The 57,671-nt window shown below is 67.9% G+C and carries 43 protein-coding genes (2 of these 43 cut by a window edge); 22 read left to right on the top strand and 21 right to left on the bottom strand.

What is annotated here, in order from left to right; all coding sequences use genetic code 11:
* Both ACFCV3_RS06265 and ACFCV3_RS06260 read right to left on the bottom strand, forming a co-directional pair.
* A protein-coding gene (locus ACFCV3_RS06265) for a tRNA adenosine deaminase-associated protein (RefSeq protein WP_376026642.1) crosses the window boundary here: on the bottom strand, positions 1–28 show its beginning. Its footprint begins 470 nt before the window's first position; 28 of the gene's 498 nt are visible here — the first part of the coding sequence; its start codon is at positions 26–28; the stop codon falls past the left edge of the window.
* 59 nt (positions 29–87) lie between these two features.
* Positions 88–288, bottom strand: coding sequence for a hypothetical protein (locus ACFCV3_RS06260; RefSeq protein ID WP_376026641.1), 201 nt, complete (start codon positions 286–288; stop codon positions 88–90).
* Positions 289–482: 194 nt separating this feature from the next.
* Here ACFCV3_RS06260 and upp point away from each other — a divergent pair, with 194 nt between their 5' ends.
* On the top strand, positions 483–1,124 hold the full coding sequence (upp, locus tag ACFCV3_RS06255; RefSeq protein ID WP_132409332.1) for a uracil phosphoribosyltransferase: 642 nt from the start codon (positions 483–485) through the stop codon (positions 1,122–1,124).
* Positions 1,125–1,127: 3 nt separating this feature from the next.
* Here upp and ACFCV3_RS06250 read toward each other — a convergent pair whose 3' ends face one another.
* The 3 genes from ACFCV3_RS06250 to ACFCV3_RS06240 are packed head-to-tail and all read right to left on the bottom strand — an operon-like array spanning position 1,128 to position 17,254.
* The gene (locus tag ACFCV3_RS06250) at positions 1,128–2,087 is read right to left on the bottom strand and encodes a hypothetical protein (protein WP_376026638.1); all 960 of its coding nucleotides are present in this window, start codon (positions 2,085–2,087) and stop codon (positions 1,128–1,130) included.
* A gap of 39 nt (positions 2,088–2,126) precedes the next feature.
* Entirely contained in the window at positions 2,127–4,649 is a 2,523-nt protein-coding gene (locus ACFCV3_RS06245) for a right-handed parallel beta-helix repeat-containing protein (protein ID WP_376026637.1), read from the bottom strand.
* Positions 4,646–17,254, bottom strand: a complete 12,609-nt coding sequence (locus ACFCV3_RS06240) for a hypothetical protein (protein WP_376026635.1) — start codon at positions 17,252–17,254, stop codon at positions 4,646–4,648. The genes ACFCV3_RS06245 and ACFCV3_RS06240 overlap by 4 nt, the downstream gene beginning before the upstream one ends.
* A gap of 140 nt (positions 17,255–17,394) precedes the next feature.
* Between ACFCV3_RS06240 and ACFCV3_RS06235 the strand changes: the two genes are divergently transcribed.
* Together ACFCV3_RS06235 and ACFCV3_RS06230 are read left to right on the top strand one after the other, a co-directional pair.
* Positions 17,395–18,288 carry a hypothetical protein gene (locus tag ACFCV3_RS06235; protein WP_376026633.1) on the top strand — a complete coding sequence of 298 codons (894 nt, stop codon included), beginning with the start codon at positions 17,395–17,397 and terminating at the stop codon, positions 18,286–18,288.
* A 40-nt stretch (positions 18,289–18,328) separates the two neighbouring features.
* Positions 18,329–18,637, top strand: coding sequence for a hypothetical protein (locus tag ACFCV3_RS06230; RefSeq protein WP_132409322.1), 309 nt, complete (start codon positions 18,329–18,331; stop codon positions 18,635–18,637).
* A 47-nt stretch (positions 18,638–18,684) separates the two neighbouring features.
* On the opposite strand, the gene ACFCV3_RS06225 is transcribed toward ACFCV3_RS06230, so the two are convergent.
* From ACFCV3_RS06225 to ACFCV3_RS06215, 3 genes are read right to left on the bottom strand one after another with little or no spacing between them, the layout of a single operon-like run.
* Positions 18,685–23,187 carry an FtsK/SpoIIIE domain-containing protein gene (locus ACFCV3_RS06225; RefSeq protein ID WP_376026630.1) on the bottom strand — a complete coding sequence of 1,501 codons (4,503 nt, stop codon included), beginning with the start codon at positions 23,185–23,187 and terminating at the stop codon, positions 18,685–18,687.
* Positions 23,178–24,224 (bottom strand): hypothetical protein, encoded by a 1,047-nt coding sequence (locus tag ACFCV3_RS06220; RefSeq protein ID WP_376026628.1) that lies wholly within the window; start codon positions 24,222–24,224, stop codon positions 23,178–23,180. Before ACFCV3_RS06220 ends, ACFCV3_RS06225 begins: the two co-directional genes overlap by 10 nt.
* Positions 24,221–24,865, bottom strand: a complete 645-nt coding sequence (locus ACFCV3_RS06215) for a sigma-70 family RNA polymerase sigma factor (RefSeq protein WP_376026626.1) — start codon at positions 24,863–24,865, stop codon at positions 24,221–24,223. The genes ACFCV3_RS06220 and ACFCV3_RS06215 overlap by 4 nt, the downstream gene beginning before the upstream one ends.
* Before the next feature lie 164 nt (positions 24,866–25,029).
* On the opposite strand from ACFCV3_RS06215, the gene ACFCV3_RS06210 reads away from it, so the two are divergent.
* Complete coding sequence (locus ACFCV3_RS06210; RefSeq protein WP_376026624.1) at positions 25,030–25,956, top strand: ricin-type beta-trefoil lectin domain protein; 927 nt, start codon at positions 25,030–25,032, stop codon at positions 25,954–25,956.
* On the opposite strand, the gene ACFCV3_RS06205 is transcribed toward ACFCV3_RS06210, so the two are convergent.
* Together ACFCV3_RS06205 and ACFCV3_RS06200 are read right to left on the bottom strand one after the other, a co-directional pair.
* Complete coding sequence (locus ACFCV3_RS06205) at positions 25,953–26,855, bottom strand: 1,4-dihydroxy-2-naphthoyl-CoA synthase (protein ID WP_376026622.1); 903 nt, start codon at positions 26,853–26,855, stop codon at positions 25,953–25,955. The genes ACFCV3_RS06210 and ACFCV3_RS06205 overlap by 4 nt on opposite strands.
* Before the next feature lie 15 nt (positions 26,856–26,870).
* Positions 26,871–27,884, bottom strand: a complete 1,014-nt coding sequence (locus ACFCV3_RS06200; RefSeq protein ID WP_376026620.1) for a LacI family DNA-binding transcriptional regulator — start codon at positions 27,882–27,884, stop codon at positions 26,871–26,873.
* 159 nt (positions 27,885–28,043) lie between these two features.
* On the opposite strand from ACFCV3_RS06200, the gene ACFCV3_RS06195 reads away from it, so the two are divergent.
* The 3 genes from ACFCV3_RS06195 (at position 28,044) to ACFCV3_RS06185 (ending at position 31,655) form a co-directional block, all read left to right on the top strand.
* Positions 28,044–29,975, top strand: a complete 1,932-nt coding sequence (locus ACFCV3_RS06195; RefSeq protein WP_376026617.1) for a Xaa-Pro dipeptidyl-peptidase — start codon at positions 28,044–28,046, stop codon at positions 29,973–29,975.
* Positions 29,976–30,099: 124 nt separating this feature from the next.
* Positions 30,100–30,429, top strand: coding sequence for a PadR family transcriptional regulator (locus tag ACFCV3_RS06190; protein ID WP_132175444.1), 330 nt, complete (start codon positions 30,100–30,102; stop codon positions 30,427–30,429).
* Positions 30,426–31,655 (top strand): DUF1700 domain-containing protein, encoded by a 1,230-nt coding sequence (locus ACFCV3_RS06185; protein WP_376026615.1) that lies wholly within the window; start codon positions 30,426–30,428, stop codon positions 31,653–31,655. The genes ACFCV3_RS06190 and ACFCV3_RS06185 overlap by 4 nt, the downstream gene beginning before the upstream one ends.
* Here ACFCV3_RS06185 and ACFCV3_RS06180 read toward each other — a convergent pair whose 3' ends face one another.
* The 3 genes from ACFCV3_RS06180 to ACFCV3_RS06170 are packed head-to-tail and all read right to left on the bottom strand — an operon-like array spanning position 31,656 to position 33,748.
* Complete coding sequence (locus ACFCV3_RS06180) at positions 31,656–32,360, bottom strand: GNAT family N-acetyltransferase (RefSeq protein ID WP_376026613.1); 705 nt, start codon at positions 32,358–32,360, stop codon at positions 31,656–31,658.
* A 4-nt stretch (positions 32,361–32,364) separates the two neighbouring features.
* On the bottom strand, positions 32,365–33,360 hold the full coding sequence (locus ACFCV3_RS06175) for an adenylate/guanylate cyclase domain-containing protein (RefSeq protein ID WP_376026610.1): 996 nt from the start codon (positions 33,358–33,360) through the stop codon (positions 32,365–32,367).
* Positions 33,350–33,748 carry a cyclic nucleotide-binding domain-containing protein gene (locus tag ACFCV3_RS06170; protein ID WP_376026608.1) on the bottom strand — a complete coding sequence of 133 codons (399 nt, stop codon included), beginning with the start codon at positions 33,746–33,748 and terminating at the stop codon, positions 33,350–33,352. The genes ACFCV3_RS06175 and ACFCV3_RS06170 overlap by 11 nt, the downstream gene beginning before the upstream one ends.
* A 245-nt stretch (positions 33,749–33,993) precedes the next feature.
* Between ACFCV3_RS06170 and ACFCV3_RS06165 the strand changes: the two genes are divergently transcribed.
* The gene (locus ACFCV3_RS06165) at positions 33,994–35,520 is read left to right on the top strand and encodes a DUF4185 domain-containing protein (RefSeq protein ID WP_376026605.1); all 1,527 of its coding nucleotides are present in this window, start codon (positions 33,994–33,996) and stop codon (positions 35,518–35,520) included.
* On the opposite strand, the gene ACFCV3_RS06160 is transcribed toward ACFCV3_RS06165, so the two are convergent.
* The 3 genes from ACFCV3_RS06160 to ACFCV3_RS06150 form a co-directional block, all read right to left on the bottom strand.
* Positions 35,506–36,672 carry a winged helix DNA-binding domain-containing protein gene (locus ACFCV3_RS06160; RefSeq protein ID WP_376026603.1) on the bottom strand — a complete coding sequence of 389 codons (1,167 nt, stop codon included), beginning with the start codon at positions 36,670–36,672 and terminating at the stop codon, positions 35,506–35,508. The genes ACFCV3_RS06165 and ACFCV3_RS06160 overlap by 15 nt on opposite strands.
* A 110-nt stretch (positions 36,673–36,782) precedes the next feature.
* The gene (locus tag ACFCV3_RS06155; RefSeq protein WP_376026600.1) at positions 36,783–38,132 is read right to left on the bottom strand and encodes a threonine/serine exporter ThrE family protein; all 1,350 of its coding nucleotides are present in this window, start codon (positions 38,130–38,132) and stop codon (positions 36,783–36,785) included.
* A 12-nt stretch (positions 38,133–38,144) separates the two neighbouring features.
* Positions 38,145–38,942, bottom strand: a complete 798-nt coding sequence (locus ACFCV3_RS06150; RefSeq protein WP_376026597.1) for a phosphotransferase family protein — start codon at positions 38,940–38,942, stop codon at positions 38,145–38,147.
* Positions 38,943–39,148: 206 nt separating this feature from the next.
* On the opposite strand from ACFCV3_RS06150, the gene ACFCV3_RS06145 reads away from it, so the two are divergent.
* The 7 genes from ACFCV3_RS06145 to ACFCV3_RS06115 are packed head-to-tail and all read left to right on the top strand — an operon-like array spanning position 39,149 to position 46,736.
* The gene (locus ACFCV3_RS06145; RefSeq protein ID WP_132415847.1) at positions 39,149–40,309 is read left to right on the top strand and encodes a Gfo/Idh/MocA family protein; all 1,161 of its coding nucleotides are present in this window, start codon (positions 39,149–39,151) and stop codon (positions 40,307–40,309) included.
* Positions 40,309–41,469, top strand: coding sequence for a dihydrodipicolinate synthase family protein (locus ACFCV3_RS06140; protein ID WP_376026594.1), 1,161 nt, complete (start codon positions 40,309–40,311; stop codon positions 41,467–41,469). The genes ACFCV3_RS06145 and ACFCV3_RS06140 overlap by 1 nt, the downstream gene beginning before the upstream one ends.
* Positions 41,466–42,281 carry a sugar phosphate isomerase/epimerase family protein gene (locus ACFCV3_RS06135; RefSeq protein WP_376026592.1) on the top strand — a complete coding sequence of 272 codons (816 nt, stop codon included), beginning with the start codon at positions 41,466–41,468 and terminating at the stop codon, positions 42,279–42,281. Before ACFCV3_RS06140 ends, ACFCV3_RS06135 begins: the two co-directional genes overlap by 4 nt.
* Before the next feature lie 16 nt (positions 42,282–42,297).
* Positions 42,298–43,038, top strand: a complete 741-nt coding sequence (locus ACFCV3_RS06130) for a sugar phosphate isomerase/epimerase family protein (RefSeq protein ID WP_376026589.1) — start codon at positions 42,298–42,300, stop codon at positions 43,036–43,038.
* A 56-nt stretch (positions 43,039–43,094) separates the two neighbouring features.
* A complete protein-coding gene (locus tag ACFCV3_RS06125) occupies positions 43,095–44,531 on the top strand; it encodes a diguanylate cyclase domain-containing protein (RefSeq protein WP_376026586.1) in 1,437 nt (478 codons plus the stop codon).
* 60 nt (positions 44,532–44,591) lie between these two features.
* The gene (locus tag ACFCV3_RS06120) at positions 44,592–45,581 is read left to right on the top strand and encodes a hypothetical protein (protein WP_376026583.1); all 990 of its coding nucleotides are present in this window, start codon (positions 44,592–44,594) and stop codon (positions 45,579–45,581) included.
* 54 nt (positions 45,582–45,635) lie between these two features.
* Positions 45,636–46,736 carry a hypothetical protein gene (locus ACFCV3_RS06115; protein WP_376026582.1) on the top strand — a complete coding sequence of 367 codons (1,101 nt, stop codon included), beginning with the start codon at positions 45,636–45,638 and terminating at the stop codon, positions 46,734–46,736.
* On the opposite strand, the gene ACFCV3_RS06110 is transcribed toward ACFCV3_RS06115, so the two are convergent.
* Complete coding sequence (locus ACFCV3_RS06110; protein ID WP_376026580.1) at positions 46,706–47,311, bottom strand: DUF6461 domain-containing protein; 606 nt, start codon at positions 47,309–47,311, stop codon at positions 46,706–46,708. The two genes, ACFCV3_RS06115 and ACFCV3_RS06110, sit on opposite strands and share 31 nt — an antisense overlap.
* The gene (locus ACFCV3_RS06105) at positions 47,308–47,778 is read right to left on the bottom strand and encodes a GNAT family N-acetyltransferase (protein WP_376026578.1); all 471 of its coding nucleotides are present in this window, start codon (positions 47,776–47,778) and stop codon (positions 47,308–47,310) included. Before ACFCV3_RS06105 ends, ACFCV3_RS06110 begins: the two co-directional genes overlap by 4 nt.
* A 123-nt stretch (positions 47,779–47,901) precedes the next feature.
* Here ACFCV3_RS06105 and ACFCV3_RS06100 point away from each other — a divergent pair, with 123 nt between their 5' ends.
* Positions 47,902–49,482: an alkaline phosphatase D family protein gene (locus ACFCV3_RS06100; protein ID WP_376026576.1), complete on the top strand. Its 1,581-nt coding sequence runs from the start codon at positions 47,902–47,904 to the stop codon at positions 49,480–49,482.
* On the opposite strand, the gene ACFCV3_RS06095 is transcribed toward ACFCV3_RS06100, so the two are convergent.
* Entirely contained in the window at positions 49,479–50,225 is a 747-nt protein-coding gene (locus ACFCV3_RS06095) for an SDR family NAD(P)-dependent oxidoreductase (RefSeq protein WP_376026574.1), read from the bottom strand. The two genes, ACFCV3_RS06100 and ACFCV3_RS06095, sit on opposite strands and share 4 nt — an antisense overlap.
* 87 nt (positions 50,226–50,312) lie before the next feature.
* Between ACFCV3_RS06095 and ACFCV3_RS06090 the strand changes: the two genes are divergently transcribed.
* Positions 50,313–51,155 carry a helix-turn-helix transcriptional regulator gene (locus ACFCV3_RS06090; protein ID WP_376026572.1) on the top strand — a complete coding sequence of 281 codons (843 nt, stop codon included), beginning with the start codon at positions 50,313–50,315 and terminating at the stop codon, positions 51,153–51,155.
* A gap of 68 nt (positions 51,156–51,223) precedes the next feature.
* Positions 51,224–52,090, top strand: a complete 867-nt coding sequence (locus ACFCV3_RS06085) for an aldo/keto reductase (protein WP_376026570.1) — start codon at positions 51,224–51,226, stop codon at positions 52,088–52,090.
* A gap of 94 nt (positions 52,091–52,184) precedes the next feature.
* Here ACFCV3_RS06085 and ACFCV3_RS06080 read toward each other — a convergent pair whose 3' ends face one another.
* The gene (locus ACFCV3_RS06080) at positions 52,185–53,843 is read right to left on the bottom strand and encodes a glycosyl hydrolase family 28-related protein (RefSeq protein WP_376026569.1); all 1,659 of its coding nucleotides are present in this window, start codon (positions 53,841–53,843) and stop codon (positions 52,185–52,187) included.
* 144 nt (positions 53,844–53,987) lie between these two features.
* Between ACFCV3_RS06080 and ACFCV3_RS06075 the strand changes: the two genes are divergently transcribed.
* From ACFCV3_RS06075 to ACFCV3_RS06060, 4 genes are read left to right on the top strand one after another with little or no spacing between them, the layout of a single operon-like run.
* Positions 53,988–55,085 (top strand): LLM class flavin-dependent oxidoreductase, encoded by a 1,098-nt coding sequence (locus ACFCV3_RS06075; RefSeq protein ID WP_376026567.1) that lies wholly within the window; start codon positions 53,988–53,990, stop codon positions 55,083–55,085.
* A complete protein-coding gene (locus ACFCV3_RS06070; RefSeq protein WP_376026566.1) occupies positions 55,082–55,687 on the top strand; it encodes an FMN reductase in 606 nt (201 codons plus the stop codon). The genes ACFCV3_RS06075 and ACFCV3_RS06070 overlap by 4 nt, the downstream gene beginning before the upstream one ends.
* A 10-nt stretch (positions 55,688–55,697) precedes the next feature.
* Complete coding sequence (locus ACFCV3_RS06065) at positions 55,698–56,198, top strand: hypothetical protein (protein WP_376026565.1); 501 nt, start codon at positions 55,698–55,700, stop codon at positions 56,196–56,198.
* Positions 56,195–56,602: a hypothetical protein gene (locus tag ACFCV3_RS06060; RefSeq protein WP_376026563.1), complete on the top strand. Its 408-nt coding sequence runs from the start codon at positions 56,195–56,197 to the stop codon at positions 56,600–56,602. Before ACFCV3_RS06065 ends, ACFCV3_RS06060 begins: the two co-directional genes overlap by 4 nt.
* Before the next feature lie 22 nt (positions 56,603–56,624).
* Here the strand turns inward: ACFCV3_RS06060 and ACFCV3_RS06055 are convergent, their stop codons facing one another.
* Positions 56,625–57,671 carry the 3' portion of a PQQ-binding-like beta-propeller repeat protein gene (locus tag ACFCV3_RS06055; RefSeq protein ID WP_376026562.1) on the bottom strand. 477 nt of this gene lie beyond the right edge of the window, so the window shows 1,047 of its 1,524 coding nt (coding positions 478–1,524); the start codon falls outside the window, past its right edge; its stop codon occupies positions 56,625–56,627.

Genomic DNA, 57,671 nt, shown 5'->3' with positions numbered 1-57,671 from the left:
TTATTGGTCCTGCGGTGGCGTCGGACACGGTGTCATGGTGACAGACTCCCGCGGTCGGTGGGAGAAAATTCGGGGAACACGCCCACTTCAGTGGTGGTACGTCGCTCTCCGCATCGCCTCGCGGAGCCGCCGGACGCGTGCTCGCCGGGGTGCGATCCGGTCCCGCAGGGCCTTCGCCTCCTCGAGCTCCCGCAGGAACTCGGCCCGCCGATGCAGCCGATCCAGATCGGCGCGCGGCACCACCAGCCGCGGCTTCGGCGGCTCGGGCGGTTCAGCACTCTCGGTCATCGGCACTCCCTCGGGGCGAAGGGCACAAACCAATGCAGTTCCCAGGGTAGGCCCGGGCAACCGCATTTGCCTGGCTAGCCAGCGTGGTTGGGGGTTCTACACCCATAACCACGGTGCTTAACCCCCAACGGGAGTGCCTAGGCAGCCAAATGGTGGTTTCGCGTCGGGAAGGGGCGGCGGTAGCGTTCCGGGTTATGCAGATCCTTGTCGTGGACCACCCGCTCGTCGCCCACAAGCTGACCACGCTGCGGGACGAGGCCACGGACTCGCCCACGTTCCGCCGGCTGACCGAGGAGCTCGTCACGCTGCTCGCCTACGAGGCGACCCGGGACGTGCGGACCGGTCCGCACACCGTGCAGACCCCGGTGGCCGAGGCCGAGGGTGTGAAGCTGACGTCGCCGAAGCCGCTGGTGGTGCCGATCCTGCGGGCCGGCCTGGGCATGCTCGAGGGGATGACGCGGCTGCTGCCGACCGCCGAGGTCGGGTTCCTCGGGATGATCCGCAACGAGGAGACCCTGGACGCCTCGACGTACGCCGAGCGCCTGCCGGAGGACCTGTCCGGCCGTCAGTGCTACGTCCTGGACCCGATGCTGGCGACCGGGGGCACGCTGGCCGCGGCGATCCAGTTCCTGGTCGACCGCGGCGCCGACCACATCACCGCGATCTGCCTGCTCGCGGCCCCGGAGGGTGTCGAGCGGATCGAGCGCGAGCTCACCCACCTCAACATCCCCTGCAACCTCGTCGTAGCCGCCATGGACAGCCACCTCAACGAGAAGGGCTACATCGTCCCCGGCCTGGGCGACGCCGGTGACCGCTTGTACGGCGTCGCCCAGTAGCGCTCAGACGAGTTCGTTGCGGTAGAAGAGGTTGGCCCGGCGGTCGCCACTGACACCCGACGCGAAGCCGAAGTACAGGCGGGCGGTCGCGTCGGTGGAGCCGTAGACGGCCATCCCCTCGGCCTCACGGTAGGTCAGGCTGTTCCCGGCCAGGGTCAGGAAGGAGTCCACGATCTTCCCGGCATTGATGTCGTAGCACCACAACTTCGAGTTGGCTTTCGCCGGATCGGGGTCGCCGGGATAGGCCGTGCCCTCCCAGAAGTAGCAGTACGAGCCGTAGAGCGCCCAGCCCTGGAAGGCGACTCCCGCGGTCAAGGTGGGCTGCACGAAGGACGCGAGCACGGTCGAGTAGTCCCCGGCGGACGCCTTCGCGAGGTCGTACACGGTGATGCGCATGCCGTCGGGTGAGGCGTGCCGGACGCCGAGCCGTCCGTACCGCTGGTCCACCGCGGGTGTCAGGACGCCACCCGTGACCGGCTTCCACTTCGTCACCGAGGCCGAGGTCAAGGTGGTGCCGCTCTTCCACGGGAACCGGCAGATCTGGCGGCCCCGCCCGTTCGTGGTGTCGACATCGGTCTCGGTCCAGATGTACGTCGTACTGCCGACCGCCTGGGCGCCGATCGAGACGGCATGACCGAAGCCGTTCAGGTACATGTGGCCGAGCACGGTGCCGGTCAGACTCAGCTGAGTCAGCGTGAGGTCACCACTGTTGGCCCCGCGGCCGGCTCTGAGCTGGCCGGTGAAGAGCCGGTTGTTCGGGGTGTCGAACGCGAACGACTGCATCACGGTCACATCCGCCAGCTTCTTGTGGCGGAAGATCTCGTCGCCGTCGCCACCCATGGCGAAGCGTTTGGTGGTGGGCAGGGCAAGGCTCCGGGCGGAGGCGGTGGGGACCCCGAGAGCACCGGCAGCAACTACTGCTCCGGCACCCGTCAGCAACCCACGGCGGGAAATGTTGTCCATATCGCACGATAACTTGTGTTAACTACTCACGAATAGATGTTAGAACGACTCCGGAAGATCAGGAACCTCAAGCGAGACCAGCTGGGCCGGCGTCGGCGTCCTGAGCTCCGACATCCGGTGCGCCTGCCGCTCGGTCATCGCCTGGAAGATCTGCCGTGCCGACCGCCCGTTCCCGAAGCCCTCGCCGCGCGGCAGCTGCTCGAACAACGTGTTCAGCGCCACCCGCGCGTCGACGGTCAGCTCGTACTGGTGACCGCGCGCCTGGTGTTCGACGATCGCGACCAGCTCAGCCGCGGTGTAGTCCTCGAACTGCAGCGTCCGGGTGAACCGCGAGGAGAGCCCCGGGTTCGACCCGATGAAGCGGGACATGTCGTTGACGTACCCGGCCACGATCACGACCAGGTCGTTGCGGTGGTCCTCCATCAGCTTCACCAGCGTGGCGATCGCCTCGGCGCCGAAGTCGTTGCCGATCCCGATCGGTGCCAGCGAGTAGGCCTCGTCGATGAACAGCACACCGCCCAGGGCCTGCGTAACCGCGGCCTGCGTCTTCGGACCGGTATGACCGACGTACTCGCCGACGAGCGCCGTCCGGTCGACCTCGACCAGGTGGCCCTTCCGCAGCAGCCCGAGCGCCTTCAGGATCCGCCCGTACAGCCGTGCGACCGTCGTCTTACCGGTACCAGGGTTGCCCGCGAACACCAGGTGCCGGCTGAGCGGCGGTGCCGGCAGGCCGGCCTCCTCGCGCATCCGGACCGTCTGCATCAGCTTCACCATCGACTGGACGTCGCGCTTCACCCGGTCCAGCCCGACCTGCTCCTCGAGCTCGGCCAGGACGTCCTCGAGCGTCTCGTCGTCCGGCGGCATGCTCTCGTCGAGCGCCCCCGGCACATGCACGTCAGGCGTCGAGGAAGCTCCCGCCACAGCCGCAACCGGCGTCTCGCGGATCATCGCGACACCGTCGACAGTGCAGTCCTCGAAGACCGGTACGGCGCCATCCTCCTGACCGACCGCCTCCGAACAGTCCCGGATCCGCAGATGCTTGAACGTCGGTGCCGCCGTCTTCGCCAAGTGCAGTGCCGGGTACTTCGTCCCGGTGACATCGCAGTCCGTGTAGGTCCCACCGGCCTTCTCGGCCACGTAGATCCCGTTCTTCGCCACTGCGCTCACCCGCAGCCCGTTCACCGTCGGAGTCGCCTCCGACCAGATCACCAGCCCGGATCCCGCGCAGTTCTCGATCGTGCTCGCGTCGATCGTCGCGGCCGCACCCGTGCCGACCACGATGCCGGCCGCCTTGGTCCCGCTGACCCGCACCGCATCCAGCGTCGCCAGCCCAGCACCGGCCAGCTCGACACCGGTACCGACAGTCCCGGTCACCGACGATGTCCGCACACTCGTCGCCGTGGTGGACTCCAACCGGATACCCGTCCCACCACCGACGATCCGGCAGTCCTCCGCATCAGCAAACCCAGCGTCCACAGCCGACAGCCCGGTCAGCCCGACGTCCTGGATCCCACACCGGATGAGTTCGACTCGCGCCGACGCGGTCACGTGGACGCCGTGCTCAACACCCTCGCGAACCTGACAATCGGTGAGCTTCACAGTCGCCGTACCGGTCAAATGCACCGCGCTGTACGCCGGCCTGTCGAACCGGGTCGCGGTCACAGTCGCCGTCGCGGAATCCGAGACCAGCAAGCCGTTCGCGCCCGCGTCGGTCACCGCACAGTCGGTCGCAATCAGCTCCGCACTGTCCTGAGCAACGAGTCCGCTGGCCCGCGCCTCGCGAACCCGGCAGTCGGTCAGCTCACTCCGCGCCGATCCGGTCGCATGCACACCCGGACCACCGGGCTTCTCGATCCGGATATCGCTGAGCGTCGCCGTCGATCCGTCCTCGAGCAGTACGCCGGCCATCCCCGTCTGCCGGATCGTCCCGTCGGTCGACACCAGCTTGCTGGTCCCGCGCAACCGGAACCCGTAGCCCGACGTCTGGTTCAGCCGCAACCGCGACGCGTCCAGATACGCAGGTCCGGACAGTACGACGCCGATCCCGTCGACCGTGTCGATGACGGAGTCCTCGATCTTCGCCTGGACCCGGCCGGACAGGTGGATCGCGGCCAGCCGCCCCTGCTCCAGTCGCGAACCACGGATCATCAACGTGGTCACGCCGTACCCGGTCAGGTCGGAACCCTGCCCGGTGTTTTCGTTGCCGCGGGCATGGATCCGGCCACCGGAGACAGTGCAGTCCTCGATCATCAGCCCGGCACCACCGGCCACCCCGACCGCCGGCGCACCGGCATCGTCGGCCGGTGCCTTGATGGTCATCCCGCGCACCGTGCATTCGAGGCCCTCGGCAACGACCGTCGGCTCACCACCCGGTACGCCGGTCACCGTCACCTGCCCGCCGCCGGGCTCGGCGACGACCGCGATCGAGCGGTCCAGGCGGAGCTGTTCGGCGTACTCGCCACCGGCGACCACGATCACGTCACCAGGACCGGCGGCCCGCAGGGCGTCGCCGATCCGGCGGAAACTGCCACGCCCCTTCGGGCCCACATAGCGAGTCGTCACGGTGTTCCTTGGGTGCCGGAGACGGGAGGTACGGAGGTGACGCCAGGCGGCAGAATCACGCCACCCGGAGTGATCGTAGGCGGCGGTTGCGGGGCGATGTTCGACCAGGGCGGATCGATCGCGCCGCGGATGGCGGGCGTCAGCAGCGAGGCCATGCCCTTCTCCCAGAGCCGCAGCGGCATGTTCAGCGCCATCTCGCCGATGCCGCCCTTCTGGACGTACCGGCCGATCGAGTACTGACCGATGCCGGTCCGCAGCAGACCGATGCTGTTCGCCGCGACCAGGCTGGCCACGGCCGTGATACCGCCCTCGGCGACGGCCTGCCAGCCGGACACCTTGTGGGTCTTGCCGTCCGAGCCCGGTACGCCGAAGATCGCGGCGTTCATCGTGCCGTTCACGAACGCGGTGAACGGCAGCAACAACATGCCGAAGCTGTAGTCGAAGACACCGGCCCGCCACTTCACCGCGCCCGTGTTCGCAGCCCACTCCGCACCCCAGGTGGAGGTGTGGTTGATCGGCCGGTTCGTGATCAGCTTGCCGCCGTCGAGGTTGCTCATGTTCTGCTTGAGGTTCCGGAACAGGCCCAGCGTCTTGGTGTCGGTCAGCGCCGCGCCGGCCACGCCCTTGATCACCGTGCCGACCGCGGCGTTCATCAGGGCCTTGAGCGCGTCGTTCCCGGTGAACGGCTTGTTCTGCGCCTCGGCGATGATCCCGGCGATCATCAACGATGCCGCGTAGTCGAGCAGGAAGTCGAACGTCATCGTGATCGCGAGCTTCTGGGTCAGCAGCCGGGAGAACGGCGCGTAGTTCGCCTCCCGCAGTACGGCGCTTCCTCCCGGCAGCAGAGTCTTGTCGGCGAACGTCCACTCGGACTGCATCAACCACGGCTGCCGCTGAACGTCTCCGAGCCGGGTATTCCAGCCGCGGAACTCGGTCAACTGCCCGCGGAAGTCGAACTCGTTGCCGCTCAGTCGTAGCTGCCCGTCCCGGAACTCGAAGACCAGACCGTTGTCCGAGCGCTCACCGATCACCCGGCCGGTGTTGTCGTACAGCTTCCACTGGCCGTGGATCTTGTCGGTCTCGAGGTAGTTGTTCCCCGACAGCGCCCGCTCCCGGACGACCTTGTCGAAGTCGAACTCCTTCCACTGCCGGAAGTCCGTGTTCCCGTTGCCGTCCATCGTGTACTCGCGGACCCGCGTCGGCCGGCCGTCGCCGATGTGAGTCGGCGTCTCCCGCACAATCTGCGCCGGCGTCCCAGGGGTGCTGTCGCGGAAGTGGCTGGAACCGGCTGTCCAGTTCTGCTGCCAAGTCCCGTCCGCGGCCAGCCACTGCCGGTTGAGCTGCGTCGACCCGACCACCTCGGCACCAGCCGCGTCGAACTCCTTGACCACCCAGCGACCACCGTCGTTCCACGACTCGATGAACCGCCGGTCGTCGAGCATCCGCCGGTCGCGAACCAGGTTGCCGGCATTATCGAAGTCCCGGAACGAGTTGTCGAAGCTGATGCTCTCGTCCCGCGAACCCTTGAAGTGGAACCGGTCGCCCTCGCGCCCGGCGATCGCGACACCGTTGCGATCCAGCTCGTGCCACCGCCAGGACGACGAATCCGCCGGCCCGGTGCTGACGACGTACTTGTGCCCGCCGACGTTGCCTGGGTCGTCGACCTTGTGCGCCATTCCGACGAGGTTGCCGTGCGCATCCCGGTTGACCCAGATCCGTACGTCGGCAGGGTCGGGGTACTCCCGGACGAGTCCACCCGGCTGACTCTCGCGAACCATCCGCCAGCCTTGGGCGTCCTCGGCGAAGTCCTGCCAGGCGTTGCCGTTGTTCACCCGCCAGCCGTTCACATCACCCGCAGTCCACGGTACGTCGGCCTGCGCGCCCGGCCGTGGGTTCGCATGCGGGTAGGGAGTGCCCGGCGCGGTCGCGTGGTCGCCGACCTTCAGCTCGGTGCCGTCGTGCAGCTTGCCCTTCGAGCGGACGAAGGCGCCGTTCATGTCCACATCGACGATCGCCTCGTCGGCACCGACGTACCGGACGCCTCGGCCACCCGTGCTGGTCTCCCAGCGGAAGATCTGGAAGCGGTTGTCGGTGGCGATGTGCGCGACGCTGCCGGTGGTTGGCGGGTTGTCCAGGAAGTTCTTCCGGATCCAGATCGGCGGTCGCTGGTCGCCCTGCCGGGCCGCGGACAGCAGCGTGCCGTCGGGCAGCAGCTCACCTTTACCGACCGGCTTCAACTGCGGCGAAAGCACCTCGAACGAACCGTCCCGGGTCGGGTGCGTGGCACCCGGCTCCAGCGTGAACTCCTTGTACTGGCGAGCGGTATCAGGCCCGTGCCAGGTGCCGAACTTCTGCTGCGCGACCCGACTGACCTCGTTACCGCCGTCCATCACGCGAACAGTGTCGGTCCACCCTTCGCCGATGCGCTCGAACGTACGGTTGCCCTGGGCAACGTACACGAAGTCGGCCTGGTACCGGTGCCAGGTCCAGTTGTCGCCGTTCCGGATCGCCAGCACGTGGCCGGTGATCTTCTCCTCGGCCTTGGCCAGCGGACCCATTTGGTCGGCGATCGGGTTGTCGTACTTCTGCAGGCCCTGCTGGTAGTCGCGGACCGTCCGCCAGTTGTGGTCGATGTCCTGCCAGGCGTTCCCGGCCGTGGCGTGATGCCGCTTACCCCAGTTGGTCAGGTTCCCATTGCCGTCGTACGTCGCCCAAGTGGTACGGCGGTTGGTCGAACCGAACCCGAGCGTGTCGGTCTTGCGGAAGCTGTCCAGGATCTCGTCGGTCGGCAGCCACCGGCGTTCGAAGACCTCGACCTCCTTGGCGGTCGAGCTCTGCAACCGGATCCGGCCGTTCTCCAGGCCGACGATGTCGACCTTGCCCTTTTGGAACCCGAGGTCGCCGACAGTGCCGTTGTCGCGCACGCGCTGCCACGTGTTGTCGGTCCGGTTGACGACGTACTTGAACTCGGTCGGCTGGTTGTCGCGGACCACCCGGAAGCCCTGCTCGGTGACCACGCCGTCCCGGTTGAACACGTGGTGCTCGCCGTTCCGCGGCCGGCCCGGCAGGTTGAGCTCGATCCGGATGTTGCCCGCGTTGTCGATCGTCGGCGGGTGGTGCGGTGTCGGCATCGCCGTACCGGCATTGTCGGTCCAGTGCACGACGCCGTTGTTGTCCCGCGTGATCCGGCTACCGCCGAGCACCGCACCGTTGCCAGGCAGGTCGGTGACCTCGCGCACCAGACCGCCGTTCAGGTCGAAGACATCGTGACCGTTGGTCCGCGCGACATGGATCTCGTTGCCGTGGATGACGGCGTTGCGGCCGGCCACCGGCTGGAAGGTGTTGTCGAGCCACTGCGGGTTCGCGCCGCCGATGTGCAGCCAGCCGGTCTCACCGGGGAGCTGGATCTGGCGGCCGAAGCTCTGGAACGCACCGTTGCCGTCGAACTGGTCGAACCGCGCGTTGTCGACGACCCGGTAGCCGCCCTGCACGTGGGTGACGGTCGCGGTGTCTCCGGTCGGACCGCGGAGGACGAGGGCGTTGTTGACATCGTGTACGACGACCCGCGTGGTGCCGGCGAGTGGCACATGGCGTTCGAGGTAGTTCCCGGCGTTGTCGAAGTGCCGACTGACACCGTTCGCCTCTACGACCTGGAAGGTGTTCGTCCCGTCCTGCGACAGGTGCACCGCGCCGGGCCGCGGGGTCGCGGCATCGTCGACAAAGCTGGCCTGCCCATCCGGCGTCCGATACAGGTACGTGTTACCCGTGTACGCCGGATCCTGGACCCGAATGCCGTGCGCGCGGCCCATCCCGGCTTCGTCGAACCACCGGACTGTGGCCGTCGAGTCGTCGAACATCCGGAACTGCCCGTTCGCCAGCAACTCCACCCGGTGCTGCGCAACCGGCGTACCGTGCACGTCGACCGCGCGTAGCCCACCAGCACCATCAGCCTCGGTGAAGACCGAGCCCCGCGGATACATGTTGTCGGCCAGCGCCCGGCCACCACCGTGCAGGGCGCCATCCGCGCCGTACCGGTAGGTCTCGCCGCGAGGTCCGAGGACGCGGAAGCCGCCATCGTTCGTGTTGAACACGCTGAACAGCGGACCGTCCGTCCCCGCCACATGCGGATGACCCTGCACCGGCCGGACCACCCACCGATCACCGAACTGCCCGTTCAGCTGCAGACGGTCGGCGATCTGTACGCCGTTCGCGCCGTACCGCTGGGTCTGGCCGTTCGGACCGATCACGCGGAAGCCGTCGTCGCCGAAGTCGTGTACGGCGAACTGGTTCGCCTGCGGGCCGGTGACATGCGGCTGGCCACCGTGCGGAAGGACCACCTGGTGCCCGTTGAACGCGCCGCCGAGCGGGTGATGTTGCACCTGCGGCATGTGCATCATGTTGACGACGACCGGCTCCTGCGCCCAGGCGCCCGGCTGCGGCAACCGCATGAACAGATCGCTGTCGTGCAAGACGTTTCCGCGCAGTTGCGCAGCCAGGTCCGCCAGGTCGGTGCCCTTCCACGGACCCTTGCTGAACGCGCTCTCGCCGCCGTCGATCTTGACCGAGACCGTGCCGCCGTCGACGTCCTTGCTGATCAGAACATCCAGCTTGTCGCCGTAGCCCGGCTTGCTCAGGGTGTGCGTGGTGAGGTTGCCGTCAGCACTCTTCGTGGTCGTCACGGTGACGTCCTGGAAGCCCTCCCAGCGGTTCACCGACCCCTCGTCGAAGGCGCGCACGAAATCGTCGTACGCCGTGTCCAGGTTCATCCCCGGCCACTTCTCCTGGAGCAGGTCCGCGATCCGGCCCGGCGGGATCTGCTCGGCCTTGACCGGGATGATCCGCATCCCGTCCTCGATCCGGTCCGGCCCGGTCCGGGTCAGCGTGGTCGGCGCGAGCGTGACCTCCCACTGGCTCTGGTTCCACGCCTTGGCGGCGTCGTCACCGGCCTGGTATCCCTTCGGATACGCCATCGACAGCTTGCCATGCCCCGCCGGTACGTCGATCTCGAAGACGAACCGGTTGCCCGCGGCACCGTTCTTCGCCCACTCCTCCTGGAAGCCGAGGTTGTTCGAGGTCGAACTCGGCAACCGATCCACGAACTCGTCGGCCTGCGCGGCATGCGGGTCCATCGACACCCCGCGGTACAAGGTCATCCGGTCGTCCGGGCCCTTGAGCAGCAGATCCCGGGTGACGTTGTTGAAGTCGTTCACCTTGCCGGCCAGCGTCCCGTCGGTCAGCGCGGACGGCTTCACGAAGCCCTCGTAGCCGCGCTTGGACGTGAACGAACCGCCCATCACGTCCTTCATCAGGTTCTCGACGGCCTTGTTGTTCATCGCCTCGGTGAGGTGCGTCCGCGAGGAGTCGACCTGCGCGGTCCAGCGCGCCAGACCATCCGGGTCGTTCACCAAGTGCGGCGGCGGTGTCGCCGGGCCGAGGTCGCGGGTCGCTGTCTGGACCGGGCCACGGAAGTTGCCGTCCCGCGTGTAGTGCAGCGGACCGGTCGGCGTCGCGACGAACAGATCATCGCCGGACAGGTGCCGCGGCCAGACACCGGCATCCCCGAGCGAGCCGTCGAGCTGACCCGCTATACCGCGCAGGTTGATCAGCTCGCCGGCCAACGGCCCGTCGGTCAGCGTCATCGTCCGGCCGATCAGACTCGGCCGGAAGCCCATCCGGAACGTCCAGGTGTCCCCGACGACGCCCCCGCCTCCGGTGCCGATCCGCGTCACGACGACGGTGTTGCCGTCCACCACACCGCTGAAATCGTCGGCCAGAGAGCCGGCGAAACCGACCTGGCCCCGCTCGACCTGGAACGACATGTTGCCGCCCGGTACGTCGAACAGCCGCCCGGCACCCGGCAGTTTCATCTTCTTGGCGGCGCTGACCTCGGCCTGGAGGTCGTCGTAGTCCATCTCGTGCTTGCGCTTGAACGCGGCCTTGCCGGCGTCGAAGTCGACCTGCGCCGCGTCGAGCTCCATCTTGACCTGCTGCCCGATCGCCGAATCCACCGACGTGCTGTCGTTGCGGCCACCGTGCAGATTGACGTTGAGCTCAGCCTGCTGCAGGTTGTACCGCGACTGCTGGATCCGGCCGAAGTCCTCCATCCGGACGCCGGCCAGCGCATCGGCGTCGAAGGCCGCGCGAGGCGCCGTGGTCTTCGCGGCCAGGTCCACGTCCATCGGCGAGGCGACCGCTTTACCCTTCGAGCTCCAGGCGGCCGGCTTCGAGATCGAGAGGAACAGGTCGTTGTCGTGCAGCGTCCCGGCCTTGAGATCGGTCGCGATGTTCGCGAACCCGTCCCGGCTCCAGGTCTGGCTGAACGACGTCTTGCCGTCGGCGGTCGCGGTCACCGTGACCGAGTCGGCATCGACATCCCGGGTCACGACGATCTTCAGGTCGTCGCCCGCGAACCCGGCCTTGCCGACGGTGATCTCGTTGACCGTGCCGACCGTCTTCGACGTGACCGTGACGTCGGACATCCCGGTGAACTTCTGCATCCCCGCGGTGTCGAAGGCCTTCGCGAAGTCGTCGAACGCCTCGGCCGAGTCCAGCCCGCTCCACCGCTCGGTGAGGAAGTGGCCGATCTGGTCGTCGGTCATCTGCCGGGCCCGCACCGGGATGACCGTCAGGCCGTCCTTGGTGAAGATCGGCTCGCTGGTCCGCTCCAGGATCGTGGGTGACAGCGTCACCTCGAACTGTGCCTGGTTCTTCGGCATGGCCTCGTCGAGCCCACGCACATAGTCGTCCGGGTAGGCCATCGCGAGCTTGCCGTGGGTCTCCGGTACGTCGATCTTGAACACGACCCGCTTGTCGGGATCGGCACCCTTGGCCCACTGCGGCTGGAACTTCCACTCGCTCGACGTGGAGACCGGCAGCCGCTCGATGAACGTGTCGGCCTGCGCGGCGGCCTTGTCCATGGCGACACCGCGGTAGACCGTGGTCCGGCCGATCTTGCCGTCGACCATCAACGAGTTCGCGACCGTGTTGAACTCCAGCACCCGCTCCTCGAGGTTCCCGTTGCGGAACGCCGGGTCGATGTAGCCGCCGTACCCACGCTTGGAGGTGAAGGCGCCCTGCGCGATCGAGTCCATCATCTTGCCGACGTCGTCCAGTTGGCCGGCCGCGGTCAGGTGGGTTCGGGAGATCTCGACCTGAGCCATCCAGCGGGCCAGGTCGTCGCCGACCAGGCCGGCCGGCGGGTTCACCGGGGGTAGATGGTCGGTTCGGGTCGCGCCGATCCCGACGAAGTTGCCTTCGCGCGTGTACTTCGCCGGGCCGAGCCTGGACGGGACGTGGAACTCACCCGACAGGTACTGGACCGGGACGTTGCCTCCGGCATCGTCGATCAGCTGCGACTGCCCCGGCAGACCGATCTCGATCTCGGCGCCGATCCGCCTGCCTTCGAACGGACCACCTGCCAGCGTGAACTCGTCGCGGTTCAGCATCGGCATGTTCGTGCGCTGGTTGATCGAGTACTCGAGCTGACGCGTCATCGTGCCGTCGAAGGAGGTCTGGGTGACCTTCAGCACCGGGCCGTCGAAACTGCCGGTGAAGGCGTTCGCGTTCGGGCCGGTGAAGGTGACGGCACCGTCGTCGACCTTGAAGAACACCGAGCTGTTCGGGATCGCCGCCGGACGCGGTTGGGTGCCGCCGGCAACGAGACGCGGACGATCGCGGAGCGAGTCGACCAGCAGTTCGTCGAGCTGGTGCTGAACACTCTCGACGTTCATGCCCGGGTACTTCGACTCGAAGATCTCCTTGACCTTGACGAACTCGCCGTGGGCGGTCTGCAGGTCGACGCGGGCCAGATCGCCTAGGGACGGTCCGGACGACGGGCCCTCGATGCGGTTGCCGTTGACGGTGAAGTTGTCCAGCGCCTTGCCGAGATCGTTCTGCGCCTTCTGGACCGTGGTGAAGTCGTTGGCCTTCTGGACCACGAGCGAATCCGCGTCGCCCGGCTGCCGGAACACATTCGTCCGGGCCAGGCTGTCGGCGTCCCACGCGTCCGCGATCTGCTTGCCGGTGGCCCGCGAGACGTTCCACTCGGCGGGCTTGGCCAGGTTCGCGAACTGCTCGTTGTTGAACAGCACGTTGCCGCGCAGATCCGTGGCCAGGTTGCGGAAGTCGGTCGTCGACCAGGTCTGGTTGAAGGCGGTCTTGCCATCGGCAACCATCGTGACGCGGACCGAGTCGGCCTGCTCGTTGCGCATGATCGTGATCGTGAGTTCGTCCTTGAACCCCGGCCGCTGCACGTGGATCGTGTGCATCAGGTTGTCGGTGCTCGTCGTCGACCGGGTGATCGCGTCGTCGAAACCCTCGAAGTTGCGCAGGTTCGTCTGGCTGAAGGACTTCGCGAAGTCGTCGAACGCGGTCGCCGAATCCAGGCCCTTCCACTGCTCGGTGATCAGCGACTCGAGCCGGCCCGGCGGGATCTGCTCGGCCTTGACCGAGATGACCCGCATCCCGTTCTCGAAGCGATCCGGCTTACCTGTCCGTACCAGGGTCGTCGGCGCGAGGGTGAACTCGGACTGGTCCTGGTTCCACGCACGGGCCTCACCGCCGCCGGGCGTGTAGTGATCCGGATACGACATCGCGAGCTTGCCGTGACTCGGTGGTACGTCGATCTCGAACACCGCGCGGTTGGACAGTACGCCGTTCTTCGCCCACTCGTCCTGGAACTTCATCGACGTGGAGGTCGAGATCGGCAGGCGCTCGGTGAAGCTGTTGGCGCCGGCCGCATGGGGGTCCATCGAGACACCGCGGTAGACGGTGATGTTGTCGGCCGGACCCTTGAACAGCAGGTCGTCGGTGATCGCGTTGAACGCCCGCGCCTTGCCGACCAGGGTGCCGTCGGCGAGGGCGGTCGGGTTGACGTAACCGCCGTACCCGCGCTTGGAGGTGAAGGAACCGCCCATGACGTCCTTCATCAGCGTCTCGACGCCCTTGTCCGACGCGGCCACGGTCAGGTGGGTGCGGGAGAGGTCGACCTGCGACTCCCAGCGGGCGAGAGCGGCCGGGTCGTCGAGGAGGTGCGGGGGTGGGACGGGCTTGGGGAGGTCACCGGCGATGTTCGGGCCGGCGCCGGTGAAGCTGCCGTTGCGGTCGTAGGTCAGCGGGCCGTGTGGCGAACCGACCACGATCGTGTCGTCGGTGACCTTCACCGGGAAGGTCTTTCCGTCGCTGGTCAGCAGGCCGCGGTCGAACTGGCCGAGCTTGCCTTCCAGCGCGACCGGCTGGCCGTTGAAGTGACCGCCGTTCAGCGGGAAGGATTCGCCGACGAGGTTGACGCGGTTACCGAAGCCGAGGTTGTACGTCCAGGAGTGGCCGGTCGAGTCTTGCGTGATCTTCAGCGTGGTGCCGGTGACCTCGGAGCTGTAGCCATCGCCGTGCAGGGTGATTCGCTTGCCGTCAGCAACATCGAACTTCACACCGGTGTTGCCTGGTAGGTCGAAGGTCTGCGTCCGGCCGCCGCCCAGCAGTCGCGGTCGCTCGTTCAGCGACTGCCTGGTGATGTCGTCCAGCTGCTGGGTAAGGCCGTCGGCGTTGAGGTGGTGCTTGTCCTGGAACGCGGCCTTGGCGTTGTCGAGATCCCGCTGCGCGCCGCGCAGGTCAAGGTGCACCTGCTCTCCAACCGACGGCCCGGTGGACGGCCCATCCGCCCGCTGGCCGTGCATCTCGACGTTGTCGTTCGCGATGTCGAGGTTCTTCTGCGCGTTCTGGACCGACCGGAAGTCGTCCATCTTCTGCGTGACGGCAAGGTCGGAGTCACCGGCCTTCTGGAAGACGCCGGCCTTGGCAGCCAGATCGTTCTGCCAGTGCGCGGTGACGTTCTGGCCCTCGAGCTTGCCCGTGGCGCTGTAGTTCCACGAAGCGCCGTCCTTACCAAGCACCTGTACGCCGCCCGTGTCGAGCGCCCGAACCTTCAGACCATCCGGCACAAGCTTCCCGTCCAGCCCCGTCACCTGGAAGCTGCCGTCGGCCCCCTTGACCACGATCTGATCAGTAGGACGCAGTACGCCGTCCGTCTTCGTCAGCCGGATGCCCTGGTCAATCACGATGCCATCACTGCTGAACCGCGTAGTCGCCCCGGTCGACGTATCGGTGAACCGCAGATGCCCACCGTTCAGCACATCAAGCCGCCCGTTCGCCCCACCCCCATGCAGGTTGAACTGCGTCATCCCCCCTTCGAACCGCTCCACCTTGATCACCGCGCCCGGATGATCCGGCAACCCACTCAGCGGAATCTCCGACTTCCCAGGAGAGAACGAGTGCCCACCCCCGGGCACCCCAACGTTGCCCGGCGTACCTACGTGGGCGGGGGTGGTGGGGACCAGGGAGGTTTGGAGGGGGACGTCGGAGCGGGGGAGGTTGACTGGCTGGACGTGGGTTGTGGCGGGTGGGGAGGCTAGGTTCTGGGTGCCTGCGAGGCCTGGGTTGTCGACCTTGACCGGGGCGCCGAGCTTGAGGTCTGCGCCGCCGCCGTGCAGGAGGTTGAGGGCGCTGTTCACGCGGTCGACGGTTGGCGGGGCTACCGAGGTCAGATTGCTGTTCGTGGCGGCCGGCGAGTGCAGGATCTCGTCGATCGACGTCCGGATGTGCGCGGCCTGGAAGCCTTGCCCGGCGCCGTCACCGATCGTGGTGGCGAAGTTCGGGGAGACGGTCGGGGTGTTGTTCCGGATGCCGGAGTTGACCAGGTCACCGATACCACTCGACTGCGGTGCCGACACGTGCAGGGAGCTGACGTTCACGTTCGGCTGGACAGCGTTCCCCGTCAGCTGACTGAAGTTCCCCGTACCGGCGCCCTGCGTACCGTGCACCACCCCGTTGGCCGGCAACGCGGGCAGGGCGACGTGGTTCGCGTTCGGCATGCCCTGGACGAGCCCCTCGATGCCGTTCACCCCGTGCACCGACGGCGTACCGGCATGCATCGCCGGGATGTTCGTGGAGATACTCCCGACGCCACCCAGCGACGGCGTACCGGCATGCATGGCGGGGATGTTCGTGGAGACGCTGCCGACGTTGCCCATCGACGGCGTACCGACGTGCAGGGACCCCACGTTGGTCGACACGTTGCCGACGTTCGTGGTGACCGGCACGTGCAGGCCGCTGGCCGTCGTCACGGTCGGGGGGTTCACTGCGCTGACACCGACGTTGCTCGGCGGCAGCGGCGCCATCGGCGCAAGGTGGATCTCGTCGATCGCGGTGAACGCCTTACCGGCGCCGAACCCGGAGTCGGTGGCCAGACCGAAGTTGTTGATGTGTACGGCGGGAACCAGCTTCGGCGGCTCCATCATCTGGTTGAAGAACGACTTCAGGTTGTCGGCGAACCCCAGGTTGCCGGTCGGGATCGGAGCCGCGCTGATCCCCCGCCCGATCGCCGCCATCGTCGGCATCCCGAACACGTTCTGCGCGAACACCCCGCGCCCGACCACACCGACCTTCAACGCCTGCGTGAACGACGCCCAGTTGCTCATCCCCAGCGCCTGGAACGCGCGGATGTCGTCCGCCGCGACCGGCAGGAAGATCCGGGTCCACTGCAGATTGCCGAAGTGCGCCGAGATGAACTTGCCGGTCCCCGTCCAGAGCGCCCCGATACCCCGGCCGATCGCGCCGATCCCGTTGCCGACCGCGGACAGTCCGGCCGAGAAGGTGAGCTTGAGCTTGCTGAAGGCACCGAGCGAGATGGTGCCGAAGTTGTTCACGAAACTGGCCGCGTTGACCGGGAAGTTCCGCAGGTTCTTGATCACGAACAGGCCGGTCTCGCGGATCGACAGGTTGACCAGGCTGCCGAGCCCGCGCAGACCGGTCAGGCCCGACATCAGGAAGTTCTTGCTGAAGATGTTCCGGAAGGTGTTCGCGATCCCCTTCACACCCGCGGCGATCCCGCTGGCGACACCCTTGATGATGCTGAAGATCGGCAGCGCCTTGGTGGTCGGCGCGATCAGGCCCAGCCCGGCCAGGAACAGATCGAGGAAGCTCGCGTCACCCTTGGCTACGTCGACGATGGTCTTGATGAACAGCGCCAGATTCACCCCGAGCGCGATCAGCGCGATCGGGCCGCCGAAGATCAGCGCCGGGATGATCAGGATGATCGCCAGCCACTTGAACGCCTCCCAGAACGCCTCGCAGTCCGAGATCGGCAACTGGATGTTGGAGACGCCGTTGATCCGGCCGGCATACCCACCGGCGGCGCTGGACTGCTCCCGTCCGGCCTGCTCGGCGACACCCTTCTGCCGCTCCCGCTCCGGGTCGTCCTCCTTCAGGCCACGACCCGCCGCGAGCGCGGCATCCGCCGTACGCTGATAGCCCTCGACCGCGGTCCGCCACTCGCGCAGGGCAGTGGCGGCGGTCTCGAAGGCGTTCGCCACGTCCTCGACGTGGCCGCGCAGCCGGCCGTCCACCTTGCCGCGCAGGGCGTCCGCGGTGGCGCCGACGAAGACGCTGTCGTCGTTCTTGTTCATCACCGAGTCGACGGCGGACATGATCTCGCGCGCCTTGCCGCCGACCTTCTGCAGTACTTCGGCCAGCTGACCGATGGTCTCCGGCTCCCCGGGAGTGGGGTCCCCGCCCAGCCCGATCGCGTCCCAGTCGCCCGGCCGTGGCATTGATCCCCTCCTCACACGTCGCGAAACGCCTCCGTACCGACCACGCACGAGCGGGCGCGGAAGTTCATTCAGGATCTGAATGAACCTCGACGGGCCTTCCCGCGTGGTCAGTACGAACGCGTGCGAAGTCAGGAGGGGTTGTGCCGGACAAACTCAAGATGAACTACAACCTGCTCAACGACGCCAAGAAGGATCTCGAGGAGCTGGCCGGCAACATCAAGCCGACGCTGAACGACAGCCTGTTCAGCACGCTGGCCGGTCAGGACAGCTCGAGCATCCTCGGCAGCAGCGAGATCGACACCGCGATCACGGCGCTGCACACGAACGCCCAGGGCACGATGACCAAGGCCGAGGACGGCCTGAAGAAGCTGGCCGGTTCGTTCGGCTCGGTCGGCGAGGCGTTCCTCCAGTTCGACGCCGAGATCGCCCAGGGCATGAACGTCACCAACAGCAACCTGGCACTGTCGAACTACTACCGGGACAAGTCGCAGTGGGACTACTACCAGGCCCACAAGAGCGAGTGCGAGAACCTCCCGGCCGGCACCGAGGCACCGGACTTCTGCAGTGCCAAGAACCCCGGTGACCACCCGCCGCTGGATCAGACCATCCAGACGGACCGCGGCAACATCCAGACGCACCTGACCCTTGACGACAAGGGGAACGTGATCAAGGAAGAGACCACGGTCACCTACGACGGCAAGACCTACCACTCGGTGACGACGTACAGCGACGACAAGCACACGATGATCACCGACAGCGACTACCCCGACGGTTCGAAGGTCCACGACGAGACCAGGATCAACTCCGACGGGAGCAGCACGTCGACCGCGACCAGCACGGACGCCGACGGCAAGAAGGACGTCACCGTCACCGATCTGAAGGGTGACGGCAGCGGCACCAAGAAGGTCACCGACAACGACGGCGAAGTGACCGAGTACACCCGCGGTGCGGACAACGACGACGGTACGTCGGCCGACTGGGTCGAGGTCCCGAAGCCTGAGGACGATTACTACTACTACCCGTACGGCGTCTAGCCCACGGACTGCACGCCCACCCCCGAAAGGACCACCAGCAATGGCGTACGACGGCATCAACCTCGACTACGGCAAGATCGTCGATGTCACCAACCTGATGAAGAACGCGCACGACCAGATCGTCCCGCTGGTGGAGAACCTGCGGACCCGGGTGAACACCCTCGTCGACGACGGCATGGTGTTCAAGCAGTCCAGCGAGGTCATCCGCAACACCTACAACAACTTCGACACCAGCCTGAAGGCCGCGGTCAAGGGCATCGAGGACTTCCGCGAGATGTTCAACAGCATCAAGAAGAACGCCGAAGACTTCGACCAGGGCATCAGCAACAGCCTCAACCAGGCCAAGTAGTCCACAGCAGGGGCCCCAGGCAACAAGCCTGGGGCCCTTTGCTGTCCCTACTGCGGCCGCAGAACTGTCAGGGGTACCTGGACGGTGATGGGTTGGGAGGCGGGGCCGGTGGTCCAGGCTCGGCCGAGGCGGGGGGTGGCTCGGGTGATGTTGGAGCCGATGCGGACGCCGATGAGTTCGCCGTCGCTCATCGAACGGGCCTCGAGGAGGAGGCCGCGGCGGGCCCGGCGGGCGGCCGAGGACCAGCCGCTGAGGCCGGACTGGAAGCCGTCGGTGGTGGCGGCGAAGATCAGGCCGACGCCTTGGTCGCGGCCCGAGACCACGATGTCCTTCAGGATCTTGTCCGCGGCCGCTGTCATCAGCAGGTCTGCGTCGTCGATCACGACGACCTTCGGACCGGGCAGCCCGTCCAGCGTGGCCCGCAGGACGTCCTCGGCCGGATCGGACTGACTCATCAGCGCGACCTGCGGGTGCCGTTGCAGCATCCGCAGCGGCGACTCGCGCGGTGTGATGACGACCAGCGACGTCCCCGCGGCGAGCAGGGAAACCGCCAGACACGACAGCGCATTACTGCGCCCCGACCCCGGTGACCCCAGGACGGCGTACGACGAACTGACGCCGCCGAGGTCGACGCCGATCGCACCGCCTTCGTCGCCGCCGAGGCCGACCAGGCCCCATTGCGGACGCCGGTCCGCCGCAGCGACCCGTTCGTACGCCTCGGCGAACTCGACCGAGGTCGGCAGCTCCGCGATCGTGAACGGCCGCCGCGCCTCCGAGACCTTGAAGTCGCGCTTCTTCGCCTCGGCCGCAATAGCGCGGATCGCCTCGACCTGAGCCGAACCGCCACCCTCAGCCAGTACGGCGACCTGTGTCTCGGTGCCGGTCAACACATGCCAACCTCGCCCCGGCGCAACCATCGCCGGTACCTTCGCCAGCCGCAGACCCGCCGCCTGGTAGTCGGTCCGGTCCGCCTGCCGGAGCAGAAGCTTGTGGTCGTTGTGCGACGAGAGCCGCCCACCGAGCAGCGACCGCTCCGACGTAGCGATCAGGTGGATCCCCAGACCACCACCTTCGCGGAGCAGACGCAGTACCTCACCGAAGAGGTTGCCGCTGTCGTGGTCGTCCAGCATCGTCGACAGCGCATCCCAGCCGTCGATCAGCACCATGATGTGCGCCGGCCGCTTGGCCTTCGGCAACGCCTTGCGCAGCTCGTTCAGCCCGGTCGCGTTGTGCTGCCCGGCCAGCTCCTGCCGCTCGGTCAGCTCCTGGTTCAGCCTGCGCAGCAACCGGGTCAGCCGCTCCATGTCGTGCCGAGACACGACCGCTCCACAATGCGGCAGCGTCTCGAGCGGCGCCAACGCCCCGCCAGCCGCATCGATGCCATAGATGTGCACATCCGCAACGCTCAGACTCTTGGCCGCCGAAGCCGCCATCGTCCGCAGCACCTGCGTACGCCCGGACCGCGGCGCGCCGATCACATACAGATGCCCGAAGCTGTCGAAGTCGATCCCCGCGACCCGCTGCTGCTGCAGCGCCGGAATGTCCTCCAACGCATACGGCACGAACATCTCGGTCTCGCTGGTATCCGGCAGATCTTCCAGCAGCAACTGCGCCCCCAACGCAGGCTGCCACGGCTTCGGCTGTACGACGAAGTCCGGCAGCTCGGCCGCCGCCTCGCGCAACGCCTCGACCAGCACATGCAGGTCGGTCAGCGGAACAGTCAGAGCGGCCTCCTCGACCTCCGCCTCGGCCGCACGCTCGATCGGCCGGCCAAGGGACTCCCACGGCAGCTCAGTCACCGTCACACCGGCCGGATCGACCGGCCCGCTCGGCTCGACGTCTTCCTTGCGCTCCGCACCGACCCACGCCGTCTGGAACAGATCTGCAAGTCGCGGACCACGCCGAATCAGCGCCCGCCCCGGGATCCCGGTACTGATCGAGGCCGCCTCGTTCACATCGACGACGTCCTGGCTCTCGGACTGATCGGTGACGCGAAGCGCGATCCGCAGGTTGGTGTTCGCCCGGATGTCACCGGTGACCACACCAGCCGGTCGCTGGGTGGCCAGGATCAGGTGGATCCCGAGCGATCGGCCGCGCTGGGCGAGGCTGATCAGACCGGGAACGAAATCGGGGATCTCGGCAACCATCGCGGCGAACTCGTCGATCACCAGCAGCAGCCGCGGCAACCGCGCGATCGACGGATCGGCAGCACGCTTCAGCTGGTAGTCGACCAGATCCTTGGCATCGGCCGCGGCCAGGATCCGCTCCCGGCGGCGCAGCTCGGCGTCCAGCGACACCAGCACGCGCTCGACGAGATGTGAGTCGAGGTCGGTGACCATGCCCAGCGTGTGCGGCAGTCCGGCGCATTCCTTGAAGGCACTACCGCCCTTGTAGTCGACCAGGACGAACGTCAGCTCGTCCGGCCGGTTCGCGACCGCGAGGGACGCGACCATCGTCTGCAACAACTCGGACTTGCCGGATCCCGTCGTACCGGCGATCAGGCCGTGCGGCCCATCGGCGACCAGGTCGACCGAGAAGCGGCCGTCGAAGTCGGTGCCCAGGACGAACGACGTACTGGCCGGGCGACGGCGCCAGCGCTCGACGATCGGCGCGGCCGACGGTGGTTCCAGCTCGAGCTCGTCGAGCAGCTTGACCAGCTTCGGCAGCCCGGCGTCGTGGTCGGGGCTGATGTCGCGCACCGGCGCGAGCGCCCGCGCGATCTGCTCGCACCACTGCGGTGTGACCAGGTCGGCGCGGACATCCTCCTGGTCGGGGATACCCGGCCGGCGGATCGTCAGCGTCTCCTCCTCGGCCGCGATCACCGCGCCGCACTCCTCAGGCAGCAGACGCTCGTCACGGTCCAGGCAGACCGAGTACACGCCGACCGCCGGTCCCTCGGTCAGCACCTGGATGAACCCCGGTACGTCACGCAGCCGGCGCGAGCCGTCCGCGATCACCACGACCTCGGTCTCCGGCAGCCGGTTCTGCGCCGACTGTCCTTCGGCCGCGATCCGGCGGTGCCGGCCCTGCACCTGCGCGACCAGCTCGCTGATCCGCGCGTAGGTGGTGGACTCGTCGTTAGCGATCAGGATCGCCGCCGAGTCCGCCTTGTCCGGCCGCAGCTGGGGCAGCCAGCGCACCCAGTTCCACTCGTCGATGGTCTCTTCGTCAGCCAGTACGACGATGCGCAGCGCCTGCGGCGAGTGCAGCACGGCGGCCTGAATCGCGAGCCACCGGGAAACCCCACGGATGGTCGGTGCGGGACCGGCAATGCCCAGTACGCCGTGCTGGCGCATCGGCAGCGCGATCGGTGCGTCCGGGATGGTCCAGCGGATCGTCCGGTGGTTCTCCTCGCGGCCCTGGTCGTCGACCTCTTTCAGCGAGGCCTGGTCGGCCGTGCCGAGCCGGAGCAGCAGATAGTCGGGATCAGTACGGCGACGCTCCCACAACCGGCTGCCCGGGCGGGTCGCCAGCTGCGCGATCCGGACCGGGTCGGGCGCGGTCAGGTTGCGGATCAACCGCTCCCGCGTGACCGCGGCCTCGATCTCCTGCTCGAGGGCGGCCATCCGGGCGAAGTAGCGCTGCCGGGCCTCGATGTGATCAGCGCGGTTGGTCTTCCGGGCGCTGAAGAAGTTCATCCCCATCATCATTGGGCTGAGCATCGTGAAGACGAGGAAGTAGTAGGAGTTGAACAGGCCGACCATGACGAGGCCGAGCACGACCGGAGCCATCACGACCGGCCACGGGAACGGCCGCTTCTGCGGCGGCGCCGGGGGCGTTGGCAGCCGGATCTTCTCGTCGTCCAGGTGCGGCGCGAGTCGCGGCGGCCGGTTGTAGTCCAAGGTGAAGCCGTCGTCGGCGAGCCGCACAGCAGCCTGCGGCTCAAGCGCACCGCTGCACCGAAGCAGCACCGTCCCGGCCGCGAGGTCCTCGTCCGGCTGCCACTCCCGCACCTCGCCGACCGCGGCGTGACCGGGATCGACCACCCGCTGCGACTTGGCCGGATCGCCCGCATGCTCTTCGTCCTCGACCCGGATCGCCGTGGTCGCGGCATCGTCCTCCGGCGGCCCGATCTGCCGGCTGGCCACTTCACCGGTCAGATCGTCGGTGCGATGCCAGAACGCTTCACCGGCCGGTCCGACGGTCACCCACAGACCACCCTGCGGTACGTCGTTCCCGTCCAGCTGAATCGTGCAGAGCGGATCCGAACCGATTTCGTGGCTGCCCGGTCCGACCCGCCAGACCCGACCCGCCTCCGGGCCGGAGACGGCGTGCAGCTCGACCACGACCGGCGCCGGGCCGGTCGGTCGTCCCTGCAGCAGATCCGGTACGTCGATCGGCCCGCCCAGCCCGAGCACACCACCGGTCCGAACCCCGGAACCAGCCAGGTCGGCCGTGGGATCGAGCAGCCTGCGGCCGAGGAAGAGCGGCGTACCGGGTTTGCCGAGTCCTTCGGCCAGACCGGCGACCGACAGGCCGCGCGGGACGCGGACGATCCGGTCGGAACGCTCACCCGAGCGGGCTTCGACGGTGGTGAGGTTCAGCTCCATGAAGCAGCCTTCCGAGAGGGCTCGCCAGCGGTGGCTGAGACTCCGATCGGACCCTCCGGCAGGCTCAGGTCATCGAGATCGTCGAGCGGCTCGTTCGCGAGCGCGGCGGTCTCGGTCCCGAAGTCGTGCGGTGGCAGCCGGCGGATCGAGCGCGCAACCGCCATTGCCAACGGCAACGGATCGATCCGGAGCCAGTCGGCCGCGCCGTGCAGCCGCAGGGTCTGGTCGGGTAGCGCCTCGACCAATCGGCAGCTACCGCGTGCCGGTCCGAGGCTGAGCAACCGGCGACCGGCCGGAAGCGGCACCTGCAGCGGTTCGGCACCGACCACGAACCAGGCGCCGAGTCGGGTCAACGCGTCTGCGAGCGGCAGTCCGTCGTGGCGCGAATGGATGCCCTCGGCAACTTCGATCGCCCCGACCGGCAGCCGGACGTCGAGCTGGGCAGCGATCGCCTGGACGACCGAGCGGGCGATCCGGTCCACGCCGTACACGGCCAGCGTGCGTGGTCCGGACAGGACATCGATCATCAGCACGGTGGTACCGCCGCTGTCGGTGCCGAGGCAGACCAGCAGCGGTGTCTCGGTCGGGCGGGCGGTCGGCTCGGGCAGGCTGTCCCGGTCGATCCACCACAACCGCGGGTCCTGCTCGTCATGCTGCCACGGCGCAGGCAGGTCGACATCCGCCTCGGGACCTGCCACCAGTACGCCGACTCGCTTGCGGGTGAGTGCGACGGCGTACGGCGCAGTCCCGGGGACAAGGTTGGCCGCGGCAACGATCACCTGCTCGGCAGCGGTCCAGGCAGCCTGGTCCCGCAGTACCTGGGTCAGCAGGCGAAGCCGGCGGCGGTAGCGACGGCGAGCCGCGATCGGCTCGGTGAACGCGTGAACGGTGCGACGGGTCTCCCGCTTGATCCAGCGTCCTAGCCGCTTCCAGCCACCCAGCTTCCGGACCAGCAGGTTGACCAGGATGATGACGAGCAGCGCCACACCGACGTACCCGAGGAAGGCGCGCACACCGCTGCTACCGAACCCTGTCATGCAGCAGCACCGGCCCAATCTCCGCGGCTGAGCTCGGCGCGAATCTGCCGAACAGCGTTGTGGGCCCTTGATTTCACCGTCCCGAGCGGGACGCCGAGCACAGCCGCGACCTCTTCGCCGGGGTGCCCGAGCAGGTGGATCCGGGCCACGACCTCGCGGTGCGCAGGAGACAACCGGCGCAGCACCTCGACCAGCATGCGGCGGTCGATCACCTGCTCCGCCTCGTCGGGCCGGCGGTCGGTCTCGAAGTCCGGCGCGTCCAGACCGACCGGTACGGCGCGGCCGTCGCGGCGATGCAGGTCGACGACGAGGTTGTGGGCGACCCGGAACAACCACATCCGGACCGGGCGGTCATGCCAGTCGATCCGCTCGGCCAGCTGCCAGGCCCGCAACAGGGTCTCCTGGACGACGTCCTCGACCGCATGACTGTCACGGCCCAGGATGCTCGTCACGTACCTGCGCAGGCTGTCTCGTTCGGCCAGACACAGGTCGATGACGATGGTCCGGCGCGCGCACTCGTCGATGATGGATCTCCCTCGTGGCGGCTCGGTGGAGGACCCCCAGATCAGTCGCCAAAGTAGACTGAGAACGCTCTCATGGCAACAACTCTGTGTGAACAGATCGCAACAAAGCGGTCTCATGCGACGACCGGTCGGTTCTGCGCGGTGACCGGCATCACAAACCCGCCGTCGTTTGACGGCAGGGCGGTAGGCGGGTGATCCTGTGCCCGAAAACCCTTGCAGGCATGAGCTCTGCCGCTCATATGAGCGGACCGCCCTACCGTCCCAGAGCACCAGGAGCTGACGTGAGGTCACCTCGAACCCGCGGCAAGCCGGCGAAACCCTCGTCGTCACGCTTCGCGGACACCTTCGCCCAGCGGCCCGATCTGCCGCGGGTGAGCCGGATGCCGGACCGGCGCGCCTGGTCCGCCACCCTGCTGGTGACCGGATTCGTCGCCGGGATCGCGTTCGCCGTGCCGGCGCTGATGCACTCGGGCGGTGGAAATTCACCTGTGTACGCAGCCGACGTGCCAGTGCTTGACCAGCGCACCACGCCGACCGGTGCAGTCCCGGCTCCGGGCAAGTCCATCACCACGGTACTCAAGCCGGGCGTGACCGTAACGTTGCCACCGGCAACAGTGACGGTCCCGGGCAAGAACACCACGATGGTCGTCACCGTCCCGGGAAAGAACCTGACCGCGACCGTGACGCTGCCGCCGAACGTCACCACCGCCACCACCACGGCGACCGCGACCACGACGGCTACCAAAACCACCAACACGACCACGACGGTCAAGGTCCCGGACGGTGACAAGACCGCTGAGGGCAGCAAACCCGATTCGCCGCAAGCGATGGCGCTGAAGAGCGACGACTCCCAGCGCTGTATCGACATCAAGGACGCCGGCGACGGCGACGGCCGCGACGGCACGCCGCTCATTGCCTGGGAGTGCACCGGAAACGCCAACCAGAGCTGGAGATTCCAGCCCGACGGCACGATCCGCTCGCTGGGTCTGTGCATGGACGTGGCGAATGCCCAGAGCACCGACGGCACTCGGATTCAGGTCGCCAACTGCAACGGTGGGTGGGCGCAGAAGTTCCAGCTCAACGACAAGCGCGAGCTGGTCAACCCGACCACCCACAAGTGCGTCACCGCCGAGTCCGGCGACAAGGGCGCCGGCCTCGTCCTCCGCTCCTGCACCGGCGCCCCGGTGCAGAAGTGGCACAAGCCTTAGAACGCGTAGGGGAACGGCGACCAGTCGGCGGGGCGCTTTTCCAGGAAGGAATCGCGGCCTTCGGCGGCCTCGTCGGTGCCGTAGGCCAGTCGCGTTGCTTCGCCGGCGAAGATCTGCTGCCCGACCAGGCCGTCGTCGATCATGTTGAAGGCGTACTTGAGCATCCGCTGCGCAGTCGGTGACTTCGCGCAGATCTTTTTGCCCCACTCAAGAGCGACCGCCTCGAGCTCGGCGTGCGGCACGACCTTGTTCACCATGCCCATCCGGTACGCGTCCTCGGCGGAGTACTCGTCACCGAGGAAGAAGATCTCCCGGGCGAACTTCTGCCCCACCTGCCGCGCCAGGTACGCCGATCCGAACCCGCCGTCGAACGACGCCACATCCGCGTCGGTCTGCTTGAACCGCGCGTGCTCGGCCGAGGCCAGCGTCAGATCCGCGACGACGTGCAGGCTGTGCCCACCACCGGCGGCCCAGCCCGGGACCACGCAGATCACGACCTTCGACATGAACCGGATCAACCGCTGTACTTCGAGGATGTGCAGCCGCCCGGCCTTGGCCGGGTCGATGCTCTCCGCGGTCGTCCCCTCGGCGTACTTGTAACCGTCCTTGCCCCGGATCCGCTGGTCGCCACCGGAGCAGAACGCCCAGCCGCCGTCCCGCGGCGACGGGCCGTTGCCGGTGAGCAGCACGCAGCCGACGTCGGACGACATCCGTGCGTGGTCGAGCACCCGGTACAACTCGTCGACGGTGTGCGGACGGAACGCGTTGCGCACCTCGGGCCGGTTGAACGCGATCCGGACGACGCCTGCGTCGACCGCGCGGTGATAGGTGATGTCGGTCAGCTCGAAGCCGTCGACCTGCTTCCAGGCGGACGGGTCGAAGATCTCGGAAACGGTCACATCGGCGAGCCTAGTTCAGGCTCTTGCAGTGCTCTCGCGCAGGACGACCTCGGCCTTGAAGGTCTCGGTGGTCGGGTCGCCGCCCTCGATGGCCAGCTCGAGCGCACGCCGGCCCATCTGCTCCAGCGGCAACCGCACGGTGGTCAGGCCCGGCCAGACGTCCCGCAGCGTCGCGATGTCGTCGAACCCGGCCACACCGAACTGTCCCGGTACGTCGATGCCGCGCGCCCGGAGCGCGGACATGGCACCGACCGCCATCACGTCGTTCACCGCGAACAGGCAGTCCACGTCGGCGCCGCGATCCAGCAGCTCCTCGACCGCAGCGTGCCCGCCGTCCCGCGTGAAGTCGCCGGTCTCGATGGCGACCGGCTCGAGGCCGGAATCGGCCAAACCTGCGACGAACCCATCGCGCCGATCCCGTGCCGTCGCGAGCGCATCGGGCCCACCGAGGATGCCGAACTTGCGCCAGCCCAGCCCGGCCAGCGAGCGCGCCAGCTCGGCCGCGCCGGCCCGGTTGTCGGGCTCGATCGTGTGGGCCGGCATCCCGGACTGACTGACCAGCGCGAGCCCCGCGCCGGAGTTCAGGAACGAGGACACCTCGCTCGCCGTCCGGGCCAGACTCTCCGCATCGGTCCGGCGGCTACCGATCATCACCGCGGCCCGGGCGCGCTGGGCCCGCAAGGAGGCCAGGTAAGCAATCTCACGCTCGGCGTCGCGGAAGGTGCTGGCCATCATCACCAGCAGGTTGCGCTCGTCGGCGGCCCGCATCACGCCGTTCGCGATCGCGGCGAAGTACGGGTCCTCGATGTCGTGGACCAGGATGCCGACCACGTTCGTCGACGACTTGGCCAGCGCCTGGGCCTGCGCGTTCGGCGTGTAGCCGAGCTCGTCGGCGGCTGCCTTGACCCGTTCCTGCAGCTCCGGGCGGGGTACGCGGTCCCCACCGTTGAGCACCCGGGAAGCGGTCGCGACCGACACTCCCGCGCGCTGCGCGACGTCCAGCAATGTCACCGGTGCTCGCAGATTCACTGGACCAACCCTTCTGTGCCTTCCCCAGGAGCGGTGGCGGTCACACTATCGGAAAGCCTCATCCCAGGCCTCCGGCCGTGACCGTGCGTACCTGGCAAGTCCCGGGCAATCTCCCCAGAACCTGGCTTTGCGGCCCGCGAGTGACTAGCCTTCCCAGCCATGACGACCGTCCGCACCAGGGTGACGATCCTGGTCTCGTCCACCGCGCTCTGTTTCGGTGCTGCCATCGGTTCTGCCGCGGCCGCACCGCTTCCGGACGGGTCCGACCGAGGTGCTCCCGCCCCGCCCACCGAACCGTCGAACATCGACCAGCGCACCCACAGCACCAAGCCGGTCTACGACTACGCGAACGCGATCCGCGAGTCGGTGTACGTCGACACCGCGATGGACTCCGACTCCGACGGCAAGAACGACACCATCGCGGTCGACATCGTCCGGCCGAGCGAGACCGCACTGACCGGCCGCAAGATCCCGGTGATCATGGACGCCTCGCCGTACTACTCCTGCTGCGGCCGCGGCAACGAGAGCGAGAAGAAGACGTACGACGAGAACGGCGTCATCCAGAAGATGCCGCTGTTCTACGACAACTACTTCGTCCCCCGCGGGTATGCGATGGTCGGCGTCGACATCGTCGGCACGAACCGCTCGACCGGCTGCGGTGACGTCGGCGGCAAGGACGAGATCGACTCCGTCGTCGCGGTGATCGACTGGCTGAACGGCCGCAACAGCGCGCACACCTCGGACGGTTCGCCGGTGACGGCGTCCTGGACGACCGGCGCGGTCGGCATGATCGGCAAGTCGTACGACGGCACCCTGGCCAACGGGGTGGCGGCGACCGGTGTCCGCGGCCTGAAGACGATCGTGCCGATCTCGGCGATTTCGTCGTGGTACGACTACACCCGCTCCGGCGGCGTCCCGTACTCCGACGACTACATGCCATGGCTCGCCAGTCACATCGGCCACGACACCCCGGCCTGTGAGGCGGTCCGCGCCGACCTCGGTGACAACGACGACGACGAGACCGGCGACTACACGAAGTTCTGGGCCGAGCGCGACTACGTGAAGGACGCGCGCAAGGTGAAGGCGTCCGTCTTCATGACGCACGGCCTGAGCGACTACAACGTGCAGACCAACCACTTCTCGCAGTGGTGGGACGCACTCGCCAAGAACAAGGTGCCGCGCAAGCTGTGGCTGGGTCTCGAGGACCACGTGGACCCGTTCGAGTTCCGCCGCCAGGACTGGGTGGACGAGCTGCACAAGTGGTTCGACTACTGGCTGCAGGGCCTGCCGAACGGCGTGATGCGCGAGCCGATGGCCTCGGTGGAGACCGCGCCGGACAAGTGGAACGACTACCAGACCTGGCCGGCCGCGAAGCACACAACGCCGATCCCGCTGGCCGCCGGCAAACTAGGTGCCGCAGGCAAGGGAACGGTCACCGTCACCGACGACCCGGAGCTGACCGAGGACGACATCGTCGCCACGCCGTCCGAGGAGATCGCCGGCCGCCAGATGTTCGTGTCCGCACCACTGCCGACCGCGATCCGCGTCAGCGGCACCCCGACCGTGACGCTCCGGATCAAGGCCGACTCGACCACCACGCCGATCACCGCCCGCCTCGTCGAGTACGGCGACGCCCAGCGGTACTCCGGCATTGCCACCACCAAGGATGAGAGCTGCCACGGCCAGCAGACGAGCTACGACGACGGCTGCTACTTCCTGATCAAGAAGCTCACCGCGAAGTCGGACCACGGCATCGTCAGCCGCGGCTGGATCGACGCGGCGCACAGCGGTTCGCTGTCCAAGCCGAAGCCGCTGACCCCCGGCAAGTGGACGACGGTCACCGTGCCGCTCCGCGCCCAGGACGAGATCATCCCGAAGGGCCGCGTCCTCGGCCTGGCCGTCACCCTGTCCGACGTCGAATGGACCAGCCCGAACGACACCGGCGCCTCCATCGACATCGACCTGGCCGGCAGCCGCCTGAACCTCCCCCTCACCACCGGCAAACTCACCGCCCCCGCCAAGGTCGCCCCCATCGACGTGGACATCACCACCCCCACCGAACGCCCAGACCTCCGCGACCCCAAGAACTAACCCTCAGCAGTTCACACCCAGGCGTCCCGGGCTCCCCGGGGCGCCTGTGCTGCGTTCCGGGTGTGGTCATTGCGGAGTACTCCGCAGTGTGTAGTAGTGTGGAGTGCAGATGAGGAGGTTGGGGATGGATACGAGCCAGTTGCTCAAAGGGGTGCTCGACCTGGCGGTGCTCGCGGTTCTGCGCGATGCCGACGGTTATGGGTACGACGTGTTGCGCCGGCTGCGTGCTGCCGGGCTGCACGATGTCGCCGACGCTTCGGTGTACGGGACGCTCCGGCGGTTGTTCGCGGCCGGCGCGCTGACGTCGTACGTGCAGCCCAGCGAGGAGGGCCCGCACCGCAAGTACTACGGGCTGAACAAGACCGGCCACGACCTGCTCGACCAGTCCACCCGGACCTGGACCCATTTCGCCGACATCATGTCGGTTCTGCTGCTGACCAAGGAGGCCGCGTGAACAGCACCCTGACCGGAGCGGTCGCGAGTTATCTCGCCCAGGTGCGGGCCGAGCTGAGCGACTTGCCACCCGGCGAGCTGGCCGATGTGCTCGACGACGTCACCGGTCACCTCACCGAGGTCGCGGCCGAGTTCGAGGGTGAGCCGACGGGTATCGCCCTGCAGGAGCGCCTCGGCACCCCGCACGAGTACGCCGCCGAGCTGCGTACCGCGGCCGGCTACCCGCCGCGGACCCAGCCGGTCACCGACCAGAACCCGGGCAACCGGGCACTCCGCTGGGGCCTGATCGCCACCCTCGTCGGCCCGTTCTTCGTCGCCGTCGCGGTCTTCGCCGGTGGTCAGGGAGCGAGCGCGTTCTTCGGGTTCGTCGGTTTCGTGATCCTGTTCGGCGCGGCCTACCTCGGCGTCCGGGCGCTCCGCGGCAACGACCCCCGGGTCGTCCTCGATACCCCGCGCGGTCAGCGTGGTGAGCGCCAGATCCGCGACCTGATCGAGCAGATCCCGCCGAATGTCCGCAAGGAGCTCGTCACCATCGGCCAGCCGGTCTGGTGGGTGCTGCGCGGCGCGGTCGGTGGCGGCGGGTTCTTCCTGCTGTTCGGTGCCGGCGCGGTCGCCGTCGTCGGCGCGATCGGCGGCGCCGTACTGTCGGTCTGGGTCGCCCGCCGGACCCAGCAGGATCGCCGCTGGCTCTGGTACGTCATCCCGCTCAACGTGGTCGCCGCCGTCGCCGTACCGGCCTTCCTGTCCGCGGCCTTCCTCGGTGCGTACAGCGGTGTCTTCGACCGGAGCGACTACAACAACTCCAGCAACTACAACCCGCCGAGTGACGGACTGCGCTGGAACGGCTCCGAGGTGACGAACGTCTACCCGTTCGATGCCCAGGGCAAGCAGGTTTCGGTGGCGCTGTACACGCAGGACGGCGAGGCGATCACGCTCCCGCTGCAGGGCTGTGCCACAGACAACAACAACTCGGGCACCAAGAACAGCAACATTCTCCCGCACGCGGTCGCCACCTACGTGCCGAACGAGAAGCCCACCGAAGCCAACCCGGACGAGTCGGTCTGCAAGGACGAGATCAAGGCGCCGTTCACCCCGCCGCAGTTCCCGACCACGGGCCCGACCTCGAACCCGACGCCGACCCCGAACCCGACGCCGTCGGCCAAGGTGACGCCGCCTCCCGCGAAGCCGACTCCGGGAGCGACGTTAACCGTGCAGCCAACGCGTTAGTCAGAAGTGCGCCGCGGCGACGCGACGGTAGGTGTAACCCAGGCGGTGGTAGACCGCGATCGCGGCGGGGTTGTCGCGGTCGACCATCAGCCCGGCGCGCCCGTGCTCTTTGACCAGCTCCGCGGTGACGAACCCGCAGACCTGCCGGGACAGTCCCTTGCCCCGGGCAACTTCACGCGTCGTCACCCCGGCCAGGAACCCGACCTCCGGCGCACTCCACGCATCGGCCGCGATACTCAGCAGCTCCCCGTCAGCACCCGAGATCGCCGCCCAGCGCCGTACCCCAGGAAGCCCGGGCCACGCGTACGACGAAGGTGACGCCTCGGCAAGCAATGCCTCCACCCCGTCGTCACCTTCCAGCCACCCTGCAGTCGTGGTGACCGGCGGAATCTCGGCCGTCTCCATCCAGCCGAACGCAGCCGAGAACTCCAGCCCAGGCACCCGATCCGCAAGCTCGCGGATCAGATCCTCGTCCCCGAACGGCCGGTACGACGTACCGACCTCGCCCGCGACCGCCGTGACCAACCGAGCCACCTCTGCAGGCGGTCCGGCCACAGCCAGCCGATCACGCTTCGAGAGCTCCGGCGAAGCGACGGCGACCGCACTCCCGTCGTACCAGGCTCGGACGCCAGGCCCGAACCCTTGCCCAGCCCAAACGATGAGCGGATCCCCAGTCAGGTCAGCGGCGGTGTGGATCTCATGCACACAGTCATTCTGTCTCAGCCCTTTGCAGGGCGTACGGGACGAGGTGGTGATAGCCACGGACCGAGACGCGGCGGAGTTTGCGGAGCCGGTACGCCGGATGCCCGTCGAGGGCGGCGGCGAGTTCGCGATCGGCCAGCACGCGGCCGGGTTTGCACTCGGAGGTGAGGCGGGCGGCGATGTTCACGACCTCGCCGTACACGTCTCCGAGGCGGATCAGGATGCTGCCGTAGCAGAGCCCGATCCGCAGGTCAGGCAGGTCGTCGACGGCCTCGACGGCATCCTGGAGGGCCAGGGCTACTGCTGCGCCCTCAGCCGCGGTGTCGGTGACGAAGAGGACCTCGTCGCCCATCGACTTGATCACCCGGCCGCCGTTCAGCGCGACGACATCGGCGGCCATGCCTTCGAACCGCTCGATCAGCTGACCGAGCTCGTTCTCGGTCATCCGCCGGGTCAGCCGGGTGTAGCTGACGATGTCGGCGAACCCGACCGCACGGATCCCACGCGCCAGCTCGTCGGAGCCTGCTACCGCCCGGCCAGCCGCGGCGGCCAGGTGCCGGCGCCAGACGTAGGTCTGCAGCTTCTCCATCGCCGGCAGCAGCTGCCCGGCCACCTCGATCGCCTCGTCAGCCTCCAGGGGTGCGGTGGCGAGGAACTCGAGGAACATCGCGGACTGCCAGGAAGCGAGTCGCGACTGCGTCTGCCCGAGTTTGCGAGCCAGTGAGGACTCCATCGACGGGTCGATGAAGTTGTCGTCCTCGAGCGCCGCGACCAGCCGCAGCGCCTCGACGTCTCCGTCGGTGAAGGCGATCTCGTCGTCCGGCACCGTCGCGAACCCGAGCGCGTGCCACATCCGCTCGGCGCGCTGGATCGAGATCCCGGCGCGCTCGGAGACCTCGATCCGGGTGAACTTCCGGTCCCCGCCCAGTAGCGTGCGCTCGAACTCGGCCTGCAGTGCCGCTAGATCCGGCTGCCCGTTCGGTGCGCCCGGATCAGGATCCACCGCGGCGCTCGGCGATGGTGGCGTCGATGGCCTCCCGGAAGTCGGGCAGCCGCCGGGTCAGGTCGTCGAACTTCTCCCGGGTGAAGTGCAGCAGCTGCAACCGCGACTTCGCCGTCACGGTTGCCGTCCGCAACGTGTTCTTCCGGACCCCGACCTCACCGGCGATATCACCCGGGCCGAGCTCGGCGATCTCCTCGCCCTTGACCCGGACCGCCGCCGTACCGCTCAGGATCAGGTACGCCGCGTCCGGCGGGGTCTGCTCGAGAATGAGCGACCACCCGGCCGGCACCGACACCTCTTCACCGGCCCTGAAGATGTCCCGGATGTCCTTCCCGGACAGATCCGCGAACAGCGGCAGGTCCCGCGGGGACGTTCTACCCAGTGCCACGTCGAGCCTCCGATATCGCCGATGTTCCCCGCCGGTAACTCTAAACCCTCGCGCCCCCACCGCCCACCGTCCCTGCCAATTTCGCTGGCTGGCCACCGAAATTGGGGGTTCCGCACCGTGGTTAAGGGTGCAGAACCCCCAACGTGACTGCCTAGCCAGCGAAATGGGGCTGGAGATTGACCGGGGTTGGTTGGGGGTTTACGGTGGCGGGAAATCGATTTCTCTCCCCGCCTGAGGAGATCCGGATGCGGAACCGATGGTTGTTCGTCCTGCCCGCCCTGGTCGGCGTCGCGCTCGTGCCGGCCGGACACACCGGGCCCGCCGCCCAGGCGGCCCCGGTGCCGTCGCCGGCCGAACGGGTCGCCAAACTGACCGGTCCGGAGTCGATCAACGACACCGAGGCCCGGTTCGCGCTGAAGGCGACCGACCTCGGAATCCTGTGGGACAACGGATCCGGCGAGATCCTGACCGCGTTCGGCGACAGCTACGGCGGCGGGTGGACCGGCCCGGGCGGCGGCGTCGGCGATCCGGCCACCATCGACTGGCGGTGCAACCTGCTGCTGCGGAGCAAGGACCGGAATCTGGCCGACGGGATGACGCTGGACTCCGCGGCCGAGGACCGGCCCGGGCACGCCAAGGAGTTCCTGGGCTGCAAGAAGATCGACCGCGACGAGCACACCGTCATCCCGACCGGCGGCATCTCGGTCGGGAAGCGCCAGTACGTGCAGTACATGTCGGTCAACTACTGGGGTCCGGCGGGTTCGTGGTTCACGAACTACTCCGGTTTCGCCTACTCCGACGACAACGGCGAGAACTGGACGAAGTCGCCGACCGCACGCTGGCAGAACACACCGTCATGGGACAACAACTTCCAGATGGTCGCGTTGGTGCGCTCGTCCGGGTACGTGTACATGATCGGTACGCCGAACGGGCGGTTCGGGAACGCTTACCTGGCTCGCGTTCCGGAGGCTCGGGTGCTCGACAAGGGCGCTTGGCGGTACTGGGACGGACGTGTGTGGTCGCCGGTGGAGCGGTCGGCAGTACCGATTGCGGTAGGCCCGGTCTCCGAGGTGTCGGTGCAGTGGAACGCGCACCTGGGTAAGTGGCTGATGATGTACCTCGACGAGCAGCGGGCATCCGTCGTACTGCGGACTTCCGCGTCACTGACCGGACCATGGAGTGGCGAGCAGATCGTTGTCCGCGGCACCGACTTCCCGGGTCTGTACGGAACGTACATGCATCCTTGGTCGACTGGGTCGGACCTGTACTTCACGATGTCGCAGTGGGATCCGTACAACGTGTTCCTGATGCACACCAAGCTCACCGATGACGGGCAGATCACCAACCTGGTCACGGATCCCGGCTTCGAAGGGCAGACCGGCAGTACGCCGTCCGCGCCGTGGCAGCTGAACGGCCGTGGCGGAATCGACCGCTCGAACCTGGGCCACTCGGGGGTCAACAATGCCTATCTGCGAGATTCGATCGGATCACACGCGGTGCAGCAGAACGTTGCTGTGCGCCCCTATCACCGCTATCGGCTGTCGGCCTGGATCCGGACCGCGGCGAACAACTCCGAGACGATGCTCGGCGTCCGGAGTTTGCGCGGGCGGACCATCGCCGAGCGGACGGGCGGCGCGCATCCGGCGTACACGAAGGTCAGCGTCGACTTCAACTCCGGTCCGGAGTCGTTGGTTCAGCTGTACGCCGGCTTCTTCGGACACGGTCAGGACGTCTGGATGCAGGTGGACGACGTCGAACTACGGGAGCCGTAACCCACGCATCTGTGGTGAGGCATAGACGTTGGTGATGCGCACACCATCCAGCCACTCGGTGAGCCGCTCCGCCTCAGCTTCGAGTGCCGCGTGTGCCACTTTGCCGACGTCATCGTGGATGACCAGCCGGACGGGCGCGGCCGGGTCCTTGTCGTCCTGTAACCAGCAGCCGACGATCCGGCCGTCCCACCAGGCGGTGTTGCCGGCGTTGCCGTTGGTGTCGAACAGGAACGGCTTGTCCGTCGGGTCCAGGTAGAAGTCCCGCTCCTTCCACCCCATCACCGTCGGGTCCAGAGTCGGGAGGAGCGCGGCCCAGGGCTCCACATCATCCGGAGATTCGGTGTCGTCCGGCAGCACCCAGCCGGCACCTTGATCCAGTTCAACCTCGACCGCCTCGACATCCGCGAGTGCCCGCCGTACTGAGGTCTTGGTCGCGCCTAGCCACCAGACGATGTCCGCCTCGGTCCCAGGGCCGAAGGTCCGGAGCCAGCGGCGGACCAGCTCCGCGTAGGCAGCCGGCTCCTCCAGCGGCTCCGGGACACTCCCGAGCCAGTGCTCGGCGGACGTCCAGGCGGGCTTGTTGAGTCGCCAGTGCCCGGCATTCACTCCGCGGAGCACGCGGCCTTCTGCGCTCAGGAGCGCCATCACGACCGGCCCGACCGGCAACTCACCGGGACCGGACGGGCGCATCCAGCCGAGCTCCGGAACCTCGCCGCGAAGCTCACTCGTGGTCCGAGCAGTGCCATCCGCCAGCACCTTCTGCACCTTGGACACGGTCTCGGCGATCCACTCCTCGGGCTTCGTGATCCCGCTGGCGATCAGGTCCTTCGTCAGCTGACCCCGCTGCTGACCGGCCACCCGCCGAGCCGCGCTCCCCAACGCGGCCGGCAGGAGATCCCGCGGGAACACGAACAGCGTGCGCCGCATCGCCAACTGCTTCACCACGCTGCGCTCGTCGTACAAGGCGCGGTCCACCGCATCGACCGTCACCCCAGCCACCCGCGCCCACAGAGACAGGTGCACGGTGGCCGCCTCGGTCGCATGCAGCACGGTCATCCCCCGCACCGCATCCTCGATCGAGTCGAACCGCCGTACCAGCCCGTGGCGGGTCGCCAGCCGACGGCGGCGATCAGCGTCTGTGATGTGCAGCATGCGGCAATCTTGTCAGGCACTAAGGACAGGAGGTGTCCGCTTTTTCCCGCGGCGATCGCCGCTCGGCTCAGGCGTGCGGCGCGATATACGTAGACGCCTACGTCCTGTCCTTAGTGCGGTACGCGGCGGCTGCGGCGGGACGGGCGGGTGCGGCGGCGGATTGGGCGGCGGGGGCCGATCAGGCGCGGACCGGCCAGGCGGTCCTCGAGGCGGCGAGCCTCGCGGCGGATCGGCTGGGCGATGTACTCGCCGAGGATCACGCCCGATGCGATAGCGATCGCGATCGCGACCGCCGTGGCCAGGCTGACGATCCCGATCAGGTTGCCGAGCCCGGTCAGCTCGTACAAACCCTTGTAGATGGTGAGCCCCGGCAGCAACGGGACCGTGCCGGAGACGACCACCACCAGCGGCGGTACGCCGGACCTCCGGCCGAGCGAGTAGCTCCCGAACCCGACCGTGAACGCGGCCGCCGCAGTTGACCAGGCCGGCCCGAACTCGGCCCGCGTCATCAACGTGAACACCAGCGAACCCGCACCGCCGATCACCGCGATCGGCAGCAACGCCCGCAGCGGCGCGTACGACGCGTAGGCGAACGCGACCGCCATCAGCGCGCCGGCGCCGACCATGATCGGCAGGTTCGAGAGCTGGATCGTCTGCGCCTCGATGCCGACGTGGAACCCCAGTTTGATCCCGATCGCGAGACCGAGGCTGACCCCCGCGATGATGCCGCCGGTGAGCAGCATCGCCTCGAGACTGCGTGCCGCTGCGGTCACGTAGTACCCGGTGATCGCGTCCTGGACCGCACCGGTCAACGCGATCCCGGCCAGCAACATAATGATGCCTGCGGCAACAACCAGCGACGGTTTCACCGGCGCATGCACGGCGTACAGAACGAGCGCGACCGCGGTCGCGACGAACGCCCCGGCCACCTGCTGATAGAACGCGGGCAGCCGCTGGCGGTTGAACCACCGATTGCTCAGATCGATCACGATCGCCGTGACGACCGCAACCAGCGTGATCAGCCAGCCACCACCGAGCAACAGCGTCGCGCCACCCGCCATCACACCCCACGCGACGACCGCAGTCCACCGTGGGTACGGCGGTCCGGCCGACGTCAGGCGGGCGAGTTCGCGGCTCGCCTCGTCACGGGTGACTTCGCCGCGCGAGTACCGCCGTACCAGGCGATCGACCTCGGTCAGCCGGGAGAAGTCCTGCGACCGGTACCGGACGACCCGCATATGCGTCTCGGGCGCGGTATCCGGCGACGCCTGGTACGAGATCGCGATCGACGTGAACGTGATGTCGACCTCACAACCCCGCAGCGCACCTGCCGCCGTCACCCCGAGAATGGTCGCCGTGGCATCCGCCGTACCGGCCCCACTGGACAGCAACACCTCGCCGATCCGCAGCGCCAGATCCAGCGTCCGGTAAACCTCCCGCTGCTCGTCCAGATCCGTCACCCCACCAGCACATCACACGACCCCGCCGAGCCGGTTGAGCGCATCCCGCAGGAAGGCGTCGCGTCGCTCGGTTGCGCCGGCCCAGTCCAGCACTGTCGGCGTGTTGAGGGCGGCAACCACGTCCCAGTACGCGCTGCCGCCGGTTGCCCGCAGCCCGTAAGTGATGGCCATCTGCTTCCGCAGTTCCCCGAAGTCCACGCCTGGATCGCCAACCCCCGCCGTCTTCCAGTCGATCAACACACACTCGGACGCGCTGACCCACGCCACGTTCCCCGGCCAGACATCCCCATGCAGAAACACAATCGGTCCCTCCGGCCGCTCCATCCCCCGTACGACGTCATCCGCCAACCGCAGCAGTGGCGTCGTCGGCATCGCCCCCACCCGCCGATCCCGCGCGAAGTCGTCCACCGCGATCGGCCGTATCCGAAGCGGCAACTCCGGGGTCGCCTCCAGCGGCACATGCACCCGGTCCAACGCAGCTCGCACCCGTCCGAGGTCCGGTTTCGCCGGCCACGTCGTACTGCCGATCATCGTCTCCACCGACGCCGGCACGTCGAGGTCCACCCCCAACAACCGAGGCGCCGGTACGCCGTACTCCTCCGCCACCGCCAGGGCCGCAGCCCCGGTCGCGATCATCGCCGCATCGATCCGCGGAGTCACAGCCCGCAGTACGACGGCCTGCCGCCTGCCGCCGACCTCGACCGTCACCCGCCACGGCCCCTGCTCCCCATGCAACGGCCGCACAGACACGACCACCGCCCCGCCGCCAACACACCCGGCGACCCACTCCACCACCCGCTCGGCCGGCATCCCGCCGCCTGCGCTACTACCCTTCCCGCACTCAGCGAGAGTGCCATACCCCCGGGTACCCCACAAGTAGGCCGTGGGCCAGTCGGGGCGGGTCGGGGATATCGCTTTCCGGTTTCGGGTTGACTCGCCGTTTGCGCTCTCCTATGGTTGCGGAACACGCCTTGGAAAGCCCTTTCCAAGGGTTGGCGAGGGAGGCGCGGGGAACTGTGAGCGAGCGACGCATCGGGATCGTGATGAACGGGGTCACCGGCCGGATGGGGCTGCGGCAGCATCTGGAGCGCTCGATCGTGGCGATCCGGGAGCAGGGCGGGATCCAGGCCGCGGACGGGACGATGATCATTCCGGATCCGATCCTGGTCGGGCGGAACGAGCTGAAGCTGCGGCGGATCGCGGAGACGTACGGGCTGAGCCGGTGGACCACCGACGTCGCCGAGGCGCTCGCGGAGCCGGATGTGGAGATCTACTTCGACTCGCAGCTCACGCAGTTGCGGGAGAAGGGGGTCCGCGCGGCGGTGGAGGCCGGGAAGGCGATCTACTGCGAGAAGCCGATCGCGGACAGCCTGGAGGCGGCGGTCGACCTGGCCCGGCTGGTGCGGGATTCGGGGCTGAAGAACGGCGTCGTCCAGGACAAGCTGTCGCTGCCGGGTCTGCGGAAGCTGAAGCGGCTGGTCGACGGTGGGTTCTTCGGGAAGATCCTCTCGGTGCGCGGCGAGTTCGGGTACTGGGTGTTCGAGGGCGACTGGCAGGAAGCACAGCGGCCGTCGTGGAACTACAAGTCCGAAGAGGGCGGCGGGATCATCGTCGACATGTTCTGCCACTGGCGGTACGTGCTCGACCAGATCTTCGGCGAGGTCAAGTCCGTCTACTGCCAGGGCGCGACCCATCTGCCGGCCCGCTGGGACGAGCAGGGCAACGAGTACGCCGCTACTGCCGACGACGCGGCGTACGGCGTCTTCGAGCTCGAGGGCGGGATCGTCGCGCAGCTGAACTCGTCGTGGACCACCCGGGTGTTCCGGGACGAGCTGGTCGAGTTCCAGGTGGACGGGACCGAGGGCTCGGCCGTTGCCGGGCTGCGGAACTGTCGCGTGCAGCACCGCTCCGCGACACCGAAGCCGGTGTGGAACCCGGACATCCCTGCCACGGAGAACTTCCGTGAGCAGTGGGCGACGGTTCCGGACAACGAGACGTTCGACAACGGGTTCAAGGTGCAGTGGGAGATGTTCCTGCGGCACATCGTCGACGATGCGCCGTGGTCGTGGGACTTCGTCGAGGGTGTCAAGGGTGTGCAGCTGGCCGAACTCGGACTGCAGTCGTGGCGCGAGGGCCGCAAGCTCGAGGTGCCGGCGCTCGACCTCGGAGCGAAGTGATGAAGCTGCCGCTGAACGGCGAGCTGGTCGACTACCAGCTCGCCGGTACGCCGGTTGCCCAGGGCACCTATTCGCCCGCCCGATCGCGGTTGGCCTTCGCCGCGGCGCACGTGGTCGCCGACCCGCTCGGTGACAACTCACCGGGCGCACCCGCGGTGATCGACTGGGAACACACGCTGGGTTTCCGCCGCCACCTGTGGTCGCTGGGTTTGTCGGTCGCCGAGGCGATGGACACGGCGCAACGCGGGATGGGGTTGGACTGGGCGGCCACCCAGGAGCTGATCCGACGCTCGGCCGCGGAGGCGCCTGACGGACGGATCGCGGTGGGCGTAGGCACAGACCAACTACCCACCACAGGACAACCCGCCGCCGGTTCCTACCAGTTGGACGACGTAGCAGCTGCGTACGAGGAGCAGCTGGCCGTTGCCGAGGAGGTCGAGGCGCAGCCGATCCTCATGGCGAGCCGCGCGCTTTGTGCTGCTGCTTCCGGACCTGATGACTATCGGAAGGTTTATGACCGGCTCCTTGCGCAGTCTTCGCGGCCGGTGATTTTGCATTGGCTGGGGTCGATGTTCGATCCGGCGCTGGCGGGTTACTGGGGCAGTGATTCGGTCGAGGTCGCGACGGATGTTGTGGTCGGTCTGATCGAGGACAACGTGTCGAAGGTGGACGGGATCAAGATCTCGTTGCTGGACGCCGGCAAGGAAGTTGCCCTGCGCAAGCGTCTGCCGGACGGCGTGCGGCTGTACACCGGGGACGACTTCAACTATCCCGAGCTGATCCAGGGTGACGGCGACCGCTACAGCGACGCTCTGCTGGGGATCTTCGCCGCGATCGCCCCCGCCGCGGCGGCCGCACTGAAGGCGCTCGACGACAACGACCTCGAGACCTATGAGCGCGTCTTCGCTCCGACCGTCCCACTGGCCAGGCAGATCTTCTCCAAACCGACCTACTACTACAAGACCGGAATCGCCTTCCTGGCTTGGCTGAACGGCTACCAGCCCGGCTTCACGATGGTCGGTGGGCTGCAGACCGGCCGGTCGCTACCGCATCTCGCGGACACCTTCCGGTTGGCGGATCAGGCCGGCGTACTGACCGATCCGGAGCTCGCGGTCGACCGCTTCCGGCAGCTGCTCAAGGTCGGCGGGGTCGACGCGTGAACCGCTACAGCCTCAACCAGGCAACGACGAAGTACTGGCCGCTCGAGGACGTCGTCGCGGCCAGCGCCAAAGCCGGTCTGGAGTGGATCGGGCTGTGGCGCGAGCCGATCCAGGAGTACGGCGCGGAGCGGGCCGCCAAGCTGGTTGCGGACGCCGGGCTGAAGGTGTCGTCGCTCTGCCGCGGCGGCTTCTTCACCGCCACCGACCCCCAGGAGCGCGCACAGAAGATCGATGACAACCGCCGCGCGATCGACGAGTCGGCAACTCTCGGTACGTCGGTCCTCGTGCTGGTCAGCGGCGGTCTGCCGCCGGGATCCCGGGACATCGACGGCGCTCGCGCGATGATCCGGGACGGCCTGGCCGAGTTGGCGCCGTACGCGGAAGAGCGCGGTGTGACGCTCGCCATCGAGGCGCTGCACCCGATGTTCGCGTCGGATCGCTGCGTGGTCTCGTCACTCGGCGGTGCACTCGATCTCGCCGAGCAGTTCCCCGCGAGCCAGGTCGGGGTGATCGTCGACGCCTACCACCTGTGGTGGGACGCCGATGTCTACCGGCAGATCGAGCGCGCCGGTGAGCGGATCGTCTCGTACCAGGTCAGCGACTGGACCGTACCGCTCCCCGCCGACAACCTGCTCGGCCGCGGCATGATGGGCGACGGCGTGATTGAACTGCGCCGGCTCCGGGAAGCCTGTGACGCGGCTGGGTACGACGGTCCGATCGAGGTCGAGATCTTCAACCAGGAACTGTGGGACGCGCCGGGCCAGGAGGTCTTCGACCTGGCGTACGCCCGCTACCAGGAGCACGTCGTCTAACTCTTAGGAGCTGAGAATGACCATTCCCGCCGACGGTATCGGGATGCACCTGTACACCATGCGGGACGTGCTGGCAGAGGACTATCCGGGGACGCTGAAGCGGCTGGCCGGGATCGGCTACCGCACGGTGGGTGTGAGTGGGCGGTTCGACCACAGCGCCGAGGAGATCCGCGGGTTCGCGGACGATGCGGGGCTGCGGATCGTGCTGGAGCACGTCGGATATGCGCGGATGGCGGACAACTGGTCCGGCGCGCTGGCCGACGTACAGACGCTCGGGGCGCAGTGGATCGTCGTACCGAGTATCCCGGCCGAGCAGCGGTCGATCGAAGGCTTCCGTACGGCGGCCGCCGCGTTCACCGAGGCTGGTAAGGCTGCGCGTGATGCCGGGCTGAAGCTGCTGTTCCACAACCACGGTCACGACTTCAACGAGGTCGACGGGACTGTTCTGTACGACATCCTGCTCGACGTCGACCCGGAGCTGCTCGGCTTCGAGCTCGACCTGTACTGGGCGGTTGACGGTGGTCACGACCCGGCCAAGCTCTTCCAGGAGCACCCGGGACGGTTCCCGGCGCTGCACGTGAAGGACATGGCCGCGGACGGCTCCTGGGAGGACGTCGGGGCCGGCAAGCTCGACTTCGGTGCGATGTTCGAGCACGCGGCCTCAGGTGGTGTCGAGCAGTACCTGGTCGAGCACGACAAGCCGACCGACGCCTGGGCCTCGGCGGAGCGCAGCTACCGCGGGCTGACCGAGATTTAGCGCTCCTCTGTGGATACGGCTGCTCACGGTTAGTGCATACCGCCTATTCTCGATCTGTGCTCAACGAACCTTCGGTGCCACTGACGGCGGTCCGCCGGCTGTACGAGGTGAGTGCGCGGATGGGCGCCGGGCGCAGCCTGGCCGAGACGCTGCAGGCCGTGGTCGACGGTGTCGTGGACGGTCTGGGCTTCGGGATCGCCGTGCTCAACCTCCGCCAGCCGGACGGGAAGTTCGAGGTCATCGCGGTCTCCGGGTCCCCGGAGGCCCGCGAGGCCCTGCTCGGCACGATCAGCGCGGCGGACATCTTCGACGCCGAGTTCGCGCTCGCCGACGAGTGGGGCGGGCTGCGCTTCGTGCCGCACGAGCGGCTGCCCGAAGGTGACGTGGTCGGCTGGGTGCCCGACGTACCGATGGCGAGCGGGCCGGACGCGTGGCATCCGCTCGACGCCCTGTTCGCGCCGCTGTACTCGTCGGAGAACGAGCTGGTGGGGATGCTGTCCGTGGATCTCCCCGAGGATCAGCGCCGGCCCGGGCCGATCCACCGCGAGCTGCTGGAGATCTTCGCCACCCAGGCCGGGCTCGCGATCGACAAGGCCCGCCTGACCGACCAGCTCCTCGCCGAGAAGGCCCGCCTGGAGGCGAGCGAGGCGACGTTCCGGATGGTCTTCGAAGGAGCGGGAAACGGCATGGCCACGGTCGCCCTCGGCGGCCCCGAAGCCGGCCGGATCCTCCGGGTGAACGACGCCTTCTGCCAGATCACCGGGTACGACGCGGGCCAGCTGGTGGGTGCGGCCGCGGGGGCGTTCCTGCGGGACGAGCAGCCGGAGCAGACCCGCCGTGAGCTCGCCCGGCTGGCCCGCAGCAAAACGCCGTACCGGTTCGAGCGGATCTTCTCGCAACCCAGCGGCAACGAGATCTGGCTCGGCGGTACGGCGGCCATCGTCGCCGAGAGCACCGGGCCGCGGATCCTGCTCGTCCAGATCGACGACGTCACCGCCCGCAAGGACGCCGAGCGCGAACTCCGCCATCACGCCGCCCACGACCCACTCACCGGCCTCCCGAACCGCCGCCTCCTCCAGCGCCGCTTCGACCTCGTCCTCGAACGCACCCGCAGCTCCGGCCGCCCCGGCGCCCTGCTCTTCTGCGACCTCAACCACTTCAAACTCATCAACGACGGCCACGGCCACGAAGCCGGCGACCGGGCCCTCCGCGAGATCGCCGCCCGCCTCACCACCGCAGTCCGTCACGGCGACACCGTCGCCCGCCTGGGCGGCGACGAGTTCGCCATCCTCGCCGAAGACATCGCCGACGAGGCCCTTCAAGCCCTGATCACCCGCCTCGAAGCCGCCGTCAGCCGCCCCCTCGAAGGCATCACCACCCAAGTCACCACCGCCATCGGCACCACCCCCATCACCCCCACCTCCCCCGACCTCGACACCCTCCTCCACACCGCCGACCAGGCCATGTACGCCACCAAGCACCACCGCCCCTGATCTGGCCGGGAGCTGCCAACCGCGGCCCGGCGACGCGAATCCGTCGTACGTTCACGATCTATGCCCAAGTCGCGGCGCCGTAAGAAGAAGACCTCCCGGCCCGGGTCCGACCAGCAGTCCTATCAGCCGCCCGCCCAGCCGGTGGTCCGTCCTGCTCTCGAGCCGCCCACTCCCGATCCGCCGCCTGTCAGCGATCGCGAGCGGAGAGCAAGACTCGATGCGCTCCTCCGAGGACCAGGCGCCGACCCGGATACCTGGTCAGCGGAGGTCGCCGCCCTGCTCGCGGAGTTCGAGTCCCGGCGGCAGTACCGGACGCACGAACCGCCCAACTACGATCATCTGCCGCCGCTCGAGAAGCTGGTTCACCCCAAGTACTCCCCGGAAACCACGCAACACAACGGTTCCTGGCCCATCGCGGTACAGCGGGCCACCGACGCCTACCTGGAGATCCGGGACGAAGCCGAGCGGCTGGGCCCACGGTTGCGCCACGGCCCGACGGGCCGCTACGGGTTGTCGACCCTGAACGTCGATCCCCGCGACACCTATTTCGCGACCAAGTCGGTGGCAGTCGACATCGGCGACGCGGAAGACCTCTACCGCTACGCCAAGGGAAACCTCGAGGCCCTGCAACGTGCCGAACGCCTGATGGCGAGCCGCGCCCGCCCGACGAAATGGGTAACTCCCGGCTACCGCTGGTTGATGGACAGAACGGCCGCCGACACCGGCCGCCGCGAGACCGTGGAAATCACCCTCACCGTCAACGCAGAAGGTCTCGCCCAACTCCGCTGCGGCGACCACCTCGCCCCCGCCACACCCCAGGCGTGGGCAGACCTCACCGCAGACGCCCTCCCCAGCCCTCTCGCTCCAAAGCGACCACCCCGAGAACCAACAACCGCTCCGCCCCCAGTACGCCGAACGCCCAGCATCCGGCAGGTGCTGGCAGCCGTGGTGCGGGCACTGTTCTCCCAGGACTTCTGGCTCGCCTTCTTACTACTTGCCCTCGTGGTAGCGATCGCCGTCGTCATGGTCATGGCGATCACCAAGCTGTGAACCGATCTTGTCGGCGGCCTGTGCTTGGATCCTGGCACGGAGCTGAGGTGAGGGGTGAGGATCGTGCAGACGGTCGTGAACGGTCAGGCTTTCTTGACCTTCGGGCAGATCTACGCGGAGAGCGGCAACGGCCGCGCGGATTTCGACGACTCGTTCCGAGGGCAGCACAACGGGCTGTGCGGAGCAGCCATCGCCGGCACATTGTGTTTGCTGACAGGTCTGCACACCGGCCACGTCGGCCTCGTAGTGGAGGTGCACGACGAGGCACCGACGATCGACGAAACCTGGGAAGACATCGTCGAGGTCTCCTTCCGCCCGGCAGGTGACGTTACGCTGGCCGGCCTGGACGGCGATCGGTGGAAGCTCGACCTCGAGCCGATCGATTACCGGGTGCGGTACTGCGGCCGGGCAATCGACGCCGGCCACAAGTCGGAGCGGGAGCCCGGCGACCCGCCCGTCGATCACTACCTCCTGCAGTTCTGGCCAGCACCCCCGGAGCCGGACCAGGTACTGAAGGTGACGAGCCAGCTTGCGCAGGACTGGCACGCCCGGGCGCGTCGCATGCGTCCTCCCCCGACCCCCGAGGAAGCCGCGGCAGCGAAGGCCAGTCGCGACGCGTGGGAGGCGGAGCAACGCCGGACCCGGGAGCTCGAGGCCTGGGGTGGAAGGCTCCCCAGCGAGCGGATTCGCGAGACCTACAACGCGTTCCGGCTGGTGCGGTACGACCGCCCGTTGCTGGACGACCTGGACCGGTCCGACGACGGGACGTTGGTTGCCGTGGCCCGCTGGTCGGCTCGGCAGGTCTGCACAGTCGCCGAGCTGGACCAGATGCCGTGGGTCGCCGACGCCCTCGACAGGATGGATCACGGAGTGGACGAACGCGAGGTCATCCAGGCTCCGCCTGGCACGTTCGGCCCCGAAGGCGAAAGCTTCATGATCGCGACCTTCGGCGGCTGGGACTCCGGCCAGACCAAGCCTGTGCAGGCTCTCCTGGCACTCCAATCGCCGTACGACGAACCACTCGACGCCGCGCTCTCCACCCTCTGGATGGCGATCGGCGCGTACGGCGAAGAGCGTGGCACCGAGGTGGTCGCCAAGTTGCGGGAGGCGTTTCCGCGCTTGGGTCAGCCAGATGGGGCGCGGCCGCAGAGGTAGGTGCTGCTGTCCAACAGTTCTTGGGTGATGCGGATGCCGGTGAGGTGCTCGGCTAGGGCGAAGGTGGCTTCGGTGTGGAGTGAGTAGTCGCGGTCTTCGCCACTGCGCAGATCGAACCCGGCCTGTGCCATGACATCTACGAGTGCATCCGGGTCGCTGCCCTCACGGTGGTACGGGAACAGCGGTTCGAAGCGGAGCCGGAGGTCGCCGTCCTCCAGCCAGTAGAACCAGTCCTCGGCATCGATATTGCTGAAGTGCGACACCACGCGGGTGCCCTCGGACAACGGGAGAAGGACCGGCATGCTGATGCCCAGTGTGCCGTTGGCTTCGAGCAGCATCGTCCAGCCGTCGAGTTGGGTGGCGCCGATGCCGTAGCGACCGTCACTGCGGGGATACGGCAGCGGGAAACTCTTATGGGCGAAGTCGATGAATGCGTCCAGTCCGGTGAGCTGTTCCGTCGGTCCGGCATCGACGCGGCGAAGCGCCTCCACCGGGTCGATGCCTTCGACCAGCGTCAGGCAGTAGGCGACGCTGAGAGTCGTGCCCTCGAACCAGAGGTAGTCCTGAGCGTTCATGAACCCAACTTGGCTAGGGCTTTGTCGGTGAGGCGGTAGACGGTCCATTCGTCTTGGGGGTGGGCGGCCAGGGACTTGTAGAAGTCGATGGCGGGGGTGTTCCAGTTGAGGACTGACCATTCGAGGCGTTCGTAGTTGTTGGTGACGCATTCTTGGGCCAGGGCGGTGAGGAGGGCTTTGCCTAGGCCGGTGCCTCGGGCTTCGGGGCGGACGAAGAGGTCTTCGAGGTAGATGCCGTGGACGCCGCGCCAGGTGGAGAAGCTGAGGAACCAGATGGCGCAGCCGACGATGCGGTCGTCGAGGAGGGCCACGTGGGCGAAGACTGCGGGGGATTCGCCGAAGAGGGCGGTCTCCAACTGCTCGACCGTCAGATGGCATTCGGTGGGGGCTCGTTCGTAGTCGGCCAGGGCGTGGACGAGTTCGACGATGGCGGGGACATCCTCGGGGCGTGCGCGGCGTACGGTCATGGACGCTAGATCTATCAATAGATCGCGGTAATTTCACCTCACCGACAGACCTCCGCCACCTGGCGACACAACAGTGGCAGGCGCTTTCCAACCTGAATCCGCCTCGTCCAGGAGGTATTTTTCATGACTTTTTCACGCCGCCGCTTCCTTGCCGCGGGTGGTGCGGGCTCGGCCGCCGTGCTGCTCGGCACCAGCGCCTGGGACGCCTCGACCACGTACGCCGCGCCTGCCGCGGCCGGTAATCCGTTCACCCTCGGGGTTGCTTCCGGCGACCCGCAGTACGACAGCGTCGTGCTCTGGACCCGCCTCGCCACCGACCCGTTCGCCGTCGACGGCAAGGGCGGGATGCCGGACCGCAACGTCCGCGTCGAGTACGAGGTCGCCCTCGACGAGCGCTTCCGGTACGTCGTTCGCCGCGCCGGCGTGGTTGCCACGCCCGAGCTCGGCCACTCGGTGCACCCTGAGATCCGCGGGCTGCTGCCGGATCACGTCTACTACTACCGTTTCCGCACCGGCGGCCACGTCTCCACGACGGGGCGCACCCGGACCACGCCGCACCCGTTCGCGAGCCCGCGCCAGCTCAGGTTCGCCTTCGCCTCGTGCAACGCCTGGCAGGACGGGTTCTTCACCGCCTATGACCACATGGCCGACGAGGACCTCGACCTGGTCGTCCACCTCGGCGACTACCTGTACGAGTCGGGCGTCAAGACGAACAGGCGCGGTGTCGTGACGGATCCGCGGTTCCACGGTGAGACGTTCGACCTCGCTCGCTACCGGTTGCAGTACTCGCTCTACAAGGCCGAGGCACCCCTGCAGGCTGCGCACGCCGCGCACCCGTGGATCCACACGATCGACGACCACGAGGTGGAGAACAACTGGGCCGGCGACCTCTCTCAGCAGGACACCGAGCCGGACCAGGACCCGGTGGTGTTCCGGGCCCGCCGGGCGGCCGCGTTCCAGGCGATGTACGAGAACATGCCGCTGCGGCACGACCAGATGCCGTCCGGTCCGGCGGTTCGGTTGCACCGGCGCCTTCCGTACGGGCGGCTGGCCGACATCACCATGCTGGACACCCGGCAGTACCGCTCCGACCAGCCGTGCGGCGACGGTGACTCGTCGACGTGCACCGACCGGTTCAACCCGGACAACACCATGCTCGGCGGCAAGCAGCGCGCCTGGCTGCTGGACGGTTTCAAGCGGTCGAACGCCCGCTGGCAGATCCTCGGTAACCAGGCGCCGATGGGTCAGACCGACTGGACGCCTGGCCCCGAGACGCGGGTCTGGCTGGACCCCTGGGACGGTTATGTTGCCGAGCGCAACAAGGTGCTCGGCGCCGCCCAGGACAGCGGTGTCCGCAACCTGGTCGTCATCACCGGTGACCGGCACCAGAACTACGCCCTCGAACTGAAGCGTGACTACGACTCCCCGGAGTCCGCGGCCGTCGGCACCGAGTTCGTCGGTACGTCGATCACCAGCGGCGGCGACGGCGCGGACATGACCCCTCAGGGCCAGCAGTTCCTGGCCGCCAACGAGCACCTCAAGTTCTTCAACAGCCAGCGCGGCTACGTCCGCGTCACCGTCGACCAGAAGCAGTGGCGCTCCGACTTCCGCGTCCTCCCGTACGTGCAGACCCCGGGCGCAACGATCAGCACGCGCGCGACGTACGTCGTCGAGGACCGCAACCCGCACGTCCACTCAGCCTAGGCCGCGAGGCCGCCGTCCACCGGCAGCACAGTCCCGGTCACGTACGACGACCGGTCGCTGAGCAGCCACGCGGCGGCCTGCGCGATCTCCTCGGGCTGCGCTGCGCGACGCAAGGGCGTTTGCGCGTTGAGTCCGTCGATCACCCCGGGCGTCGCGCGGTCCCAGTCGCGCAGCATCTCGGTGAGTGTCGTGCCTGGCGCGATCGCGTTCACCCGGATGTTCTCCGGTCCGTACGTCGCCGCGGCCGATGCGGTCAGGCTGTGCCCCGCACGCTTCACCGCGCCGTACCCAGGCAGTGCCGGGTTGGGGATCAGGCCACCGACGCTGGACGTGTTCACGATGCTGCCGCCACCACCACTGGCGCGCAGAGCGGCGACCTCGGCCACCATCGCGACCCACAGTCCGCGCAGATTGACGGCGTACAACTCGTCCATCACGTCGACGGACAGTTCGTCCATCGGGCCGGGTGGTTGCCCGGTCGCCCCATTGTTGAACGCACCGTCGAGCCGCCCGTACTGCGTCACTGTCCGCTCGACCGCGGTCCGGATCGCGTCGGGGTCGGCCAGATCACAGACGACGTACGACGCACCGGTCGCCGCCGCGACCCCGGCCAACTGCTCTTCGCTCCGCGCGGCAAGCATCACCTGGGCTCCTTCGGCCACGAACAGCCGGGCTGCCGCGGCACCGATCCCCCGCCCGGCTCCGGTGATGAAAATCGTCTTTCCTTCCAGCAATCTCTCCATGCGAACCACCTTGACCATCCGCTCGGCCCGCAGCCAGGCACCAGGTGTACCTGGCTGTCCGGCATCACCCGGCGCACACTGGACGACGTGGACAAACCCGAGCTGGCCGCCTTCCTCCGCAGCCGCCGAGAGCGCATCAGCCCGGCCGAAGCGGGTCTGCCCGCCGGACGACGACGCCGTACGCCGGGACTTCGCCGCGAGGAGGTCGCCCAGCTGGCGTTCATCTCGACCGAGTACTACACGCGGCTGGAGCAGGCCCGCGCGCCGCATCCGTCGAGCGACGTGCTGGCGGGGATCGCCCGGGCACTGCGACTGTCCGATGCCGAGCGCAACTACTTGTACCGGCTGGCCGACCTACCGGTGACACCTCCCGGGCCGTCCCGGGTGGTGCGGCAGAGCATCCTCGACCTGATCGAGCGGCTGCCGACCACGGTCGCGATGGTGTTGTCCGCGACGTACGAGGTGATCGCGTGGAACTCGCTCGCCGCCGCCCTGCTGGAGGACTTCTCGCAGCGGTCACGTCAGGATCGCAACCTGCTACGGCGGGAGTTTCTCGGTCCCCGCTCACCGGGCGGCAAGGTCTTCGGGGCGTCCGACGGTGACCAGTTCGCGCGGCATTCCACCAACTACCTCCGCGCGACTGCCGCGCGGTATCCGGATGATCCGGAGGTGCAGGGGCTGATCGCCGATCTGCTGGCCGGCAGCCCGCGGTTCGCCGAACTGTGGCAGGCCCACGATGTGGCCGCCGAACCAACCCTCTGCAAGACCTTCGACCATCCGCTGGTCGGTCCGATCAGCGTGAACTGCGACGCACTAGCGATCCCGGACCGCGACCAGCAGCTCGTCCTCTACACCGCGACGCCGGGCTCACCGTCCGAGGAAGCGCTTCGGCTGCTGGCGGTGATCGGCACCCAGGAGCTGATTCAGTAGCCGCAGTGCTGGGTGCATTCGGATATTCCTGTTGGAGTTCCAGGTTCGCATGCGGGAACTTGGAAGGTATGACGAACTCCACCCGCACGATCGGTGATGTCGAGGTCAGCCCGATCGGGCTCGGCGGGATGCCGATGTCGATCGAGGGCCGGCCCGACGAGGCCCGCTCGATCGCGACCATCCACGCCGCCCTCGACGCCGGTATCACGCTGATCGACACCGCCGATGCGTACCACCTGACCGCGACCGATGTCGGTCACAACGAGACCCTGATCGCCAAGGCCCTCGCGTCGTACGGCGGTGACACGTCGAACGTCCTGGTCGCCACCAAGGGCGGTCACCTCCGTCCGGGCGACGGGAGCTGGACCCTCGACGGTTCCCCGGCGTACCTGAAGCAGGCGGTCGAGGCCTCGATCAAGCGGCTCGGCGTCGAGGCGATCGGCCTGTACCAGTTCCACCGGCCCGACCCGAAGACGCCGTACGAGGAGTCGGTCGGCGCCATCCGCGACCTGCTCGACGCCGGCAAGATCCGGCAGGCCGGCATCTCGAACGCCAACCCCGAGCAGATCCGCCAGGCCAACGACATCCTCGGCGGCCGCCTGGTCTCGGTGCAGAACCAGTTCTCGCCGAAGTTCCGCTCCAGCGAGCCGGAGCTCGAGCTCTGCGACGAGCTCGGCATCGCCTTCCTGCCCTGGTCCCCACTCGGCGGCATCTCCAGCGCCGGCGACCTCGGTGCGAAGCACCCCGCCTTCCACACCCTCGCCGCCGAACTCGGTGTCAGCCCGCAGAAGCTGACCCTGGCCTGGATGCTCGCCAAGTCCCCGGTCGTCATCCCCATCCCCGGCGCCAGCCGCCCGGAGACCATCCGCGACTCCTACTCCGCCGTCGACCTCACCCTCACCCCCGACCAGGTCGCGACCCTCAACGCCGCCTGACGTCGGTAAGGACACTTAGTAGTCGCCTACTACACGGCGACCGCACGCTCAGCAGCCGGCCGCGCACCCCGCGGCCGGCTACTAGTACGTGTTCTTACCGACAACTTCGTTGGGCGGAGTACAGGTCGGGGACGGCTGGGGCCTCGCCTAGGAGGTAGGTCGCGTTCTCCAGATCGCCTTGGAAGTCTCGGGGTAGGCCGCTGCCGGCGGACGTGAGGCCTTGCAGGGCAACGGTGATGCTGCGCGGCGCCACGTCGGCCAGGTGGATCGCGTACGGGGTGCCGCCGGTGATGCGGACGTTCCAGTGCGCGATGCGGGCACCGAAGAGTGGACCGGAGGCTGCGGAGCCGCCGACTCGGCCGTTGTTGACCAGGGTGATGTCGGTGCGCACGTTCTCGAAGGGCATGGCGCGGTGGGTGTCAAAGGTGCCTTCGGCCATCCGGCCGCGGCGCCAGACATTGCCGGCCGAGAGTCCTTCGAGGTTCAGGCCGTGATGCAGGGCGCCGGCTGGCAGCGGCTCGGTGAACTGCTCGATCTCGAAACCGTCGACCAGGTTGTCGTGCGCCTGCATGCGGCACGCGAAGCTGTGATGAGCGGAGCGGCCGCCGACCGCGACGTTCGTCAAGGTCACCGCCTTCGTGGTGGTGAACCCGAAGCCGAGGTCGCAGTTCTCGACCCGGACGTCGTCCGCCCAGCAGTCGTGCACCGCCTGGAAGCACAGCCCGTTCGAACCTGGGTGCCGGTTGTGGATCGTCATCGGCCGCAGTTCGTTGCGGATCGTCAGCGACTCGATGCCGACATCATGCACAGTCGGCCCGATCTCCCGCAGCCGCGACGGCCAGCTCGGCCGCAGGTCGTACCGCAACGGTTGCGCCAACCGAACCAGCCGCTCACCAAGGACGGCCTCGATCCGCACCGGCCACTGCAGACTCGCGTACTGGATGTACTGACCACCTGAGCCGGTAGTCAGTTGCGGAGCACGCGTCGGCCAGTCGTAAGTAGACGCCCCGGCCACGTCGCCGGTCAGATGCCGCAGTACGCCGGCGTCCGCGGGATTGTCTGTTTCGAGTACGACGAGGTCGCCGGCCGCGAGGCGTTCGGTCGAGTCGACGAGCAGCGTCCGCTGACCTCGCGAAGCAGCACCGACCGAGGCCAGGGTCTCGCCGAGCAACCAGCCTTCGGAGGTGGCGTAGCCCTCCGCCTCGGACTTGGCTTTGCGCTCGGCGGACATCACCCAGATCTGCCCGCCGGTCCACGACCACCGGCTCTGCAGGCTGGGTTGGAGATTCGGCCGGTACGACTCCTCGAGCGGCTTGGTGAAGTGCAGGATCGTGCGGTTCCGCCCAGCACCCCGCAGGACGACGTTCGACCAGTGGATCCACAGTGGCGAGTCGAGGCGATAGGTCCCGGCCGGTACGACGACAGTCCCGCCACCCCGCTCACCGGCGTACCGGAGTGCGGCGGTGAAGGCCACGGCAGCGTCGACGCCGGGCTGAGCCCCGAAGTCTTTGACGTTCGCGATGACGCGCGGGCGGCGTGGGCGCTCGCCACCGCGGTAGCCGGCGTGCGAGATGTCGGGGATGAGCGGGTGCGCGCCAGGCGCCGCCGCCCACTCCTCGAGCAGCTCGCTGGAGAGATCGGTCGGTCGTGGACGGGCAGTGGCAGGAGCCGGGAGAGTGAGAAGACCGGCGGCAGGTGTTGCGGCGGCGGTACCGAGCAGCATCCGGCGACTGAAGCGGGCAGGGGAAGACATGGGCGAACTCCTCGGGCGGGAGGTTTCGTGAGGCGGAAGTCAGTTTCATCACGTGGACCCATGACTGACAAGAGCTCGCCGGTTCCGGAACCTGGAGCAGCGTGGTAGTTTAATAGTGAACTATTCGACTCGAAGGAGGACCCGATGCAGTTCGGGGTGTTCAGCGTCAGCGACGTGACCGAGAACCCGACCACCGGAACGACGGTGAGTGAGGGTGAGCGGATCAAGGCGATGGTGGCGATCGCGCTGAAGGCCGAAGAGGTCGGGCTGGACGTGTTCGCGACCGGGGAGCACCACAACCCGCCGTTCGTGGCCTCGTCCCCGACGACCATGCTCGGGTTCATCGCGGCGCAGACGTCGAAGCTCGTGCTGTCCACCGCGACCACGCTGATCACCACGAACGACCCGGTGAAGATCGCCGAGGACTACGCGATGCTGCAGCACCTCGCCGGCGGTCGCGTCGACCTGATGATGGGCCGCGGCAACACCGGCCCGGTCTACCCGTGGTTCGGCCAGGACATCCGCAACGGCATCGCCCTCGCGGTCGAGAACTACGCGCTGCTGCGCCGCCTCTGGCGCGAAGACGTGGTCGACTGGGAAGGCAAGTTCCGTACGCCGTTGCAGGGGTTCACGTCGACTCCGCGCCCGCTCGACGACGTACCGCCGTTCGTCTGGCACGGTTCGATCCGCTCACCGGAGATCGCGGAGCAGGCGGCGTACTACGGGGACGGGTTCTTCCACAACAACATCTTCTGGCCGGCCTCGCACACCAAGCAGATGATCGACCTGTACCGGCGCCGGTTCGAGCACTACGGCCACGGCGCCGCGGACCAGGCGATCGTCGGGCTCGGCGGCCAGGTCTTCATGCGGAAGAACTCGCAGGACGCGGTGCGCGAGTTCCGGCCGTACTTCGACAATGCGCCGGTGTACGGCCATGGGCCGTCGCTGGAGGACTTCACCCGGGAGACGCCGTTGACGGTCGGGAGCCCGCAGGAGGTCATCGAGCGGACGCTGACGTTCCGGGAGCACTTCGGTGACTACCAGCGGCAGTTGTTCCTGATCGACCACGCCGGACTACCGTTGAAGACGGTGCTGGAGCAGCTGGACATCCTCGGCGAAGAGGTCGTTCCCGTGCTACGCAAGGAGTTCGCGGCCCTGAAGCCCGCGCATGTGCCGGACGCTCCGACCCACGAGTCCCTGAAAACCGCGGCCGAGCGCGCGCGTGATCTGGAGACACTATGAGCGCCGAGCGTGTGATCGCAGTCGTGACGGCTGGGCTCACGACACCGTCGTCATCACGACTGCTCGCCGATCAGCTGGCGGCCGCGGTACAGGATGAGTTGTCGGCGCGCGGGCAGACGTCGCGGACCGAGGTGATCGAGGTTCGCGACCACGCGCACGACCTGACCAACAACCTGCTCACCGGCTTCCCCTCGGCCGAGTTGGAGAAGGTGCTCACCACCGTCACCACGGCCGATGCGCTGATCGTGGTCTCGCCGACGTTCTCCGCGTCGTACAGCGGTCTGTTCAAGATGTTCTTCGACGTCCTCGACGACCAGGCCCTGGCCGGCAAGCCGGTCCTCCTGGGCGCAACCGGCGGAACCGAGCGCCACTCCCTGGTCCTCGACTACGCCCTCCGCCCGCTCTTCGCCTACCTCAACGCCCTCCCCGTCCCCACCGGCGTCTACGCCGCCTCCACCGACTGGGGCCCCAACGCCGCCACCCTCCGCCCCCGCATCACCCGAGCCGCCACCGAACTGGTCGCCACCCTCCACCACGAAACCCCGGTGAAGCCGGACCCGTACGCCAACCCGACGCCGTTCGAGGACCTGCTGAATAGCTGATACTTGGCGCATGCAGATCCTCGGGGGCTACGTCATCGCCACCCCGACGACGCTCGGCCCCGACGATCTTCCACAACCCCTGTGGACGATCAGCCCCTGCCTGCTCGCCGGGGGGATCGAGGAAACACTCGCCCAGGCCTTCCGCACCGAACGGGCAGACTGGTGGGCCCGCAATCCCGTGCTCGCGAGCTCGGGTCGAGGCAAGCGCGAGACCTCGAGTGACGAGCCTGGCCTGGACGACTTCTTCCACCTGCTCGACCAGCATCGCCCGCTCCCACCGGACGCGGAGATCCTCGGCCACGAACTCGTTGGCCTCGAGGTCGGCTTCACCTTCCACTCGTGGCACTGCTTCCCGTACGCCGACGAACGTCGCGTGCTCGGCGTCACGCTCGCCTCCGACGGTCTTCTCGCCGACCACGACGATGCCCGCCGCGTCCTCGACCACATTCGCCAGGACCCGCCGTACGAGATCCCCTGGACAGTCGCAAGTCTGGCGGTGCTGGGGCGATGAGACGGTGGGCGGCGTTCTTCTTTGTGTTGAGTGGGCTGGCGCTTGTGGCCGGTTGGTTGACGTACGGCGGGGATGGGCGGCTGGATGGTGCGCCGACGACGACTGCCACGGTGGTGGGGGTGGGTGAGTCGAAGCTCGACCTCGATCTGACCTTGCCGGACGGGCAGGTGGTGCGGGCGTCGACCACGGATTTCGGCGCCGTACCGGAGAAGGGTGCGCAACTGCAGGTCCAGTACGCCGTGGACGGGAAGGATGTGGTCGTGCGGGAGGCCGGGGTGAAGTCGGGGCAGGACGCGTGGGGATCGTTGATCGCGGCCGGCGCGTCGGCGCTGATCGGGTTCGTCCTGCTGATTCTCCGGACGCGAGGCGAGCAACCGAGCGACACCGGCAAGAAACGCGGTTAGCTGAAACTGGCGATCGGCTCATTCATTTGAGGACGATCGTGGCTGCGTAGCCGGCGTCTCGGGAGCTGGGCCGGGTCCGGAAGAAGGCGAGGTGGCCGTTGTGCCAGTCGACGGCACCGGCATCCACGTTCTGAGTGAGGTCGCTGCGGCCGGGGCGGGTCATGGACTTGGTTGCCGGAGGCAATGTCGCGGTCGCGGTCAGGATGCCGCTCTTGCGATCCACCCGCACCAGCGCGCCCGGATCGTCCTTGGTCGGCAGCAGGTAGACGATCGGATGGCCGTCGGCGTCCAGTCCGATCGGTTCAGTGACCTTGTGCTGGGTGCCCCAGGCCGATCGCCACAACGCGTTTCCGGTCAGGACGTCGTACGCCTCGATGCCGTTGCGCTGCTGGAGATACAGAGCGCCCGCGGAGACGACGTGCCGTGAGCAGTCGTACAGGCCGTGGCCGCCGGCCGGTTCGCAGGGATCGGAGGCGGATCGTGTCCTCAGGTCGACGACGACCTGGTGTTTGCCGGTCCGGGGCTCGAGTCGCCAGACCTCCTTCCTGCCGAACCCGTCCAGGACGCGGACGAGGAGCGGATCCACCGAGAGCACGCCGACGAGCAAGGTCGGGCGCTTGCCCCGCACGGGCAGGTTGAACTTCCAGAGAATCTTGCCTGCGGCGTCGAACCCCACCAGGTGGCGGCCCTTGTCGCCCGACCGCGAGCAGTTCCGGTACGCCAGCCCCACCGGGCCGATCGCGTCGTAGTGGGTACTGAAACACTCACGCTTCGGATTCGGCTGCTCGATCACCGTACCGTTGGTCAGGTTGAGGATGTGCCCACCCTTGTCGGTGGGGATGTAGAGCCGGTCCCCAAGGATCGCCGGGGTGTGGTCGGCCCGCGGGAAGTCCAGGATCGTCGGCTCCGAGCGGACCTGGCCGGCCGGCGCGAGTTCCTTCGACCAGACGACCCTGCCGTGGACGACATCGATGACCGTGACTCGCCGGCAGCCATCCTGCCGCGTTCCCTGCAGTACGGCGACGTACCCCTTACCGGACTGTTGCCGCGAGGCCGCACAGAAGTGATT

The organism is Kribbella sp. NPDC056345 (genome assembly GCF_042262745.1).
Classification (GTDB): Bacteria; Actinomycetota; Actinomycetes; order Propionibacteriales; family Kribbellaceae; genus Kribbella.
This window is presented reverse-complemented; position numbering and strand designations above follow the sequence as displayed.

Excerpts from the sequence above, each read along its gene's own strand:
- ACFCV3_RS06260 (WP_376026641.1), bottom strand. The coding sequence starts at position 288 with ATGACCGAGAGTGCTGAACCGCCCGAGCCGCCGAAGCCGCGGCTGGTG.
- upp (WP_132409332.1), top strand. The coding sequence starts at position 483 with ATGCAGATCCTTGTCGTGGACCACCCGCTCGTCGCCCACAAGCTGACC.
- ACFCV3_RS06250 (WP_376026638.1), bottom strand. The coding sequence starts at position 2,087 with ATGGACAACATTTCCCGCCGTGGGTTGCTGACGGGTGCCGGAGCAGTA.
- ACFCV3_RS06240 (WP_376026635.1), bottom strand. The coding sequence starts at position 17,254 with ATGCCACGGCCGGGCGACTGGGACGCGATCGGGCTGGGCGGGGACCCC.
- ACFCV3_RS06230 (WP_132409322.1), top strand. The coding sequence starts at position 18,329 with ATGGCGTACGACGGCATCAACCTCGACTACGGCAAGATCGTCGATGTC.
- ACFCV3_RS06225 (WP_376026630.1), bottom strand. The coding sequence starts at position 23,187 with ATGGAGCTGAACCTCACCACCGTCGAAGCCCGCTCGGGTGAGCGTTCC.
- ACFCV3_RS06220 (WP_376026628.1), bottom strand. The coding sequence starts at position 24,224 with ATGACAGGGTTCGGTAGCAGCGGTGTGCGCGCCTTCCTCGGGTACGTC.
- ACFCV3_RS06215 (WP_376026626.1), bottom strand. The coding sequence starts at position 24,865 with ATGAGACCGCTTTGTTGCGATCTGTTCACACAGAGTTGTTGCCATGAG.
- ACFCV3_RS06195 (WP_376026617.1), top strand. The coding sequence starts at position 28,044 with ATGACGACCGTCCGCACCAGGGTGACGATCCTGGTCTCGTCCACCGCG.
- ACFCV3_RS06190 (WP_132175444.1), top strand. The coding sequence starts at position 30,100 with ATGGATACGAGCCAGTTGCTCAAAGGGGTGCTCGACCTGGCGGTGCTC.
- ACFCV3_RS06165 (WP_376026605.1), top strand. The coding sequence starts at position 33,994 with ATGCGGAACCGATGGTTGTTCGTCCTGCCCGCCCTGGTCGGCGTCGCG.
- ACFCV3_RS06160 (WP_376026603.1), bottom strand. The coding sequence starts at position 36,672 with ATGCTGCACATCACAGACGCTGATCGCCGCCGTCGGCTGGCGACCCGC.
- ACFCV3_RS06150 (WP_376026597.1), bottom strand. The coding sequence starts at position 38,942 with ATGCCGGCCGAGCGGGTGGTGGAGTGGGTCGCCGGGTGTGTTGGCGGC.
- ACFCV3_RS06140 (WP_376026594.1), top strand. The coding sequence starts at position 40,309 with ATGAAGCTGCCGCTGAACGGCGAGCTGGTCGACTACCAGCTCGCCGGT.
- ACFCV3_RS06130 (WP_376026589.1), top strand. The coding sequence starts at position 42,298 with ATGACCATTCCCGCCGACGGTATCGGGATGCACCTGTACACCATGCGG.
- ACFCV3_RS06120 (WP_376026583.1), top strand. The coding sequence starts at position 44,592 with ATGCCCAAGTCGCGGCGCCGTAAGAAGAAGACCTCCCGGCCCGGGTCC.
- ACFCV3_RS06110 (WP_376026580.1), bottom strand. The coding sequence starts at position 47,311 with ATGAACGCTCAGGACTACCTCTGGTTCGAGGGCACGACTCTCAGCGTC.
- ACFCV3_RS06105 (WP_376026578.1), bottom strand. The coding sequence starts at position 47,778 with ATGACCGTACGCCGCGCACGCCCCGAGGATGTCCCCGCCATCGTCGAA.
- ACFCV3_RS06100 (WP_376026576.1), top strand. The coding sequence starts at position 47,902 with ATGACTTTTTCACGCCGCCGCTTCCTTGCCGCGGGTGGTGCGGGCTCG.
- ACFCV3_RS06095 (WP_376026574.1), bottom strand. The coding sequence starts at position 50,225 with ATGGAGAGATTGCTGGAAGGAAAGACGATTTTCATCACCGGAGCCGGG.
- ACFCV3_RS06085 (WP_376026570.1), top strand. The coding sequence starts at position 51,224 with ATGACGAACTCCACCCGCACGATCGGTGATGTCGAGGTCAGCCCGATC.
- ACFCV3_RS06080 (WP_376026569.1), bottom strand. The coding sequence starts at position 53,843 with ATGTCTTCCCCTGCCCGCTTCAGTCGCCGGATGCTGCTCGGTACCGCC.
- ACFCV3_RS06075 (WP_376026567.1), top strand. The coding sequence starts at position 53,988 with ATGCAGTTCGGGGTGTTCAGCGTCAGCGACGTGACCGAGAACCCGACC.
- ACFCV3_RS06070 (WP_376026566.1), top strand. The coding sequence starts at position 55,082 with ATGAGCGCCGAGCGTGTGATCGCAGTCGTGACGGCTGGGCTCACGACA.
- ACFCV3_RS06065 (WP_376026565.1), top strand. The coding sequence starts at position 55,698 with ATGCAGATCCTCGGGGGCTACGTCATCGCCACCCCGACGACGCTCGGC.
- ACFCV3_RS06060 (WP_376026563.1), top strand. The coding sequence starts at position 56,195 with ATGAGACGGTGGGCGGCGTTCTTCTTTGTGTTGAGTGGGCTGGCGCTT.